This is a genomic window from Pseudonocardia sp. C8 (genome assembly GCF_014267175.1).
Classification (GTDB): domain Bacteria; phylum Actinomycetota; class Actinomycetes; order Mycobacteriales; family Pseudonocardiaceae; genus Pseudonocardia.
Map to the genome: position 1 here is coordinate 2,257,501 of NZ_JACMTR010000002.1, position 55,147 is coordinate 2,312,647.

62 protein-coding genes, 1 tRNA gene and 2 rRNA genes (2 of these 65 running past the window's edge) are annotated in these 55,147 nt (G+C 72.9%); 50 read left to right on the forward strand and 15 right to left on the reverse strand.

Annotated elements, in window-relative coordinates:
- From H7X46_RS11180 to H7X46_RS11315, 28 genes are all read left to right on the forward strand, one after another.
- Window positions 1–1,212 (forward strand): 23S ribosomal RNA (locus H7X46_RS11180) (it extends 1,876 nt beyond the left edge of the window).
- 117 nt (window positions 1,213–1,329) lie between these two features.
- Window positions 1,330–1,446, forward strand: a 5S ribosomal RNA gene (gene rrf / locus H7X46_RS11185).
- A 153-nt stretch (window positions 1,447–1,599) separates the two neighbouring features.
- Window positions 1,600–4,908: a hypothetical protein gene (locus tag H7X46_RS11190; RefSeq protein WP_186359336.1), complete on the forward strand. Its 3,309-nt coding sequence runs from the start codon at window positions 1,600–1,602 to the stop codon at window positions 4,906–4,908.
- Window positions 4,905–5,903 (forward strand): HAD hydrolase-like protein, encoded by a 999-nt coding sequence (locus H7X46_RS11195; protein WP_186359337.1) that lies wholly within the window; start codon window positions 4,905–4,907, stop codon window positions 5,901–5,903. The genes H7X46_RS11190 and H7X46_RS11195 overlap by 4 nt, the downstream gene beginning before the upstream one ends.
- A gap of 95 nt (window positions 5,904–5,998) precedes the next feature.
- On the forward strand, window positions 5,999–6,205 hold the full coding sequence (locus tag H7X46_RS11200; protein ID WP_186359338.1) for a hypothetical protein: 207 nt from the start codon (window positions 5,999–6,001) through the stop codon (window positions 6,203–6,205).
- Window positions 6,206–6,207: 2 nt separating this feature from the next.
- The gene (locus H7X46_RS11205; protein WP_186359339.1) at window positions 6,208–7,017 is read left to right on the forward strand and encodes a TlyA family RNA methyltransferase; all 810 of its coding nucleotides are present in this window, start codon (window positions 6,208–6,210) and stop codon (window positions 7,015–7,017) included.
- Window positions 7,014–7,925: an NAD kinase gene (locus tag H7X46_RS11210; RefSeq protein WP_186359340.1), complete on the forward strand. Its 912-nt coding sequence runs from the start codon at window positions 7,014–7,016 to the stop codon at window positions 7,923–7,925. Before H7X46_RS11205 ends, H7X46_RS11210 begins: the two co-directional genes overlap by 4 nt.
- Before the next feature lie 90 nt (window positions 7,926–8,015).
- Window positions 8,016–9,854, forward strand: a complete 1,839-nt coding sequence (gene recN / locus H7X46_RS11215; RefSeq protein WP_186359341.1) for a DNA repair protein RecN — start codon at window positions 8,016–8,018, stop codon at window positions 9,852–9,854.
- A gap of 214 nt (window positions 9,855–10,068) precedes the next feature.
- On the forward strand, window positions 10,069–11,247 hold the full coding sequence (gene steA, locus H7X46_RS11220; protein WP_186359342.1) for a putative cytokinetic ring protein SteA: 1,179 nt from the start codon (window positions 10,069–10,071) through the stop codon (window positions 11,245–11,247).
- Window positions 11,244–12,152: a copper transporter gene (locus tag H7X46_RS11225; protein ID WP_186359343.1), complete on the forward strand. Its 909-nt coding sequence runs from the start codon at window positions 11,244–11,246 to the stop codon at window positions 12,150–12,152. The genes steA and H7X46_RS11225 overlap by 4 nt, the downstream gene beginning before the upstream one ends.
- 24 nt (window positions 12,153–12,176) lie before the next feature.
- The gene (locus H7X46_RS11230; protein ID WP_186359344.1) at window positions 12,177–13,943 is read left to right on the forward strand and encodes a CTP synthase; all 1,767 of its coding nucleotides are present in this window, start codon (window positions 12,177–12,179) and stop codon (window positions 13,941–13,943) included.
- Between the two features lie 285 nt (window positions 13,944–14,228).
- The gene (locus H7X46_RS11235; RefSeq protein ID WP_370588708.1) at window positions 14,229–14,867 is read left to right on the forward strand and encodes an NUDIX domain-containing protein; all 639 of its coding nucleotides are present in this window, start codon (window positions 14,229–14,231) and stop codon (window positions 14,865–14,867) included.
- Between the two features lie 53 nt (window positions 14,868–14,920).
- Window positions 14,921–15,913, forward strand: coding sequence for an LLM class F420-dependent oxidoreductase (locus tag H7X46_RS11240; protein WP_186359345.1), 993 nt, complete (start codon window positions 14,921–14,923; stop codon window positions 15,911–15,913).
- A gap of 4 nt (window positions 15,914–15,917) precedes the next feature.
- Window positions 15,918–16,841: a site-specific tyrosine recombinase XerD gene (locus H7X46_RS11245; RefSeq protein ID WP_186359346.1), complete on the forward strand. Its 924-nt coding sequence runs from the start codon at window positions 15,918–15,920 to the stop codon at window positions 16,839–16,841.
- A 129-nt stretch (window positions 16,842–16,970) separates the two neighbouring features.
- Window positions 16,971–17,840 carry a type IV toxin-antitoxin system AbiEi family antitoxin domain-containing protein gene (locus H7X46_RS11250; protein WP_186359347.1) on the forward strand — a complete coding sequence of 290 codons (870 nt, stop codon included), beginning with the start codon at window positions 16,971–16,973 and terminating at the stop codon, window positions 17,838–17,840.
- A 256-nt stretch (window positions 17,841–18,096) separates the two neighbouring features.
- A complete protein-coding gene (locus H7X46_RS11255; protein WP_186359348.1) occupies window positions 18,097–18,990 on the forward strand; it encodes a ParA family protein in 894 nt (297 codons plus the stop codon).
- Window positions 18,987–19,991 (forward strand): segregation/condensation protein A, encoded by a 1,005-nt coding sequence (locus tag H7X46_RS11260; RefSeq protein ID WP_186359349.1) that lies wholly within the window; start codon window positions 18,987–18,989, stop codon window positions 19,989–19,991. Before H7X46_RS11255 ends, H7X46_RS11260 begins: the two co-directional genes overlap by 4 nt.
- Window positions 19,984–20,973 carry an SMC-Scp complex subunit ScpB gene (gene scpB / locus H7X46_RS11265; protein WP_370588709.1) on the forward strand — a complete coding sequence of 330 codons (990 nt, stop codon included), beginning with the start codon at window positions 19,984–19,986 and terminating at the stop codon, window positions 20,971–20,973. The genes H7X46_RS11260 and scpB overlap by 8 nt, the downstream gene beginning before the upstream one ends.
- On the forward strand, window positions 20,970–21,731 hold the full coding sequence (locus H7X46_RS11270) for a pseudouridine synthase (protein ID WP_186359350.1): 762 nt from the start codon (window positions 20,970–20,972) through the stop codon (window positions 21,729–21,731). Before scpB ends, H7X46_RS11270 begins: the two co-directional genes overlap by 4 nt.
- A 5-nt stretch (window positions 21,732–21,736) precedes the next feature.
- A complete protein-coding gene (aroH, locus tag H7X46_RS11275; RefSeq protein ID WP_370588710.1) occupies window positions 21,737–22,093 on the forward strand; it encodes a chorismate mutase in 357 nt (118 codons plus the stop codon).
- A gap of 38 nt (window positions 22,094–22,131) precedes the next feature.
- Window positions 22,132–22,869 (forward strand): (d)CMP kinase, encoded by a 738-nt coding sequence (cmk, locus tag H7X46_RS11280; RefSeq protein ID WP_186359352.1) that lies wholly within the window; start codon window positions 22,132–22,134, stop codon window positions 22,867–22,869.
- Window positions 22,866–23,537, forward strand: a complete 672-nt coding sequence (locus tag H7X46_RS11285) for a lysophospholipid acyltransferase family protein (protein WP_186359353.1) — start codon at window positions 22,866–22,868, stop codon at window positions 23,535–23,537. Before cmk ends, H7X46_RS11285 begins: the two co-directional genes overlap by 4 nt.
- Window positions 23,538–23,681: 144 nt before the next feature.
- Complete coding sequence (der, locus tag H7X46_RS11290) at window positions 23,682–25,094, forward strand: ribosome biogenesis GTPase Der (protein WP_255426507.1); 1,413 nt, start codon at window positions 23,682–23,684, stop codon at window positions 25,092–25,094.
- A 54-nt stretch (window positions 25,095–25,148) separates the two neighbouring features.
- Window positions 25,149–25,412: a hypothetical protein gene (locus H7X46_RS11295; protein ID WP_186359354.1), complete on the forward strand. Its 264-nt coding sequence runs from the start codon at window positions 25,149–25,151 to the stop codon at window positions 25,410–25,412.
- 25 nt (window positions 25,413–25,437) lie between these two features.
- Complete coding sequence (locus H7X46_RS11300; protein WP_186359355.1) at window positions 25,438–28,377, forward strand: LuxR family transcriptional regulator; 2,940 nt, start codon at window positions 25,438–25,440, stop codon at window positions 28,375–28,377.
- Between the two features lie 104 nt (window positions 28,378–28,481).
- Window positions 28,482–29,258: a DUF5995 family protein gene (locus H7X46_RS11305; protein ID WP_255426508.1), complete on the forward strand. Its 777-nt coding sequence runs from the start codon at window positions 28,482–28,484 to the stop codon at window positions 29,256–29,258.
- Window positions 29,255–30,019 carry a LuxR C-terminal-related transcriptional regulator gene (locus tag H7X46_RS11310; protein ID WP_222131272.1) on the forward strand — a complete coding sequence of 255 codons (765 nt, stop codon included), beginning with the start codon at window positions 29,255–29,257 and terminating at the stop codon, window positions 30,017–30,019. Before H7X46_RS11305 ends, H7X46_RS11310 begins: the two co-directional genes overlap by 4 nt.
- Before the next feature lie 27 nt (window positions 30,020–30,046).
- Window positions 30,047–30,120 (forward strand) — tRNA-Pro (locus H7X46_RS11315).
- A gap of 86 nt (window positions 30,121–30,206) precedes the next feature.
- On the opposite strand, the gene H7X46_RS11320 is transcribed toward H7X46_RS11315, so the two are convergent.
- Window positions 30,207–31,394 (reverse strand): site-specific integrase, encoded by a 1,188-nt coding sequence (locus tag H7X46_RS11320; RefSeq protein WP_186359357.1) that lies wholly within the window; start codon window positions 31,392–31,394, stop codon window positions 30,207–30,209.
- Window positions 31,391–31,594: a hypothetical protein gene (locus H7X46_RS11325; protein WP_186359358.1), complete on the reverse strand. Its 204-nt coding sequence runs from the start codon at window positions 31,592–31,594 to the stop codon at window positions 31,391–31,393. Before H7X46_RS11325 ends, H7X46_RS11320 begins: the two co-directional genes overlap by 4 nt.
- Before the next feature lie 123 nt (window positions 31,595–31,717).
- Between H7X46_RS11325 and H7X46_RS11330 the strand changes: the two genes are divergently transcribed.
- The 8 genes from H7X46_RS11330 to H7X46_RS11360 all read left to right on the forward strand — a co-directional run bounded on the left by H7X46_RS11330 (window position 31,718) and on the right by H7X46_RS11360 (window position 35,440).
- On the forward strand, window positions 31,718–31,924 hold the full coding sequence (locus H7X46_RS11330; RefSeq protein ID WP_370588711.1) for a helix-turn-helix domain-containing protein: 207 nt from the start codon (window positions 31,718–31,720) through the stop codon (window positions 31,922–31,924).
- A gap of 174 nt (window positions 31,925–32,098) precedes the next feature.
- Window positions 32,099–32,410, forward strand: coding sequence for a hypothetical protein (locus H7X46_RS11335; protein ID WP_186359359.1), 312 nt, complete (start codon window positions 32,099–32,101; stop codon window positions 32,408–32,410).
- A complete protein-coding gene (locus tag H7X46_RS11340; protein WP_186359360.1) occupies window positions 32,407–33,297 on the forward strand; it encodes a helix-turn-helix domain-containing protein in 891 nt (296 codons plus the stop codon). The genes H7X46_RS11335 and H7X46_RS11340 overlap by 4 nt, the downstream gene beginning before the upstream one ends.
- 18 nt (window positions 33,298–33,315) lie before the next feature.
- On the forward strand, window positions 33,316–33,588 hold the full coding sequence (locus H7X46_RS11345) for a hypothetical protein (RefSeq protein ID WP_186359361.1): 273 nt from the start codon (window positions 33,316–33,318) through the stop codon (window positions 33,586–33,588).
- Entirely contained in the window at window positions 33,579–34,505 is a 927-nt protein-coding gene (locus H7X46_RS11350) for a hypothetical protein (RefSeq protein WP_186359362.1), read from the forward strand. The genes H7X46_RS11345 and H7X46_RS11350 overlap by 10 nt, the downstream gene beginning before the upstream one ends.
- 25 nt (window positions 34,506–34,530) lie before the next feature.
- Complete coding sequence (locus H7X46_RS29535) at window positions 34,531–34,656, forward strand: hypothetical protein (RefSeq protein WP_255426119.1); 126 nt, start codon at window positions 34,531–34,533, stop codon at window positions 34,654–34,656.
- A 350-nt stretch (window positions 34,657–35,006) separates the two neighbouring features.
- Window positions 35,007–35,243, forward strand: coding sequence for a helix-turn-helix transcriptional regulator (locus tag H7X46_RS11355; RefSeq protein ID WP_186359363.1), 237 nt, complete (start codon window positions 35,007–35,009; stop codon window positions 35,241–35,243).
- The gene (locus H7X46_RS11360) at window positions 35,240–35,440 is read left to right on the forward strand and encodes a hypothetical protein (RefSeq protein WP_186359364.1); all 201 of its coding nucleotides are present in this window, start codon (window positions 35,240–35,242) and stop codon (window positions 35,438–35,440) included. The genes H7X46_RS11355 and H7X46_RS11360 overlap by 4 nt, the downstream gene beginning before the upstream one ends.
- Window positions 35,441–35,642: 202 nt before the next feature.
- Here H7X46_RS11360 and H7X46_RS11365 read toward each other — a convergent pair whose 3' ends face one another.
- Both H7X46_RS11365 and H7X46_RS11370 read right to left on the reverse strand, forming a co-directional pair.
- Window positions 35,643–35,999 carry a sigma-70 family RNA polymerase sigma factor gene (locus tag H7X46_RS11365; RefSeq protein WP_186359365.1) on the reverse strand — a complete coding sequence of 119 codons (357 nt, stop codon included), beginning with the start codon at window positions 35,997–35,999 and terminating at the stop codon, window positions 35,643–35,645.
- Between the two features lie 6 nt (window positions 36,000–36,005).
- On the reverse strand, window positions 36,006–36,233 hold the full coding sequence (locus H7X46_RS11370) for a hypothetical protein (protein ID WP_186359366.1): 228 nt from the start codon (window positions 36,231–36,233) through the stop codon (window positions 36,006–36,008).
- An 82-nt stretch (window positions 36,234–36,315) separates the two neighbouring features.
- Between H7X46_RS11370 and H7X46_RS11375 the strand changes: the two genes are divergently transcribed.
- On the forward strand, window positions 36,316–36,573 hold the full coding sequence (locus H7X46_RS11375) for a hypothetical protein (RefSeq protein ID WP_186359367.1): 258 nt from the start codon (window positions 36,316–36,318) through the stop codon (window positions 36,571–36,573).
- Between the two features lie 163 nt (window positions 36,574–36,736).
- Here H7X46_RS11375 and H7X46_RS11380 read toward each other — a convergent pair whose 3' ends face one another.
- Entirely contained in the window at window positions 36,737–37,183 is a 447-nt protein-coding gene (locus H7X46_RS11380) for a hypothetical protein (protein WP_186359368.1), read from the reverse strand.
- Window positions 37,184–37,432: 249 nt separating this feature from the next.
- Between H7X46_RS11380 and H7X46_RS11385 the strand changes: the two genes are divergently transcribed.
- Entirely contained in the window at window positions 37,433–37,600 is a 168-nt protein-coding gene (locus H7X46_RS11385) for a hypothetical protein (protein ID WP_186359369.1), read from the forward strand.
- A gap of 27 nt (window positions 37,601–37,627) precedes the next feature.
- Here the strand turns inward: H7X46_RS11385 and H7X46_RS11390 are convergent, their stop codons facing one another.
- The 7 genes from H7X46_RS11390 to H7X46_RS11420 all read right to left on the reverse strand — a co-directional run bounded on the left by H7X46_RS11390 (window position 37,628) and on the right by H7X46_RS11420 (window position 41,768).
- Window positions 37,628–37,831 carry a hypothetical protein gene (locus H7X46_RS11390; protein WP_186359370.1) on the reverse strand — a complete coding sequence of 68 codons (204 nt, stop codon included), beginning with the start codon at window positions 37,829–37,831 and terminating at the stop codon, window positions 37,628–37,630.
- A 40-nt stretch (window positions 37,832–37,871) separates the two neighbouring features.
- Complete coding sequence (locus H7X46_RS11395; RefSeq protein ID WP_186359371.1) at window positions 37,872–38,915, reverse strand: protein rep; 1,044 nt, start codon at window positions 38,913–38,915, stop codon at window positions 37,872–37,874.
- A gap of 443 nt (window positions 38,916–39,358) precedes the next feature.
- Window positions 39,359–40,504: an FtsK/SpoIIIE domain-containing protein gene (locus H7X46_RS11400; RefSeq protein WP_186359372.1), complete on the reverse strand. Its 1,146-nt coding sequence runs from the start codon at window positions 40,502–40,504 to the stop codon at window positions 39,359–39,361.
- 1 nt (window position 40,505) lies between these two features.
- Entirely contained in the window at window positions 40,506–40,805 is a 300-nt protein-coding gene (locus tag H7X46_RS11405; protein WP_186359373.1) for a hypothetical protein, read from the reverse strand.
- Window positions 40,802–40,999, reverse strand: coding sequence for an AlpA family transcriptional regulator (locus tag H7X46_RS11410; protein ID WP_186359374.1), 198 nt, complete (start codon window positions 40,997–40,999; stop codon window positions 40,802–40,804). The genes H7X46_RS11405 and H7X46_RS11410 overlap by 4 nt, the downstream gene beginning before the upstream one ends.
- Window positions 40,996–41,325 (reverse strand): hypothetical protein, encoded by a 330-nt coding sequence (locus tag H7X46_RS11415; RefSeq protein WP_222131273.1) that lies wholly within the window; start codon window positions 41,323–41,325, stop codon window positions 40,996–40,998. Before H7X46_RS11415 ends, H7X46_RS11410 begins: the two co-directional genes overlap by 4 nt.
- 41 nt (window positions 41,326–41,366) lie before the next feature.
- On the reverse strand, window positions 41,367–41,768 hold the full coding sequence (locus H7X46_RS11420; protein WP_186359376.1) for a hypothetical protein: 402 nt from the start codon (window positions 41,766–41,768) through the stop codon (window positions 41,367–41,369).
- 172 nt (window positions 41,769–41,940) lie between these two features.
- Between H7X46_RS11420 and H7X46_RS11425 the strand changes: the two genes are divergently transcribed.
- Together H7X46_RS11425 and H7X46_RS11430 are read left to right on the forward strand one after the other, a co-directional pair.
- Window positions 41,941–42,135, forward strand: coding sequence for a MerR family DNA-binding transcriptional regulator (locus H7X46_RS11425; protein WP_186359377.1), 195 nt, complete (start codon window positions 41,941–41,943; stop codon window positions 42,133–42,135).
- Between the two features lie 270 nt (window positions 42,136–42,405).
- Window positions 42,406–43,062, forward strand: coding sequence for a hypothetical protein (locus H7X46_RS11430; protein WP_186359378.1), 657 nt, complete (start codon window positions 42,406–42,408; stop codon window positions 43,060–43,062).
- 120 nt (window positions 43,063–43,182) lie between these two features.
- Here H7X46_RS11430 and H7X46_RS11435 read toward each other — a convergent pair whose 3' ends face one another.
- Window positions 43,183–43,497 carry a hypothetical protein gene (locus tag H7X46_RS11435; protein WP_186359379.1) on the reverse strand — a complete coding sequence of 105 codons (315 nt, stop codon included), beginning with the start codon at window positions 43,495–43,497 and terminating at the stop codon, window positions 43,183–43,185.
- Between the two features lie 376 nt (window positions 43,498–43,873).
- Here H7X46_RS11435 and xerC point away from each other — a divergent pair, with 376 nt between their 5' ends.
- From xerC to H7X46_RS11480, 10 genes are all read left to right on the forward strand, one after another.
- Entirely contained in the window at window positions 43,874–45,163 is a 1,290-nt protein-coding gene (gene xerC, locus H7X46_RS11440; RefSeq protein WP_186359380.1) for a tyrosine recombinase XerC, read from the forward strand.
- Between the two features lie 187 nt (window positions 45,164–45,350).
- Window positions 45,351–45,899 carry a hypothetical protein gene (locus H7X46_RS11445; protein ID WP_186359381.1) on the forward strand — a complete coding sequence of 183 codons (549 nt, stop codon included), beginning with the start codon at window positions 45,351–45,353 and terminating at the stop codon, window positions 45,897–45,899.
- Window positions 45,900–46,175: 276 nt separating this feature from the next.
- Window positions 46,176–47,333 (forward strand): DUF932 domain-containing protein, encoded by a 1,158-nt coding sequence (locus H7X46_RS11450; protein WP_186359382.1) that lies wholly within the window; start codon window positions 46,176–46,178, stop codon window positions 47,331–47,333.
- Window positions 47,334–47,346: 13 nt separating this feature from the next.
- On the forward strand, window positions 47,347–47,481 hold the full coding sequence (locus tag H7X46_RS29540) for a hypothetical protein (protein WP_255426120.1): 135 nt from the start codon (window positions 47,347–47,349) through the stop codon (window positions 47,479–47,481).
- A 300-nt stretch (window positions 47,482–47,781) separates the two neighbouring features.
- Window positions 47,782–49,380, forward strand: a complete 1,599-nt coding sequence (locus H7X46_RS11455) for a ParB N-terminal domain-containing protein (RefSeq protein WP_186359383.1) — start codon at window positions 47,782–47,784, stop codon at window positions 49,378–49,380.
- 257 nt (window positions 49,381–49,637) lie between these two features.
- Window positions 49,638–50,195 (forward strand): HD domain-containing protein, encoded by a 558-nt coding sequence (locus tag H7X46_RS11460; RefSeq protein WP_222131274.1) that lies wholly within the window; start codon window positions 49,638–49,640, stop codon window positions 50,193–50,195.
- A gap of 397 nt (window positions 50,196–50,592) precedes the next feature.
- The gene (locus H7X46_RS11465) at window positions 50,593–51,042 is read left to right on the forward strand and encodes a single-stranded DNA-binding protein (protein WP_186359385.1); all 450 of its coding nucleotides are present in this window, start codon (window positions 50,593–50,595) and stop codon (window positions 51,040–51,042) included.
- Window positions 51,043–51,323: 281 nt separating this feature from the next.
- A complete protein-coding gene (locus H7X46_RS11470; protein ID WP_186359386.1) occupies window positions 51,324–51,842 on the forward strand; it encodes a WhiB family transcriptional regulator in 519 nt (172 codons plus the stop codon).
- A complete protein-coding gene (locus H7X46_RS11475) occupies window positions 51,832–52,794 on the forward strand; it encodes a bifunctional DNA primase/polymerase (RefSeq protein ID WP_370588712.1) in 963 nt (320 codons plus the stop codon). Before H7X46_RS11470 ends, H7X46_RS11475 begins: the two co-directional genes overlap by 11 nt.
- A gap of 273 nt (window positions 52,795–53,067) precedes the next feature.
- Window positions 53,068–53,211, forward strand: coding sequence for a hypothetical protein (locus H7X46_RS11480; protein WP_186359387.1), 144 nt, complete (start codon window positions 53,068–53,070; stop codon window positions 53,209–53,211).
- A 46-nt stretch (window positions 53,212–53,257) separates the two neighbouring features.
- Here the strand turns inward: H7X46_RS11480 and H7X46_RS11485 are convergent, their stop codons facing one another.
- Window positions 53,258–54,721 (reverse strand): helix-turn-helix transcriptional regulator, encoded by a 1,464-nt coding sequence (locus tag H7X46_RS11485; protein WP_186359388.1) that lies wholly within the window; start codon window positions 54,719–54,721, stop codon window positions 53,258–53,260.
- A 316-nt stretch (window positions 54,722–55,037) separates the two neighbouring features.
- Window positions 55,038–55,147, reverse strand: the end of a protein-coding gene (locus H7X46_RS11490) for an XRE family transcriptional regulator (protein WP_186359389.1). The gene runs 328 nt beyond the window's last position; only the last 110 of its 438 coding nucleotides appear in the window; its start codon lies off the right edge, out of view; its stop codon occupies window positions 55,038–55,040.

A 55,147-nucleotide genomic window follows, 5' to 3' on the forward strand; every position in this document is an offset into this window, starting at 1 on the left:
TTCGGGAGAAGGGGGGCCACCTGCCTTGAAGCTCTTGACGGGCTAGGGGTGGGTGGTCGCAGAGACCAGGCCCAAGCGACTGTTTACTAAAAACACAGGTCCGTGCGAAGTCGCAAGACGATGTATACGGACTGACGCCTGCCCGGTGCTGGAACGTTAAGAGGACCCGTTAGCCTTTTTGGGGGCGAAGCGGAGAATTTAAGCGCCAGTAAACGGCGGTGGTAACTATAACCATCCTAAGGTAGCGAAATTCCTTGTCGGGTAAGTTCCGACCTGCACGAATGGCGTAACGACTTGGGCGCTGTCTCGACCACAGACTCGGCGAAATTGCATTACGAGTAAAGATGCTCGTTACGCGCGGCAGGACGGAAAGACCCCGGGACCTTTACTATAGCTTGGTATTGGTGCTCGGTTCGGCTTGTGTAGGATAGGTGGGAGACTGGGAAGCGGTCACGCCAGTGGTCGTGGAGTCGTTGTTGAAATACCACTCTGGTCGAATTGGGTGTCTGAACCTCGGGCCATGATCTGGTTCAGGGACAGTGCCTGGTGGGTAGTTTAACTGGGGCGGTTGCCTCCTAAAGGGTAACGGAGGCGCCCAAAGGTTCCCTCAGCCTGGTTGGTAATCAGGTGTTGAGTGTAAGTGCACAAGGGAGCTTGACTGTGAGACTGACGGGTCGAGCAGGGACGAAAGTCGGGACTAGTGATCCGGCACCTCCTGGTGGAAGGGGTGTCGCTCAACGGATAAAAGGTACCCCGGGGATAACAGGCTGATCTTGCCCAAGAGTCCATATCGACGGCATGGTTTGGCACCTCGATGTCGGCTCGTCGCATCCTGGGGCTGGAGTAGGTCCCAAGGGTTGGGCTGTTCGCCCATTAAAGCGGTACGCGAGCTGGGTTTAGAACGTCGTGAGACAGTTCGGTCCCTATCCGCCGCGCGCGTTGGAGACTTGAGGAAGGCTGTCCCTAGTACGAGAGGACCGGGACGGACGAACCTCTGGTGTGCCAGTTGTCCCGCCAGGGGCACGGCTGGTTGGCTATGTTCGGGAGGGATAACCGCTGAAGGCATCTAAGCGGGAAGCCTGTTCCAAGATGAGGTCTCCCACCACCTTTGAGTGGGTAAGGCTCCCAGGAGATGACTGGGTTGATAGGCCGGAGATGGAAGCCTTGTGAGGGGTGGAGTTGACCGGTACTAATAGGCCGAGGGCTTGCCATGACGTGTTGTTCGCATCCACTGTGTGACCCTGAGTCCACAACCGTGCCCGTGTCGGGGTGGTTGTGTGGGTTGGGCCCTGCGAGGGTTTCTTGTGGGGTTTATTTTTGGATAGTGTTGTCGGTGGTTATGGCGGTAGGGGAACGCCCGGTCCCATTCCGAACCCGGTAGCTAAGCCTTCCAGCGCCGATGGTACTGCACTCGTCAGGGTGTGGGAGAGTAGGTCGCCGCCGACATTCAACCTCAGAAAGGGGAGTCCGCAACGGTGCTGTCACCGCGCGGGCTCCCCTTTTCTTGTTTCGTGGCCGTTCCCGTCGACACCGGGAGCCGGCTCGCTCGGAGCGGTCCTCGACCGCGGAAGTGACGGTGTTCGTTTGTACCCTGAGCGCGTGACGGACGGGGAACGTCCCGGCGACGGCCGGGAGGGCGGTGACCGCCGGCGGACCGAGCGGCCCGGCGGCCGCGGAGCGCAGGCCGGTGGGTCGCGGGGATCCGACGACCGGCGACGCGGTGGCCGGGACGGCGGCCAGGGCTGGTCGGGCCGGGGCGGCGCCGGGCGCGGCGACCGTGGTGACGATCGGGGCGGCCGCGGCCGGGACGAGCGCAGGACCGGCTCGTCCTGGAACCCGAACGGGCCCGGCGGGCGGTCGGCGGCGGAGGGCCCCGGGCGCCGTGAGTCGTACGACCGAGGCGACCGACCGTTCCGCGGCCGCGCGTCCGAGGATCGTGGCGACCGCAGCTACCGTGCCGACGACCGCGGCAGCGGGCCCCGAACCGGCTCCCGGGACAGCGAGGACCGGCGGGGCCGCCCGCCCCGTGACGGAGGATCCCGGCCCGGTGACGGGCCTCGCCGCTCCTTCGAGGACGACCGGCGCGGAAGCCGCTCGTACCAGGACCGGAACCGGGGCCGCGGCGACGACCGTGGCGGCCGCTCGTTCCGCGACGACCGGCGGGACGCGCCCTCCCGCGGCGGCGGCGACCGCGCGCGGGGGCCACGCGAGGACGACCGGGGCGACCGACCCTTCCGCGCCGACCGGGCGGGCCGATCGTCCGGCGACGACCGGCGCGGCGGCTCGTACCGGCCCCGCGACGACCGTGGTGGACCGGCCCGGCGCGAGGACCGTGGTGGCCGGCCGTTCCGGGGCGGCGACGAGCGGGGCCGCCCTGACCGGGGGGAGCGCCCGTACCGCGACCGCGAGGACCGCCCGTTCCGGGGTCGGGATGAGCGGTCGGACCGGGGCCGGGCCGATCAGCCGTTCCGGGGTCGTGATGAGCGGTCGGACCGGGAGCATGGCGACCGGCCGTTCCGGGGTCGGGACGAGCGGTCCGGCCGGGGCCGGGGCGACCGCCCGTACCGGGGCCGGGACGACCGCCCGTACCGGGACCGTGGCGACCGCCCGGACCGGGATCGTGGGGACCGGCCGTTCCGGGGTCGGGACGAGCGGTCCGGCCGGGACCGTGGTGACCGTCCGTACCGGGGCCGGGACGACCGCCCGTACCGGGACCGTGGCGACCGCCCGTACCAGGGCCGGGACGACCGGCAGGAGCGGCGCGCCAACCCGTACCGCGGGCGGGACGACCGCCCCGAGCGGGACCGTGGTGACCGCCCGTATCGGGAGCGGGGCGACCAGCCGTATCGGAGCCGCGACGACCGGCCCGACCGGGACCGTGGCAACCGTCCGTACCGGGGCCGGGACGAGCGGTCGGACCAGGACCGTGGTGACCGTGCGTACGAGGAGCGGGGCGACCGCTCGTTCGGCGGGCGGGACGACCGCCGGTCCGGCCGTGGCGGCGGGTCCTACGAGAACCGCGGTGACCGGCCGTACCGGGGCCGGGACGACCGTGATCGCGGCGATCGGTCGTACCGCGGGGATCGAGCCCAGCGGCCGGGTGCGGAACGTGCCGAGCGCCGTCCGCGCGGCGTAGACGATCACCGTCCGGCCCGGGACGACCTCGACCGGGTCGACGGGCTCGACGTTCCGCCCGGCGAGCAGGTCGGACCGGTACGCCCCCGGCACGACGAGCACACCGGGCCCGAGCGCCCCGCCGGCGCGACCGGCCCGGCCGACACGACTCCCGAGGCCGGCACTACGGCCGACGGCAATGCGGCTGTCCACGAGGCCGGAAGCCCGGTCGACGGCACCACGCCCGTTCGCGAGCCTGCCGGCCCGATCGACAGCACGGCGGCGATCGACGAGTCCGGCGCCCCGGCCGACAGCAGTGGGTCGGTCGACGGGGCCGGCGGTCCGGTCGACAGGACTGTTCCGGTCGACGGTGACGGCGCACCGGCCGACGGCACTGCGCCGATCCGCGAGCCCGGCGAGACGGCCGAGGGCGCTGCGCCGATCCGCGAGCCCGGCGAGACGGCCGACGGCACCGCGCTGGCCCGCGAGCCGGGCGCGCCGGAGCGCCGCGCCGCCGTCGCGGGTGACCGGGACGACGAGCGCGGGCACCGTCGTCCGCGGCAGCAGGGCGACCGCCGCGGCCCGCGGGACGAGCGCCGTCGCGACGACCGTGCCGGCCGGCGGGAGGACCGACCGGACCGGGGCGGGCGCCCCCGGCGCATCCCCGAGTCGGCCGAGCGGACGTTCGTCGCCGAGCCATCGCTGCCGGACTCCGTGTCGGCCTCGGACCTCGACGCGAGCGTGCGGCGGGACCTGCGCGGGCTGCAGAAGGAGACCGCCGAGTCCGTGGCCCGGCATCTCGTCGCGGCCGGCGTGCTCGTCGACGAGGACCCCGTCCTGGCGCTCGAGCACGCCCGCTACGCGCGGCGGCGGGCGTCGCGGATCGCCGTGGTCCGGGAGGCGGCCGGCATCGTCGCCTACCACGCCGGCGAGTGGAACGAGGCTCTCGGCGAGTTCCGCGCCGCACGGCGGATGGGTGGCGGGCCCGGACACGTGCACGTCATGGCGGACATCGAGCGTGCGCTGGGGCGGCCGGAGCGGGCGATCGACCTCGCCCGCAGTCCGGAGGCACGCGACCTCGGCCCCGAGGAGCGGATCGAGCTGCTGATCGTGGCGGCCGGTGCCCGGCGAGACCTGGGCGAGCTGGACGCGGCCGTCGTCGGGCTGCAGGTCCCCGAGCTCGACGAGCGCCGCCGCGACCCGTGGAGCGCCCGGCTGTTCTACGCCTACGCCGACAACCTGCTCGCCGCCGGCCGCGAGTCCGAGGCCGTGCAGTGGTTCGTGCACGCCCACGACGCCGACACCGACGGGCGGACCGACGCGGCCGTGCGGATCGCCGAGCTGACCGGTGAGGAGCTGCCCACCCCCGACGACGACGGACTGTCCATCGGCTACGAGGACGTCCCGGTCGAGGGCCCCGGCGACACCGCCGAGGGCGCGGACGAGCACGACCGGACCGGCGCCGCTCCCTCCGGGGATGCGGCGACCGGAGCGGTCCCCACTGGCGCGCCGGGTGACCGCGAGCCGGGTGGCGGCACCGGGAGCGACGACCCGGTACGGGGCGGCGGAGCCGGGCCCGACGGGAGCGGCGACCTCCCGACCGAGAAGCCCGTCGGTGACCGTGCCGGGACCGCCCGGCCGGTCGGCGACGACCCCCGGACCGAACGGACCGGGGGTGACGATGCCGGCACCGCGGAGAGCTCCGGCGGCACCGGCACCGCGGAGACGCCCAGCAGCACCGGCACCGCGGAGACATCCGGCGGCACCGGCGCCGCGGAAGGGGATCACCGATGACCGACGACCTGCTGTCCCGGCACGACGTCCTGCTCGCCGACCTCGACGGCACTCTCTACCGGGGGCCCGCCGTGGTCCCCGGGGCCGTCGAGGCCGTGCGCGGCGCGGCCGACCGCGGGGTGCCGACCGTGTACGTCACCAACAACGCGTCCCGCAGCCCGGCCGAGGTCGCCGCTCACCTCGTCGAGCTGGGCTTCCCTGCCGCCGTCGGGGACGTCCGCGCCAGCTCGCAGGCGGCGGCCGCGATGCTCGCCGAGCAGCTGCCCGCCGGCGCACCGGTCCTGGTGGTCGGGACGTCCGCGCTGGCCGACGAGGTCCGGGCCCGCGGGCTCACGGTCGTCGAGACCGCGGACGGGGCCGCCGCCGTCGTCCAGGGACACTCGCCGGACACCGGCTGGCGGCAGCTGGCCGAGGCCGTCGTCGCGGTCCGTGCCGGCGCCCGGTGGGTCGCCACGAACGTCGACGCGACCCTCCCGACCGAACGCGGACCGATGCCCGGCAACGGGTCGATGGTGCACGTGGTGCGCACGGCGTCCGGTGGCGAACCGCAGGTCGCGGGCAAGCCCGGTGCGCGGTTGCTCCGTGAGGCCCAGGGCGGGGCGACGCGCCCGCTGGTGGTCGGTGACCGGCTGGACACCGACATCGAGGGTGCGAACGCGCTGGGCGCGCCCTCGCTGATGGTCCTGACCGGGGTGAGCGGCGCGGCGGAGCTCCTCGCGGCGCCGCCGGAGCTGCGGCCCACCTATCTCGGTGCCGACCTCGCCGCGCTCACCCGGCACCCGGACGAGCTGGTCTTCGGCCCGCGCGACGGCTGGCGGGTGCAGGCCGGCCCGGACGGGCTGCGGCTCACCGGGGACGGCGGCGGTGCCGAACCGGCGGTCGACGCCCTGCGGGCGCTGTGCGCGGCCGCGTGGGCGCACGACGGCGACGCCCGGGTGACCGCCGACGGCGACGCGGCCGCGGCCGTACTGCGGGAGCTCGGCCTCGGGGACTGACCCGTCGGGCCGGACGGTGCTGCCCGTACCACCCGCCGCCCGTCGGTGGCTTCGGCTACCGTGGCCCGCGAGTCCCCCGTCCCCGGAGATCATCGATGACCGACCCCAGCCCCGGCCCGCGTCCGGGTGACCCACGGCCGCCGGAACAGCGCCCCGTCGCCGCCCTGCGTGCCGACGTCGAGGAGGCCGTCGCGGGGCTCGACGACCTCGACGGGCGCCCGGTCGCCGATCACCCCGCCGCGTTCGAACGGGTGCACGCCGCGCTCGGCCGCGCGCTGTCCGCCGGGTCGGAACGGGGCTGAGCGTGGCGCCCACCCGTGCGCGCCTGGACAGCGAACTCGTCCGGCGCAAGCTCGCCCGCTCCCGCGGGCAGGCCGCCGAGCTGATCGCGGCCGGCCGCGTCACGGTCAACGGCCTGCCCGCCGGGAAACCGGCGACGTTCGTCGAGCGGGACACCCCGGTCGTCGTGAAGCCCGGCGACGGGGAACCGGAGTGGGCATCCCGCGGCGCGAAGAAGCTGCTCGGGGCCCTCGAGGCGTTCCCGGACGTCGACCCGGCCGGACTGCGGTGCCTCGACGCCGGGGCCTCGACCGGCGGGTTCACCGACGTGCTGCTCAGCCGCGGGGCCCGCGAGGTCGTGGCCGTCGACGTCGGCTACGGCCAGCTGGTCTGGCGGCTGCAGTCCGACGAGCGGGTCCGGGTGCACGACCGCACCAACGTCCGCGCGCTCGGGCCCGAGGAGATCGGCGGCCCGGTCGACCTCACCGTCGCCGACCTGTCGTTCATCTCGCTGCGCACGGTGCTGCCCGCGCTCGCGGGCTGCACCGCACCCGGCGGGGACCTGCTGCCGATGGTCAAGCCGCAGTTCGAGGTGGGCAGGCAGCGGCTCGGTTCCGGCGGCGTGGTGCGGAGCCCGCAGCTGCGCACCGAGGCGTTGCGCGAGGTCGCGACGGCTGCCGTCGCGCTGGGTCTGCGGGTGCTCGGTGCGGCTGCGAGCCCGCTGCCGGGGCCGTCCGGGAACGTCGAGTACTTCCTGCACCTGCGGCGCGAGCCGGGCGCGACCGGCGACCTCGACGCGGTGCTGGCGGCGGCCGTCGCGGACGGGCCGGCATGAGGGAGATCCTGCTGGTCCTGCACACCGGGCGGCCCGCCAACCGGAAGACGGCCGTGCACGTCATGAACGAGCTCGGGCGGCTCGGCGTGCGCACCCGGGTGCTCGCCGACGAGTGGGCCGAGCTCGCGGTCGAGCCGGACCTGCCGCCCGGGCTCGCACCGGTGCAGGTGCCCGCCGGGCCCGACTGTGCCCGCGGCGCGGTGGCCGTGCTGATCCTCGGCGGTGACGGGACGCTGCTGCGTGCCGCGGCACTGGCCCGCCCGGCCGGTGCCCCGCTGCTCGGCGTGAACCTGGGGCACATCGGCTTCCTCGCCGAGGCCGAGGAGGACACCCTCGACGAGGCACTCGAGAAGCTCGCCGCCGGCGCCTACGAGGTCGAGGAGCGGACGACCCTGCAGGCCGTCGTCCGGCTGAACGGGGAGATCCTCGGCCGGACCTGGGCGCTGAACGAGGCCGTCGTCGAGAAGACCACCCGCGGCCGGATCCTCGAGGTGGTGCTGGAGGTCGACGGCCGGCCGGTGTCGTCGTTCGGCTGCGACGGCGTGCTCTGCTCGACCCCGACCGGGTCGACCGCCTACGCGTTCTCCGCGGGCGGGCCGCTGGTCTGGCCGCAGGTCCAGGCGCTGCTCGTGGTCCCGAGCAACGCGCACGCGCTGTTCGCCCGGCCGATGGTGATCGCCCCGGACAGCGCGGTCGCGATCGAGGTCTCCGCCGACGGGCCGGCCGGGGTGCTCGACTGCGACGGCCGCCGGACGATCTCCGTGCCGCCCGGTGCGCGGGTGGAGCTGAGCCGCGCCCCCGAACCGGTGCGGATGGTCCGGCTGGGCGCGCAGCCGTTCGCGGACCGGCTCGTCCGCAAGTTCGACCTGCCCGTCCGGGGATGGCGCGGGCGTCCCTCGAACACCTGATCGACCGCTCGCCGCACCGGACCGACCGCCCGAACATCCGTTCGCGCGTCGGTGCTGCGACCGTCGGGGTTCGAACGTATGGTCCCACCCATGTTGGCCGAGATGCGGATCCAGGGACTCGGCGTGATCGACGACGCGACCCTGGAGCTGGACCCGGGCCTGACCGTGCTCACCGGCGAGACCGGGGCGGGGAAGACCATGGTCGTGACCGGGTTGACCCTGCTCGGGGGCGGCCGGGCCGAGTCGTCCCGGGTGTCCGCCGGGGCCCGGCGGGCCGTGGTCGAGGGGCGGTTCGCGGCGTCGCCGGGCGCGCTGGAGCTGGCCGACGAGGTGGGCGCGGAGGCGGACGACGACGGCTCGCTGATCGCCGCGCGCACCGTCTCTGCGGACGGCCGGTCCCGGGCGCACCTGGGCGGCCGCTCGGTGCCGAACGGCGTGCTCGGCCGGTTCGCCGAGGCCCAGCTCGCCGTGCACGGGCAGAACGACCAGCTCCGGCTGCTGCGCAGCTCCGACCAGCGGGCCCTGCTGGACCGGTTCGCGGGTGACGCGGTGGCGGTCCCGCTCGCCGCGTACCGGGCGGTGCGCAGCGAGTGGCTGAAGGTCGTCGCCGAGCTCGCCGAGCGCCGGGACAACGCGCGCCGGCTCGCCCAGGAGGCCGACATGCTGCGGCACGGCCTCGCCGAGATCGAGGCCGTCGACCCGCAACCGGGGGAGGACCGCGAGCTCGTGGAGCAGGCCCGTCGCATGGTCGAGGCGGACGACCTGCGCGCCGCCGCGGAGGGCGCCCGGGCGGCCCTGTCCGGTTCGGACGACGGCGAGCATCCCGGCGCGGTCGGGCTCGCCGGGCAGGCGAAGGGGCTCGCCGAGGGCAGCGGCGATCCGGAGCTGGCCGAGCTGGGGCCGCGGCTCACCGACGCGATCGCCGTCCTGGCCGACGCGGCCGCCGAGCTGTCCGGCTACCTGAACCGGCTCGACGCGGACCCGGAGCGGCTGTCCCAGGTCCTCGCCCGGCAGGCGGAGCTGAAGGCGCTCACCCGCAAGTACGCCGCCGACACCGATGGTGTCCTGGAGTGGGCGGCGTCCGCCCGCGAGCGCCTGGACGGGCTCGACACCTCGGACGGCGCCCTCGCCGAGCTGGCCCGCCGCCGCGACGAGCTGGCCGCCGAGCTCGCCGGACACGCCGCGGAGATCACCGCTGCGCGTACCGAGGCGGCCGGGCGGCTCGCCGAGGCGACCACCGCCGAGCTGGCCGGGCTGGCGATGAAGGACGCGCGGCTGCAGGTCGGCGTCGCGCCGCGGCCGGCCGGCGACGGCGGACCGGTGCTGGTCGTCGACGGCCGCGAGTGCCACGCCGGCACCGGTGGCGTCGACGAGGTGGAGGTCCGGCTCGTCCCGCACCCCGGCGCGGCCCCACAGCCGCTGCACAAGGGTGCCTCCGGCGGCGAGCTGTCCCGGGTGATGCTCGCGCTGGAGGTCGCGCTCGCCGGCTCCGACCCGGTCCCGACGATGGTGTTCGACGAGGTCGACGCGGGTGTCGGCGGCCGGGCCGCGGTCGAGATCGGGCGCAGGCTCGCCCGGCTGGCACAGCGGCACCAGGTGATCGTCGTGACGCACCTGCCGCAGGTCGCCGCGTACGCCGACCGGCACCTCGTCGTGCAGAAGGCGTCCGACACCGGGGAGACCCGTTCCAGCGTGCGTCGGCTGTCCGAGGAGGAACGCACCCAGGAGCTGGCCCGGATGCTCGCGGGGATGGACGACACCGACACCGGCCGGGCGCACGCCGAGGAGCTGCTCGCCGCGGCGACCGCACACCGCGACGCGGACCGGGCGGCGTCCGCACCGGCGGACCTGGCGCGGGCCCGCTCCCGGCGGGCCGGGACCTCCGGCGCCCGCACCCGAGGCGCGGCACGGCGCCGGAAGGCCGGCTGACCCCGCCGGCCCCGCGCCGCCCGCCGCCCGCCGCCCGGTCTCGCCTGCGAGACGCCCCGCCCCTGGCCACTCATGGAGCTTAAGTCCTGTGCCGCGGGACTTAAGCTCCATGAGTGGCGAGGGGGCGAGGGGGTGGAGACGGCGCGGATGACGCTGTGGTCACGCTGCGGCGTGCCTGCACCGCCACTCGCGTCCCAGGTGTCACAGTGCGCTCATGAAGCTGTCCGGCCTGCTGCACCGATCGCGACCGGAGCTGCCGGGTCTGACCGGCCCGGCTCGCGCCGACCGCCGAACCGAGGCGCTGCTGCGCCGGCTCCGGCCGGGTGACATCGCCGTCCTCGACCAGGTCGATCTCGACCGCGCCACCGCCGACGCGCTGGTGGCCGCGCGGGTCGCCGCCGTCGTGAACGCGGCGCCGTCGATCTCCGGCCGGTTCCCCAACCTCGGCCCGCAGGTGCTGGTGGAGGCCGGGATCCCGCTCGTCGACGACTGCGGCGAGGAGATCCTGCGCGCGGTCAAGGACGGCGCGAAGGTCCGGCTGCACGACGGCGTCCTCTACTCCGGGGAGCAGCCGCTCGGCCAGGGCCGCGAGCAGACCGAGGCCTCGGTCGCCGACGCGCTCGACGAGGCCAAGCAGGGTCTCACCCACCAGCTCGAGGCGTTCGCCGCCAACACCATCGAGTTCATGCGCCGGGAGCGGTCGCTGCTGCTCGACGGGCACGGCGTCCCCGAGGTCGACGTCGACCTCGACGGCCGCCAGGTGCTCGTCGTCGCCGCGGGGTACGACCACACCGCGGTGCTGAAGCGACTCAAGGCCTACATCAAGGAGTACCGGCCGGTGCTCGTCGGCGTCGGGGCCGGCGCCGACGCCCTGATCGCCGCGAAGTACAAGCCGGACCTCATCGTCTCCGACCCGTCCGAGGTGTCGAACCAGGCGCTGACCAGCGGCGCCGACGTCGTCGTCCCGGCCTTCCCGGACGGGCACGCCCCCGGCCTGCACCGCGTCCAGGACCTCGGCGCCAGCGCGGTGACGTTCCCGTCGATGGCGAACCCGGAGGACCTCGCGCTGCTGCTCGCCCACCACCACGGCGCCGGCATGATCGTCACCGTGGGGCTGTCGGCGTCGATGGCGGAGTTCCTCGACCGCGGTCGCTCGGGCAGCAACGCCTCCACGTTCCTGACCCGGCTGCAGGCCGGGGGATCGGTCGTCGACGGCGCGATGATCGCGCAGATGTACCGCAGCCGGACCTCGCTCGTGCCGCTGTTGCTGCTGCTGATCGCGGTGGCCCTGGTGGCCGTCGTCGTCGCGGTGCTCGTCGCCGGCGCCGGGCCCGCGGTGCTCGAGTGGGCCCGCGGCCTCCTCGAGATCGTCCGGTCCTGGTTCCCGGCGTGATCTCGCGGCGCTACCACCGGGTCGCCCTGGTCACCGTGTTCGTGCTGGCCCTGGTGGCCGGCGTCGTCGTCGGGGCCGTGGGGCTGCCGCAGCGGATCGCGAGCACGGTCGCGGCCCGCACGGACACCGGCGAGGTCGCGCAGCTCCGCGCCGAACGCGACACGCTCGCCGCCCAGCAGCGCGCGACCGATGACTTCACCACCCGGATCGCGCCGGGCCTGGTCCGGGACACCCTCGCCGGGGTGCCGGTCACGGTCGTCGCGCTCGGGGCCGAGCCGGCCGACACCCGCGCGGTCACCGACCTCGTCACCGCGGCAGGCGGGACGGTCGCGTCGCACGTCGCGCTGTCCCCGGCCGTCACCGACCCGGCGCGCGCCGACCAGCTCCGGGACCTGTCCGCCCGGCTGCTGCCGTCCGGCGCGCAGCTGCCCACCTCCTCCGACGCCGGCACCCTCGCGGGGGGTCTGCTCGGCGCGGCCCTGCTCGCCCCCGCGGACGCGCCCGCGCCCGACCCGCAGCAGGCCGGTGCGGTGCTCGCGGGCCTCGCCGGGGCCGGCTTCGCCGACCAGCCCGCGGGGGAGCCTGCAGCGGGGCGGCTGGCCGTCGTCGTCACCGGGGGCGCCTACGACGGGGTGGACGCCGCCGGCTCGGCCGCCACCGCCGCCGCGCTCGCCGCCGAGCTCGACCGCCGCGGGGCCGGTGCGGTGCTCGCCGGGCGGGACGCGTCCCCGGCAGCCCCGGTCGGCGCGGCCCGTGCGCACCCCGGCCCGCTGTCCACCGTCGACGGGGTCGGCACGGGGGCCGGGCGGCTCGCGACCGTCCTCGCGCTCGCCGAACGTCACGCCGGGCGGACCGGGCAGTACGGCACCGGTGCGGGCTCGACGGCCCCCGTTCCGTCCGTCTGAGACCGATCGGTAGGCTGAAGCTCCGTGCAGACTCGCGCCACCCGTCATCTGTTCGTCACCGGCGGGGTCGCGTCCTCGCTGGGTAAGGGCCTCACCGCGTCCAGCCTGGGGCAGCTGCTCACCGCGCGCGGGCTCCGCGTGACGATGCAGAAGCTCGACCCCTACCTCAACGTCGACCCCGGGACGATGAACCCGTTCCAGCACGGCGAGGTGTTCGTCACCGAGGACGGCGCGGAGACCGACCTCGACATCGGGCACTACGAGCGGTTCCTGGACCGCGATCTGCAGGGCCGGGCCAACGTCACCACCGGCCAGGTGTACTCCGAGGTCATCGCCAAGGAGCGCCGCGGCGAGTACCTGGGCGACACCGTGCAGGTCATCCCGCACATCACGAACGAGATCAAGGACCGGGTCCTCGCGATGGCCGAGCCCGACGCCGAGGGCATCGCCCCCGACGTCGTGATCACCGAGGTCGGCGGCACGATCGGCGACATCGAGTCGCTGCCGTTCGTCGAGGCCGCCCGCCAGGTCCGGCACGAGGTCGGCCGGGACAACTGCTTCTTCCTGCACGTCTCCCTGGTGCCCTACCTGGCGCCGTCGGGGGAGCTGAAGACCAAGCCGACCCAGCACTCGGTCGCCGCGCTGCGCAACATCGGCATCCAGCCCGACGCGCTGGTGCTGCGCGCGGACCGGGAGATCCCGGACGCGATGAAGCGCAAGATCTCGCTGATGTGCGACATCGAGCTCGACGGGGTCGCCGCCGCGCCGGACGCGCCGTCGATCTACGACATCCCCAAGGTGCTGCACCGCGAGGGCCTCGACGCCTACGTCGTCCGCCGGCTCGGTCTGCCGTTCCGCGACGTCGACTGGACCGTCTGGGGGGACCTGCTCGACCGCGTGCACCACCCGCAGGAGACCGCGACGATCGCGCTCGTCGGCAAGTACGTCGACCTCCCGGACGCCTACCTGTCGGTGACCGAGGCCCTGCGGGCCGGCGGGTTCGCCCACCACTCCAAGGTCGCGATCCGCTGGGTGCCCTCGGACACCTGCGAGACCCCGGCCGGCGCGGCGGAGGCGCTCGACGGCGTCGACGGCGTCCTCGTGCCGGGCGGGTTCGGCATCCGCGGCATCGGCGGCAAGCTCGGCGCGATCACCCACGCCCGCACCCGCGGGATCCCGACCCTCGGGCTGTGCCTGGGCCTGCAGTGCATGGTCATCGAGGCGGCGCGCGAGCTCGCCGGGCTGGACGGGGCGAGCTCGTCGGAGTTCGACCCGGACACCGAGCACCCGGTGATCTCGACGATGGCGACCCAGCGCGAGGTCGTCGCCGGGGAACGCGACATGGGCGGGACGATGCGGCTCGGCGCCTACCCGGCCGTGCTGCCGCCCGGTTCGGTCGCGGCGAAGGCCTACGGGGCCCGGGAGGTCTCCGAGCGCCACCGGCACCGCTACGAGGTCAACAACGCCTACCGGCAGCAGCTGTCCGAGGCCGGGCTGGTCTTCGGCACGTCCCCGGACGGGACGCTCGTGGAGTTCGTGGAGCTCCCGGCCTCGCAGCACCCGTTCTTCGTCGGGACCCAGGCCCACCCGGAGCTGAAGAGCCGCCCGACCCGGCCGCACCCGCTGTTCGCGGCGTTCGTGAAGGCGGCGCTGCGCTATCGGGCCGAGGACCGGCTGCCGGTCCAGCTGCCCGGCCGCAACGGCGACTCCGACGACGGCGAGCCGGCCGGTGGCGGCGAGGCGGCCGGTCCGAACGGCTCCGTCCCGGTGGAGAGCACGCCGGGCAGCTGACGCGGAGTCCTCGAGCGCCGGTGGATCGCCGGCACCGGACGTCGACGCCACCGGCGTCGTCCCGGATGCGGGCCGCCCGGCACCGGTCCACCGCCGCGCGCCCGGCACCCGTCCCACCGCCGCACGTCCGGTGGCCGGGCCCACCCGCCGCGCGCCGGGAACCGCCCGCCGGGCCGGCGATCACGCTCGGGCGTCGTGGAGCCCGGCCCGGCCGCGTGCCACTACCCTGCGGGACGTGATCGTGTCGTTCTGCGTTCCTGCGCCCGTGCTCCCGGAGGTGGTCCGGTGATCCGCCCCGGCGAGCACGACTTCCCGGTCCGGTCGGCCACCGACATCTACTCCGGCCGGGTCATGGCGCTGCGCTCGGACCGGGTCGTGATGCCCGGCGGCCGGGTGGCGACCCGGGAGATCCTCGAGCACCCGGGCGCGGTCGCCGTCGTCGCCGTCGACGACCGGGACCGGGTGCGGATGCTGCTCCAGTACCGGCACGCCGTGCGGCGACGGCTGTGGGAGCTGCCCGCAGGCCTGCTGGACGTGGCGGGGGAGGACCCCGCGGTCACCGCCGGCCGGGAGCTCACCGAGGAGGCCGGGCTGGTCGCGCGCGACTGGTCGCTGCTGCTCGACGTCGTCCCCTCGCCCGGGTTCTCCGACGAGTCCGTGCGGATCTTCCTGGCCCGCGACCTCGTCGAGGAGGCGCGCCCGGACCTGGGCGACGACGAGGAGGCCGACATCGAGCTGCGCTGGATCCCGATCGACGACGCGGTCGCGATGGTGTTCGCCGGGGAGATCGTCAACGCGGTGTCCTGCGCCGGGCTGCTCGCCGCACGCCAGGTGCTGACCGGCGACTACGACCCGCGGCCGACCGGCAGCGAGTGGGTGGACCGCCCGGTCCGGTTCGCCCGCCGCCGCGACGGCGACGACTGATCCGACCCGTGGCGTACCCGGCCCGGGCGGCACCGCCGTCCTAGGCTCGCCGCATGCGTTTCGGACTGTTCGTTCCCCAGGGCTGGCGGCTCGACCTCGTCGGCATCGACCCCGTCGCCCAGTGGGACGTCATGCGCGGCCTCGCCGACCACGCCGACCGCGGGGACGCCTGGGAGTCGATCTGGGTCTACGACCACTTCCACACCGTCCCCGAGCCCACCGACGAGGCCTGCCACGAGGCGTGGAGCCTGATGGCCGCGTTCGCGGCGACGACCGAACGCGTGCGGCTCGGCCAGATGTGCACCTGCGCGGCCTACCGCAACCCCGCCTACCTGGCGAAGGTGGCGGCGACCTGCGACGTCATCTCGAAGGGCCGGGTCGAGATGGGCATCGGCGGCGGCTGGTACGAGCACGAGTGGCGGGCCTACGGCTACGGCTTCCCGCGGCCCGGCGAGCGGCTCGGGATGCTCGGCGAGACGGTCCGGATCCTCGACCAGGCCTGGCGGGAGGGCCGGGCGAGCCTGGACGGCAAGCACTACCAGGTCGACGACGCGATCGTCGCGCCCCGGCCGCTGCAGGACGGCGGCATCCCGCTGTGGATCGCCGGTGGCGGGGAGAAGGTCACGCTGAAGATCGCCGCGAGGCACGCGCGGTACACCAACTTCGACGGCACCCTCGAGGGCTTCCGGCACAAGTCCGCGGTGCTCGCCGACCACTGCCGCGAGGTCGGCACCGACTTCGACGCGATCGTCCGCTCGGCCAACTACAACATCGCCGTCGGCAGCACCGAGGCCGAGGTGGAGGACCGGCTGCGCGCGCTCGTCGACCGGATCACCCGGATCGTCGGCGCGGAGAAGGCCGAGGGCGCGCTGTCGGCGTTCCGCGGGCTCCCCGGTGTCGGCACACCGGAACAGGTCGTCGAGAACCTGTCCGCGCTCCGCGACGCCGGCATGAGCTACGCCGTCTGCTACTTCCCCGAAGCGGCCTACGACCGGTCGGGCCTCGAGATGTTCGAGCGCGAGGTCGTGCCGGCGCTGCGGGACTGACCCGGTGCCCACCCCGGAACGGGTGGTCGAGGACTACCTCGGGCACCTCGCCGTCGAGCGCGGGCGGGCGGCGAACACGCTGCGCTCGTACCGGCTCGACCTGGACCGCTACACCGCCCACCTGGCCTCGCTCGGCCGTCCGGACCTGGCCGCCGTCACCGAGGCCGACGTCGCCGGGTTCGTGACCGCCCTGCGGACCGGGGAGAAGCCGCTCGCCGCGTCCTCGGCCGCGCGGGCGCTCGCCGCGGTCCGCGGGCTGCACCGGTTCGCCGTGCAGGAGGGCATCGTGGCGGCCGACGTCGCCGCCGGGGTGGCGCCGCCGTCGCTGCCGTCGCGGCTGCCCACGGCGCTGTCGGTGGACCAGGTGGACCAGCTCCTCGCGGGCTGCGTCGCGGACTCCCCGACCGGGCTGCGGGACCGGGCGCTGCTGGAGCTGCTCTACTCGACCGGTGCCCGGATCTCCGAGATCGTCGGCGCCGACCTCGACGACCTCGACCAGGGCGCGCGCACGGTCCTGCTGCACGGCAAGGGGAGCAAGCAGCGGATCGTGCCGGTCGGGCGGCCCGCGCTGGCCGCCGTCGACGCCTACCTGGTGCGCGCCCGCCCGGCCCTGGCCGCCCGCGGGGCCGGGAACCCGGCGCTGCTGCTCAACGCCCGCGGTGCCCGGATGTCCCGGCAGAGCGCGTGGCACGTGCTGCGGTCGGCGGCCGAGGCGTCCGGCCTGCCCCCGTCGACGGTCGCGTCGATCTCCCCGCACACCCTGCGACACTGCTTCGCGACCCACCTGCTCTCCGGCGGCGCGGACGTCCGCGTGGTGCAGGAGCTCCTCGGGCACGCCTCGGTCGCGACCACCCAGATCTACACCCACGTGACCGTCGACACGCTGCGCGAGGTCTACGCGACCGCCCACCCCCGTGCCCGCGGGTGATCACGGATCGGGAGGGAACCCGGCCAGGAACGGCCGCATCCGCTCCCGATTCGTGATCACGGTTCACCGGTGCGAGCGGTACGACCGGGATCCGCCGTGGGGAGGGGCGAGGGTACCGACGATGCCGGGATGGACCTGACATCCCTGCTGCGGGCACAGGGGGGCGTCGTGACGACGGCGCAGGCCGAGCGCTGTGGTGTCGCCCCGCGCACCCTTCGCCGGTGGGTGCGGGAGGGCCGCTGGAACACCCCGTACCCCGGGATCTACAGGGACGGTTCCCACCGTTTCGGGCCTCGGGCCCGGATCCGCGCGGTCGCGCTGTGGGGCGGGGAGTCGGGGACGGTCGCGGGCCCGGCGGCCGCATGGTGGTACGGCCTGCTCGACTGCGCGCCCGCGATCGTCACCCTGATCCTTCCCCGGACGACCTCACGCCGACCGCGCCGAGGGGTGTGCGTGCGCCGACGAGACCTCGAGGCCGCCGACCGCGCCGTGCACGACGGCATCGCCCTGACCGCACGGCCGCTGACGGTCCTCGAAGCGGCCACGGCAATCCCGGACGGCGCCGCATTCCTGGACCGGGCCCTGCAGCGCCGGTGGGTCACCTTCGACGCCGTGTACGCCGCGTGGTGCCGGGCCTGCGGTGCCACCGGATCGGCACAGGTCCGTCGGCTGCTCGTGGCCGCGGCCGACCGGGCGGCGTCGGAAGCCGAGCGCCGGCTCGTGCGGTTGCTGCGCGATGCGGGGATCGGCGGCTGGGAGCTCGGGTACCGGTTCGGTCCCTACGAGCTCGACCTCGCCTTCCCCGCGGCCCGGGTCGCCGTGGAGTTCGACGGCTGGGCGTGGCACACCGACGTCGCACGGTTCCGCAACGACCGGCGCAAGGGCAATGAGCTGGTCCTCGCGGGGTGGACCCTCCTGCGGGTGACCTGGCACGACCTGGAGACGGCGCCCGGGCGCGTGCTCGCGCAGATCCGCCACGCCCTCGGCAACGGCCGGTGATCCACGAACCGTCGTCGATCCGGCCACGGATGACCGCATCTGCTCCGGATCCGTGATCACCGTCGGCGCGACACGCCGGGCGCGGGCCGCCGCGGGGCGGTCACGGCCCGCAGGTAGGGTGACCCGAAATCCATTCGCGACGTGTACGGCGAGGCACGTTGCCGCACGTGGGGACGATTCCTACAGTGCGGTCGGGATCGGTGCAGGGAGATCCGCGACCCGGGACGGCACGACCCACGACGAGACCGGAGACCGCATGAACCCGACGCGGCCCGAACCCCAGGGCCGGCTCGACGCCTCGGCCGACGAGCCGACGCCGGACCCGGGGCGAGGCACCCCCCGCACCAGCGCACGCGCCCCCGAGCCGGCGCCGCTGACCGTGCACGGCCCGGCCCGTGTGATCGCCGTGGCGAACCAGAAGGGCGGCGTCGGCAAGACGACGTCCACGATCAACCTCGGGGCGGCGCTCGCCGAGTATGGCCGCCGCGTCCTGCTCGTCGACTTCGACCCGCAGGGTGCGTTGTCGGTCGGGCTCGGCGTCCAGCCGCACCAGCTCGAGTCGACGATCTACAACCTCCTCATGGAGCGCGACGCCGACCCGGACGACGTGCTGCAGGACACCGGCGTCGAGAACATGGACCTGCTGCCGTCGAACATCGACCTGTCCGCCGCCGAGGTCCAGCTGGTCACCGAGGTCGGCCGGGAGCAGGCCCTCGGCCGGGCGCTGAAGCGGTTCCTGCCGGACTACGACGTCGTCCTCATCGACTGCCAGCCCTCGCTCGGCCTGCTCACGATCAACGCGCTGGCCTGCGCCGACGAGGTCCTCATCCCGCTGGCCTGCGAGTTCTTCTCGCTGCGCGGGGTGGCGCTGCTGATGGACACGATCGACAAGGTCACCGACCGGCTGAACCCGGACCTGCGGCTGCTCGGCGTGCTCGCCACCATGTTCGACACCCGCACGCTGCACACCAAGGAGGTCCACGACCGCGTCGTGGAGGCGTTCGGGGAGAAGGTGTTCGACGCCGTCATCAACCGGACGATCAAGTTCCCGGAGACCACGGTCGCCGGTGAGCCGATCACCTCGTGGGCGCCGACGTCGCACGCGGCGGACGCGTACCGGATGCTGGCCCGGGAGGTCATCGCCCGGTGACGCTGCTCGCCGATGGTCCTGGCGTCCCGGAGAACCTCGACAGCGCGGACGTCGGCGATGCCGCGACACGGACCCGCCGGTTCACCGTCCGGCTGTCGAACTTCGAGGGCCCGTTCGACCTGCTCCTGCAGCTGATCGGCAAGCACGAGCTCGACGTCACCGAGATGGCCCTGCACAAGGTCACCGACGACTTCATCGCGCACCTCGCCGACCTCGGCGACGACGCGGACCTCGACGAGACCACCGAGTTCCTCGTCGTCGCGGCGACCCTGCTCGACCTCAAGGCGGCCCGTCTGGTGCCCGGCGCGGAGGTCGACGACGAGGAGGACCTCGCGCTGCTCGAGGCGCGCGACCTGCTGTTCGCCCGGCTGCTGCAGTACCGGGCGTACAAGGAGGCCGCGCAGCTGTTCGTCGAGCTGGAGAACGGGGCGATGCGGCGCTTCCCGCGCTCGGTGGCGCTGGAGGACCGCTACGCCGAGCTGCTGCCGGAGGTGCTGCTTGGGGTGGACGCGCAGGCGTTCGCCGAGCTGGCCGCCACCGTGTTCCGGCCGAAGCCGCCGGAGGAGGTGGGCGTCGACCACCTGCACGCGGCCCAGGTGTCGGTGCCCGAGCACGCCCAGCTGCTGCGCGAGCGGCTCGCCGCGGCCCGGGTCGCGAGCTTCGCCGAGCTGACCGCGGACTGCGTCGCGACGATGGAGGTCATCGCCCGGTTCATGGCGCTGCTGGAGCTGTACCGGGAGCGGTCGGTGGCTCTCGAGCAGCCGGAGCCGTTCGGGGATCTGACCGTCACCTGGACCGCCGACCGCGACGACGACCCGGTCGCCTACGCGGCCGCGCTCGAGGACGAGGCCGCCGCGGCCGAGGAGGCGGTACGGGCCCGCAACGCGCGGCGGCGGAAGCGCAACCGCGCCCCGGACGGGGACGGGACGAGCGGCGGCGACGACCCGGAGCGGGAGGTCTCCGCTCCGGTGGACGAGGGGAGCGGGACCGCAGGTGACTGAGCCGGACGACCGGCCGGGATCCGACGACCCGGAGGACCCGTCCGAGCTGATGCGGCTGATCGGTCGCACCGTGCCCCGCAGCCCGCACGCCGGCACGTGGCCGTCCGGCTCGGGCGCCGCACCGACGGACGGGACCCGTGAGGAGCCGGCCGCGACACGGCCGATCGCGACGGAGCCCGCCGCGACGGAGCCGTCAGCGACGCAGGCCGCGGACGACCCGGTCGAAGCCGCGGCCGGTCGAGGCGCAGCCGAACCGGCCGGAGCCGGATCCGACACGGTCGATGCCGCAGCCGGCCCGGCCGAGGCCGGATCCGACACGGTCGACACCGCGGCCGGCCCGGCCGAGCGAGAAGAGCCCGAGCCCGAGCCCGACCCCGAGCCCGAGGAAACCGGCGACACCGCAGAGCCGACCGACGACACCGACGACCTCGCCGACGACTCCGAGCTGGAGAACGCCCTCGAGGCGCTCCTGCTCGTCGTCGACGCCCCGGTCGACGAGGCGTCCCTGGCGTCCACGCTGAACCAGACCCCGTCCCGGATCCGCCATACCCTCAACCGGATGTCGCTGGCCTACACCGCCGACCGGCGCGGCATCGACCTGCGCCGGGCCGGGGAGGGCTGGCGCTTCTACACCCGCGACCGCTACGCCCCGTACGTCGAGAAGCTCCTGCTCGACGGGCAGCGGGCCCGGCTGACCCGGGCCGCGCTGGAGACCCTCGCCGTCGTCGCGTACCGGCAGCCGGTGACCCGGGCGCGGGTGTCGGCGGTGCGCGGCGTCAACTGCGACGGCGTCCTGCGGACCCTGCTCACCCGCGGTCTGGTGGAGGAGGCGGGAACCGAGGAACAGACAGGGGGGACACTGTTCCGGACGACCGAGCTGTTCCTGGAGCGGCTCGGGCTCTCCTCGGTGCAGGAGCTGCCGCCGCTGGCGCCGCTGCTGCCCGACATCGACGCGATCGACGACCTGGACGGATGGACATGAGTACCCCACACGACCCCGACGGCGTACGGCTGCAGAAGGTGCTGGCCCGCGCGGGTGTCGCCTCCCGGCGCGCCGCGGAGGAGCTGATCGCGCAGGGCCGCGTGCAGGTCGACGGCGAGACCGTTCGAGAGATGGGCCGCCGGATCGACCCGGAGACCGCCGTCGTGCACGTCGACGGCGCGCGGGTCACCCTGCGCGACGACCAGGTCTACCTGGCCCTGAACAAGCCCCGCGGCCTGCACTCCACCATGTCCGACGACCTCGGCCGGCCCTGCGTCGGTGATCTCCTCGCCGACCGCGTCGAGATCATGAACGAGGCGCAGCGGCTGTTCCACGTCGGGCGCCTGGACGCCGAGACCGAGGGGTTGCTGCTGCTCACCAACGACGGCGAACTGGGTCACCGGCTCATGCACCCGTCGTACGAGGTGCCCAAGACCTACCTCGCCGAGATCGACGGGAAGATCGCCCGCGACCTCGGGCGGCGGCTACGGGAGGGCATCGAGCTCGACGACGGGATCGCCCGGGTCGACTCCTTCAAGCTGGTCGACGCGCTGCCGGGCCGGGCGACCGTCGAGCTGGTGTTGCACGAGGGCCGCAAGCACATCGTCCGGCGGCTGCTGTCCGAGGTGGGGCATCCGGTGCAGCGGCTGGTGCGCACCGCCGTCGGCGAGGTCCGGCTGGGCAACCAGAAGCCCGGCAAGCTCCGCCCGCTGGACCGGGTCGAGGTGGGCGCCCTCTACAAGGCGGTGGGACTGTAGTGGCGGTGCGGGCGCTGCGCGGCGCGACCCAGGTCGACGCCGACGACCGGCAGCAGATCCTGGACCGCTCCGCCGAGCTGGTCCGCGCGGTGCTGGAACGCAACGACCTGGTGTCCGACGACGTCATCTCGATCTGGTTCACCGCGACCCCGGACCTGACCGCGGAGTTCCCCGCGTACGCGGCCCGGCTGCTGGGGCTCACCGACGTGCCGCTCATGTGCGCGACCGAGATGTCGGTGCCGGGCGCGCTGCCGCGGGTGCTGCGGCTGCTCGCGCACGTCGAGACGCCGAAGGCGCGGTCCGAGATGCGGCACGTCTACCTGCACGGCGCGCGGGCGCTGCGCACCGACCTGCCCCAGTAGCCACCCCGGCCCCGGCCCACCACACCCGACCGGCGAGAATGCCCGGCGGAACATCGGTACGACCACATGGGGGACAGGTGGCCTTGCGGGGCGTCGTCGCGATGGACGGTCCGTCCGGGACGGGCAAGTCGACCGTCTCGCGGCGGCTGGCGCAGGCCTTCACGGCGGCCTACCTGGACACCGGTGCCATGTACCGGGCCGCGACGCTGGCGGCACTGCGGGCCGGGCTGACCGACCTGGCGTCCGACGCCGAGATCGCCCGGGTCGCGACGGGCGCGTGCATGAAGTCCGGCACCGACCCGGCCGCGCCGACCATCACCCTGGACGGTGAGGACGTCTCCGCCGAGATCCGCGGCCCGGAGGTCACCGCGTTCGTGTCCGCGGTCTCGGCCGTCCCGCAGGTCCGGACCGAGCTGGTCGCCCGCCAGCACGGGCTGATCGCCGCCGCGGTCGAGCAGGGGGGCGGGATCGTCGTCGAGGGCCGCGACATCGGTACCGTGGTGGTGCCGGACGCGCCGCTGAAGGTGTACCTGACGGCGTCGCCGGAGGTCCGCGCTGCGCGGCGCGGCCGGCAGGACGCGAAGGCCGGGCGGCAGACCGACCTGCACGTCACCCTCGCCGACGTCGAGCGCCGGGACCGGCTGGACTCGTCGCGGCGGATCTCCCCGCTGTACGCGGCGGCCGACGCGCTGGTGCTCGACACCGACCGGCTCTCGGCCGACGCGGTGCTGGACCGGCTGCGTGCGCTCGTCGTGGAGCGGGGGCTGGACGGGTGAGCGCACCCCGCACGGGGGCGGGCGGGCTGCCGGACGGCGGCCTCGGATGGCTGCACGACCTGGCCCGCTGGCTGGGGACGTGGATCTACCGGCCGTTCCTGCGGGTGCAGCTGCACCACCGGGAGCGGATCCCGGCGGGCGGGCCGGTGGTCGTCGTCGCGAACCACAGCGCGTTCGTCGACGGGCCGCTGCTGTTCGGCATGTTCGGGCGGCGGGTGGTGTTCCTGGTGAAGGCCGAGATGTTCTCCCCGCTGCTGGGCCCGGTGCTGCGCCGGCTGGGACAGATCCCGGTCCGCCGGGGCGTCGTCGACCGGCGGCCGCTGGCGGCGGCCCTGGACGTGTTGCGCGACGGCGGCATGGTCGCGGTGTTCCCGGAGGGCACCCGCGGCACCGGTGACGTCGCGTCCGCCCGGCAGGGCGCGGCGTGGCTGGCCCGGGCGGCCGGGGCGCCGCTGCTGCCGGTGGCGGTGCGCGGGACCCACCGCCCGGCCGGGACCACACGCCGGTTCCGGCCCCGGGTGGACGTGCTGGTGGGCGTGCCCCTGCCGGCGCCCACCGCGCCGGGGCGGGACGGGCTGGCCGCCGCGACCGAGGACGTCGCGGCGGCACTGCGGACCCTGGTCCGTGAACTGGAAACGATGAGGCCGGCTCGACCGGCCGGGACGTGAGTGACGAGAGTGACCGAGAGCAGCGAGCGCGGAACGAGCATCGGCGCTGCGAGCAGCGAACGCGGAACGAGCATCGGCGCTGCGAGCAGCGAACGCGCCGTGGACAGCGGCGCCGACATCGTCGGGGCCGCCGACCGCGCCGAGATGGACCGGCTGGGGCTGGACCCGGCCGAGTTCGTGGCCGTCGACGACGAGGGCAACGTCACGGCCGGCCTCGACCCCGACGAGGTGCTGCCCACCCCGACCCTGGCCGTGGTCGGGCGGCCGAACGTCGGCAAGTCCACGCTGGTCAACCGGATGCTCGGGCGCCGCGAGGCGGTCGTGCAGGACGTGCCGGGGGTGACCCGCGACCGGGTCGTCTACGACGCGCTGTGGAACGGCCGCCGGTTCAAGCTGATGGACACCGGCGGCTGGGAGCCGGACGCGGCGGGCCTGCAGGCCGTCGTCGCGCAGCAGGCCGAGACGGCGATGCGCACCGCCGACGCCGTCCTGCTCGTCGTGGACGCCTCGGTCGGCGCGACCGCCACCGACCAGGCCGTCGCGCGGGTCCTGCGCCGCTCGGAGGTGCCGGTGCTGCTGGCCGCCACCAAGGTCGACGACGACCGGCTCACCGCCGACACCGCCGAGCTGTGGCGGCTCGGGCTGGGCGAGCCGCACCCGGTGTCCGGCCTGCACGGCCGCGGCTCGGGCGACCTGCTGGACGCCGTGCTCGAGGTCCTGCCCGATACCCCGCGCGACGACTTCGGCGCCGCCGGCTCCGGCCCCCGTCGGGTCGCGCTGGTCGGCAAGCCGAACGTCGGCAAGTCCAGCCTGCTCAACAAGCTGGCGGGCGAGCAGCGGTCGGTGGTGCACGACGTCGCGGGCACCACCGTCGACCCGGTGGACTCCCTGGTCGAGCTGGACGGCGAGGTGTTCCGGTTCGTCGACACCGCCGGTCTGCGCAAGCGGGTCAAGATGGCGTCGGGGATGGAGTACTACGCGTCCCTGCGGACCAGCTCGGCGATCGAGGCCGCCGAGGTCGCGCTGGTGCTCATCGACGCGTCCGAGCCGATCGCCGAGCAGGACCAGCGGGTGCTGACGATGGTCGTCGAGTCCGGCCGGGCGCTGGTGATCCTGTTCAACAAGTGGGACCTGGTCGACGACGAGCGCCGCCACCAGCTCACCCGGGAGCTGGAACGCGACCTCATCAGCGTCCGCTGGGCGGAGCGGGTGAACGTGTCGGCGCTGACCGGGCGGGCCACCCAGCGGGTCGCGCCCGCGCTGCGCCGGGCCCTCGCGTCCTGGGACACCCGGATCCCGACCGGCCGGCTCAATCAGTGGTTGAAGGACCTGGTCGCGGCCACCCCGCCCCCGGTCCGCGGCGGCAAGCAGCCGAAGATCATGTTCGCGACGCAGGCGGCGACCCGCCCGCCGACGTTCGTGCTGTTCACCTCCGGGTTCCTGGAGGCGGGCTACCGCCGCTTCGTCGAGCGGAAGCTGCGCGAGGAGTTCGGGTTCGGCGGTTCCCCGGTACGGGTGTCGGTGCGGGTCCGCGAGAAGCGCCCGCGCAAGAAGTGAGCCGGCCCTTCTCAGGAACGTAACCGCGCGGATCCCCGGACCGAGACCGCCACCGTGACGGCGTTCGAGCGCTGGTGGATCTGGCACGCCCGCACGGCGTGCCAGATCGCGCTGGCCCGCTGCGGCGGCACCGCGCTCGTCGACGACGCGTGCACCGAGGCGTCCTGGTACGCCGACCTGCTCCACCCGTGGGACGGCCGCGGCTGCGAGCCCGACGCCCGGGTGTACGCCTGGCTGAGCATCCTGGTGGCCCGGCGGGACCTCGCCGAGCGGGCCCGCGCCGCGCGGCTGCCGGCGGGGACCGGCCTGGATCGATGATCTCCCCCTCACTAGCCTGATGCGGGTGACCGACACCGCGGCGCGTGCCTTCCACGGCCGCGCCGCCGAGCTGGAGCTGCTGCAGTCCGCCCTGCGCGGCGCGGCGGAGGCCGGTGCGTCGGCCGTGCTGCTCGGCGGGGACGCCGGGGTCGGCAAGACCCGGCTGGTCGCCGAGTTCGGGCGGGCAGCGGCCGGCGAGGGGGCGGTCGTCCTCACCGGGCGGGCGCTGGACATCGCCGACGCCCCGTCGTTCTGGCCGGTCGTGTCCGCCCTGCGGGCGTACACCCGCACGGGCGCCGGCCCGGTCGCGCAGGCGTTCGGCGAGGCCCTCGACCGGCTCGACGACACCGGCGGCGGCGCCCGGGACCGGGTCGGGATGCTCGGGGAGCTGAGCTCGCTCGTCGGGCGGGCGGCCCGCACCGCGCCGGTGGTGCTCGCCGTCGACGACCTGCACTGGGCGGACCGCTCCACCCGCGACCTGTTCGCCTACCTGCTCGCCGGCCTGGGGACCGAGCCGGTCCTGCTCGTCGGCACCTACCGCGACGATCCCGCGGGTGGTGTCCCGGCCGCGCTGCTGCCGCTGGTCAGCGAGCTGCGCCGGCACCGGACGGTCACCTTCCGCCGGATCGAGCCGCTGACCCGCGCGGAGCTCGCCGAGCTGGTCCGGGTCTGGGTGCCGGACCGTCCGGACCTCGAACCGCTGGTGTGGAAGCACTCGAGCGGCAACGTCTTCCTCGCCGAGGAGACCGTCCGGGCGGTGCTCGACGGCGACCCGCACGGGGTGCCGCAGACGGTGCGGGAACTGGTCCGGGCCGGGACCGCGGCGTTGACCCCGCCCGCGCGGGACGTCGTGCGGGCGGTGGCAGCCGGGGTCGGCGACGTCGAGCACACGCTGCTCGCCGCCGTCGTCGACCGGCCGGGGGCGGAACTCGCGGCGGCGGTCCGGGAGACGGTCGAGGCCGGCCTGCTCGTCGTCACCGCCGGTGACGGCTACGCGTTGCGGCACGGCCTGATGACCGAGGTCGTCGCGGGTGACCTGTTGCCCGCCGAGCGGATCGAGCTGCACGGCCGGTACGCCCGTGCGCTCGCGGTCCGGGCCGGCAGGCCCGGTGCCGCGGCCCGGCTCGCCCACCACTGGCAGAAGGCCGGGCACCCGGAGCAGGCCCTCGAGGCCACCGTGGCGGCCGCGGAGGAGGCCGAACGGCTACGCGGCTACGCCGAGGCGCACCGGCACTGGCTGCGGGCCGCGACCCTGCCGGTCCCCGGCGCGGCGGCCGCGCACGGCGGCTACCTGGAGAAGGCGGCCGCCGCGGCCGAGCTCGCCGGCGACCACGACTCGGCGGTGGCGCTGCTGTCCGAGCGGCTCGCCGGGCCGGACGCGCCCACCGGGCTCGACGAGGCCGTCCTGCGGGCCCGGCTGGGCCGCTACCTGATGTCGGCGGGGCAGGCGGGGGAGGCGGAGGAGGCCTTCCGGCGCGCCGCGGCCGCCCTGCCCGAGGTCCCGTCCCCGGGCGAGGCCGACCCGTCCGACGCGGCCCGGGCCGAGGTGCTCGCCGGGTACGCGGCCGCGCTGCTGGAGCGGGCCGACTTCGCCGGGGCCCGCACGGTCGCCCAGCAGGCCCTCGCACCCGCCCGGCGGGTCGGCGAGCCCCGGGCCGTCGCGTCCGTGCTGGGGGTGCTCGGTTTCGGTGCCGCCTACACCCGCGACGGCGAGGCCGCCCTCGAGGCGCTGACCGAGGCGGTCGACGTCGCGGACTCGACCGGTGACCCGGTCACGCTGGGGGAGTGCCTGCTGCGCCGGGCCGAGCTGCTGTCCGGTCCGCTCAACGCCCTCGACGACGGCGTCGCCGCCGCCCGCGCCGGGGCCGAGCGGATGGCGCAGCTGGGGCTGGACCGCACGGCGTCGGTGTCCCTGCGCGCCCTGGCCGCCAACGCGCTGTTCCGCAAGGGCGCCTGGGACGAGGCGGAAGCCGAGGTGGCGTCCGCGTGGGCGGCGGCCCCGGCCGGCACCCCGATGATCGAGCTACGGCTGGCCAGGGCCCGGCTGCGGATGGGGCGCGGCGACCTCGACGGCTCCGAGGAGGATCTCGCCGCCGTGGAGCTGGTCGCCGGGTCGACCGGCCTGCCGAAGCTGCGGCTGCCGCTGCTCACGCTGCGGGCCGGCCTGGAGATGTGGCGCGGCCGCCCGGAGGCCGCGTTCGCCTACGTCGGCACCGGGCTGGACGTCGTCGAGTCCGGCATCGACGACGTCTGGGCGGTCGCCCCGCTGGTCTGGCACGGCGCCCGGGCCCATGCCGAGGCCTTCCTGGCCGGGCGGGCCCCGGACGCGAGCGAGCTGCGGCGGCTGCGCCGGCACCGCCGCGACCTGATCTCCCGCGGCGAGCGGTCCGATCCCGCGCTGCGGGGCGTGCTCGCAACCTACGAGGCCATGTGCGCCGCCGAGGACTCGCGGATCACCGCCGGCGCCGACCCCGGCACCTGGGGTGAGGTCGCCGACCTGCTGGAACGGCTCGGCCAGCCGTACCCGACGGCGTACGCCCGGCTGCGCAGCGCGGAGGCCCTGCTCGGTGGGCGGCGGGCGTCCGGCGCCGCGGAGCTGGAGCGTGCCGCCGCCGGGGCGCAGGCGTTGCGGGCCGCGCCGCTGCTGGCCGAGATCGCCGGGGTCGCCCGGCGGGCCCGGATCGCGGTGCCCGACATCCCGGCCGCCCCGCCGGCGACACCGGTCCCGGGATCGTCGTCGCCGGTGGACAACCCGCTCGGCACCCTGACCGACCGCGAGCTCGAGGTGCTCGAGGTGCTGGCCGCGGGGGCGACGAACAAGGAGATCGCGGCCACCCTGTTCATCGCCCCGAAGACGGTCGGGGCGCACCTCGCCCGGATCTTCGCCAAGCTCGGCGTGACCAACCGGACCCAGGCCGCCGGCGTGCTGCGGAAACACCTCCCGCAACCCGAGCGGGTGGATTAGGGCCCTGCCGGGGCCGGTCTAGGGCATTCGCCCGATGGCCGCCGCGCCGCTGTCGGCGAGGCTGGACACCTCGCCGAACCGCGCAGGAGGCCCCGGTGACCACCATGATCGAACGCCCGCCGGGCGGGACGGGCGCGCCGCCGTCCCGCGGTCGTGACCGGGTCACCGCGCTGCTCACGGTCGTCCCCGAGGACGTCGACGGCGTCATCGGCCAGCTGGAGGACCTGCAGGAGATCCTCGAGGACGAGTACGGCCGGCGGGACGGCGTGGCCTGCTTCAACCACTTCTACCTGCAGATCACCCGCGGCATCCGGGCCCAGCTCGACGACGACCAGGTCACCGACAGGGACTTCCTGGCCCGCCTCGACGTCGAGTTCGCCCGCCGCTACCTCCGCGTGCTGCTCACCGACGCCCGGGGCGGCACACCGCCGCGCGCCTGGCGCGTGCTGCTCGAGCGGCGGTCGTACCGGCGGATCGACCCCGTCGAGTTCGCGGTCGTCGGGGTCAACGCCCACGTCAACCTCGATCTGGCCCCGGCCGTGGTCCGGACGTGCACGGTCCTGGGCCGCAGCACGCCCGGACCGGCCGAGCGGGCCGACTACCGCACCGTGAACGACGTGTTCGCGCTGCACATGAACACCGTCGTCGAGCACTTCCAGGGATGGCTCGGCGACTCCATCGACGGCACGATCGCCGAGCAGCTGATCGGCGCCGTCGCTGACGTCCCGTTGGTGCTGGCCCGCGAGGTCGCATGGCGGCAGGCCCTCGAGCTCTGGGACCGGCGGTCACGGCCGACCGAGTACGAGCGCGAGGTCGACGCCCTCGACCGGCGGACGGCGCTCATCGGGCGGGGGCTCCTCACGTTGGGAGCCTTGCGATGACACCCGTCCGTGTGGGGGACGGGCGGGTGTCATCGTCCCGGGTCGCGGGCGTCGCGGGGTCGCCCGCGACCGGGACGGTGCTCATCCTCGACGACCACGAGCTCGTCGGGTCCTCGCTGGCGGCCGCCCTGCGGTACGACGGCGAGCCGGCCCACTTCCGGCCGGCCCACTCGGTCCTCGACGTTCACGAGGCCGTCCGCGGTGTCGAGCCCGGGCTGCTGGTGCTCGACCTGGACCTCGGCCGCGACGCGCGCGGGCGCCGGGTCGACACCATCCCGCTGATCCCGGGGCTGCGGGCCGCCGGGTGGCGCATCCTGGTGCTGTCGGGCAGCTCGAACCCACTGCGGATCGGCGCGGCCCTGCACCACGGCGGTTTCACCTGGGTCTCCAAGGCGGCGTCGATGCCGGCGCTGATCGCGGGGATCCGGGAGGCCCGGGCCGGCCGGTCGCTGCTGCCGGCGGCCCGGCGTGAGGAGCTGATCCGGCGCTACCTCGAGTGGGACCGCAGGCAGCGGGCGATCCGCGACAGGCTCGCCACGCTCACCCGGCGCGAGCGCGAGGTGCTCGACCTGCTCGCCCGCGGCATGCGCGCCCAGGCGATCGCGAACCACTTCGTCGTGTCCCTGCCGACCGTCCGGACCCAGATCAGGGCCGTGCTCGCGAAGCTCGATGTGGGGTCGCAGCTGGAGGCCGTCGCCCTGGTGCGGAGCCTCGACTCCCGGGACGACACCCCCGACGTTCCGGAGCGGGGCGTGCGGTAGTCTTCTCCGTGCCCCGCGAGGGGCGGCCGGGACGTGGCGCAGCTTGGTAGCGCACTTGACTGGGGGTCAAGGGGTCGCAGGTTCAAATCCTGTCGTCCCGACGGTCGAAATGGCTGGTCAGGGCCGGTTTCCGTGGACAACGGGGCCGGCCCTTACTGGTCGGTAGGGCCGCTCAGTCAAGGTTTGGTCAAGCTCCCGCCCCGGAAAGCCCCAGAATCCCGCTCAACCGGGCCCCGGCTGCCTCGTGCTGCCCTGGCATCGAGTGCGCGTACACACTCGCCGTGATCGTGGGCGAGGAGTGCCCGGCCAGCTCCTGGACGACCTTGATCGGAGTGCCGTCGGCGAGGGCAAGGGACACCGCGGTGTGCCTCAGGTCGTGCAGGCGGATCACCGGCACGTCGGCAGCCTTGCACAGCACCTCGAACCTGTCGGAGAAGTGCTCAGGGTGCGGTGGCCGGCCGTCGTCGCGTACGACGACGTAGCCGGTCTCCTGCCAGTGCGGCCCGCACGCGAGCCGGGCTTCCATCTGGTGCTTCCGGTGCTCCCGCAGCAGCCCGACGAGCCCGGGGTCCAGGTGGATCGTGCGGCGCCCCGCGGCCGTCTTCGGCTCCGAAGTTTCAACCTTGCCGCCGACGCTGACCCGCGTGTGCACGATCCGCAGCGTCCCAGCGTCCAGGTCAACGTCCTGCCACCGCAGGCCAGCCACCTCACCGCGCCGCAGCCCTCGGGCGAGGAACAGCGCCCACGCCACGTACAGCGGGTCATCGGCAACGAAGGTGAGGAACTTCTGCGCCTCCGCCGCTGTCCAACACCGCATCTCCCGCTTCACCGCCCCGGGCCGGTCGACCAGTCCGGCGACGTTCCGGCTGACGTAGCCGGCCCGCTGAGCGTGATCGAGCGCCTGCCGCAGCACGCCGTATGCGACCTGACACGAACGCCCGGACAGCGGCCGACCACCCTTGCCGCCGCGGTCAGCAAGGTCCCGCAACATCCGCTCCACGTCCGCCGGGACGAGCGCGACCAGCCGCACCCCACCGATCGCCGGGATGATCCACGACCGCACCACGGCCTCGTACTGGCCGATCGTGGTCGACCGCCGTGGCGTGCCGGAGCGGGTGGCGCCGGTACGGACCGCCGGCAACCACACGTCGACCAGGAACCCACCCACGGTCATCTTCTTGTCCGTGGGCTCGGCGTAGGTGCCGTCCGCGATGCCGGCCAACACCTCGCTCAGGTGCCGCTGAGCGTCCCGCTTGCGCAGGAACCCGCCCTTGCTCCGCTGCCGACGTCGGCCGGTAGACGGGTCGGTGGCCCACCAGTACACCGTCCACCGTGGACGCTTCTCGGTGCCCCGGTTGCGGATCGTGCCTCTCATGATTGCGCCTTCCTCGCTGCGTACCGCCGTCGCGCATCGGCCCGTCGTTCCTCGGCCTGTAGCGCGTCCGTCAGCAGCATGATCGCTCCGGCGTTCTGATTCACCCGTCGTCGCTCGGCGTAGGCGCGGACGGCGTCCCGCAGTTCCGGCCGGCACCGGATGTACAGCACCACGTCTGCCACATCGTCGTCATCGGGCATGGCCCAATGCTAGCGCACCGCTAGCACAACCACCAGGTGCTAAGCCGCTGACCTGGGGTGGCCGATTTTAGTTGACACTCGCCGGACTGGCGAAACCAGAGTCGGGCGAGCGACAATAGAGGTGTGACGAGCACCCTGTCCGCCAGCAACCGCATCGACCCGCAGCGGTTCCTCACCATGGCCGAGGTCGCCGCAGAGCTGCGCGTTTCCCGCCGCACGATCGAGCGGCACGTCCGGGAAGGCACCATCCGGGCCATCCGGCTCGGGCGTCTCCGGCGGGTGCCCGCCAGCGAGATCGTCCGCCTCCGCGCCAGTGCCGGCAGCGGCTGACACCCCCGCACCCAGACGCGCACGCGCCGACGCCCCGCGGACGGAGCACCGCGCACAGATTGGCCCCGGTGATCTCGCCCAATCACCGGGGCCGGAACAGGATCATCAATGCCACCGCGGCACCACCCGCAGCCCGGCCAGGATAGCGCGGCCTGTCGCGACGACCAGCCCAGCTTGCTCGACATCGTCGAACCGGACACCACCACCGACAAGCCCGGCCGCGACACGGCCGAGCAGGGCACCGACGCGTGGTGGACCGACACGGCGATGAGGGCCATCCGGCGGCTCGCCGCGACCGGTAGGCCGTTCACCGCGTACGACGTGTCCGATCTCGGCGTCGTTGATCCCGATCACCCGGGCAGGTGGGGCGCACTGTTCGCCCGTGCCTCCCGCGAGGGTCTGATCACCTGCATCGGCGCCGAAGCATCCCGCCGACCCTCGCGGGCATCCGGCCTCTGTCGGCGATGGCGAGGGGTGGCACCATGACCGACACTGACCCGTGGGCCGAGACCAATCCGTCCACCGACGCCATCCGGTACGGGCGCCGCGCGCCGACGTTCGTCCCCGTGCCCGAGTGGATCGTCTGTGCTGGACTCAACGCGCAGGCTCTGGCGCTATACACCGTCCTGCTCGCACACGTGAACCGCGTCCGGGGCGACGGTGCGGCATGGCCTGGACAGGATGCACTCGCCGAGCTGCTCGGCTACACCAACCGGAAGACCATCTCCCGCTACCTGCCTGAGCTGACCGCGATCGGCGCTGTCGAGGTCACGACACAGACGCTCAAGACCGGCCGACGGAACGTCTACACGGTCAACGAACTGCCGCCCGACGAGTACACCGGCCCGCGCTCGCTCACCGCGTTCTACGCGACTAGGACTGAGCCAGTTGGGGGAACGTCCCCTCCAGGGGACGATGGGTCGTCCTCGCTAGGGGACAACGGGTCGTCCCCTACAAGGGACATGAATCAGAGGAACCGAACCAGAGGAACCGAACCAGACGAAGGAACCTCTGGCGACGCTTCCCCAGCGGGGGGTCATCGCGCAAGCGCGCTGACCGCAACGAAGGTCATCTACACGCCTCGTGGATTCGATCAGTGGGCTGAGGACTGCGACGCGATCCAGTACCTCGTAGCTGCCGCCATCAAGACCATGACCACCGCCGGTCTCGCCCCGCATCACGACGCTGCCGATGCAATCGGGCGCACGCTTACCGGGCTTGCCGAACGCGGTCACTCACGGGCCGACCTCGCGGCCTACGTCGAGCAGTGGGTGAACGAAGCAGGCACCACCCGTGGAGCCGGATGGCTCGCATCGGTTCTCCAGTCACCACCGACCTCGAACGGTACCGACCCCGACAAGTGTCCTTTCTGACCCCACACGGGAGAACCCATGATCGTCTGCAACACCTGCAACTGGGCCGAGGCCGAGCCCGGGGCTGAGGACTGTCGCGAGTGCCACCGGATGCTCACCGAGCACGTGGTCCCGACCCCGTGCGCGACCTGCGGTCAGGTCGCGTCGGCGCGCCGGGACGCTGATCCGGCCTCGGTGCGGTGCTGGTCATGCCGCGACGGGATCACGGCCGCACCGCTGGTGGTGCCCCGGCCCGCGCCCACCGGCGGGGAGCAGCTCGACCAGTGGGTCGGGAGCGAACCATGGACGTGATCGACGCCAGCACCTTGCGCGGAGTGATCCTCGCGCCCGACCCCGGCGGCGAGTGGGAACCGATCGAGCTGGCCGCGACATCGCCCGGACCGACCGACGCCCTGACGGTCGCGATCGAGTCCAGCGGTCCGGACCGCGCCGGACGGATTGCACGCGCCCTGCGTGAGCGCGGTTTCCACCCGGCCGTTGCCGCCGTCGTCGCCGCCTACGCCGGTCCGCACGACGATGCGCGACGTGCTCTCCGCGTCGCCGGCCGCCTGGACCTCGCCGATGCCCGCTCGGCGCTCGCCGGCCTCACCGCCCCCGCACCCCGCACACGGAAGGAAGCCACGATGACCGACTACCGCGTTCACGTTCCCGGCACCGGCCGGACCTTCGACGCCCGCACCGGCGCCGAGATCACGCCGGCCCAGCGGGCACACCCGGCCCGGTCGATCGGCCTCGCCTACGAGCAGGGCTACGGACTCCCGGCCGATGACCCGGGGGAGTGGGGGCCGATCCCCGACACCGAGGTCCGCGATCGGCACGGCCGGCTGATCGACCCGCCCACGCCGCCCGAGGCAGGCAACGTCGCGGCCCGGCCCCCGAGCGACGAGACGATCCGGCAGGTGCAGTGGCTGCGTCGGGAGTACCCGCACCTGTACGACTCCGGCCTCAGTGATCACGACCTGGCCAAGGACATGCTCGCCAGCCGGCCGATCATCGGCGGCGCGTTCGATCGGTCCGGCCAGCCCACCGCCCCGGCCGCCGTCGGGATGGCGATCGGTGGGTACGAGACCAACGATCGCCAGTTCTGCCGGGCCGGCGAGACCGAGATCGAGCGTCAGCAGCGGATCGCCGCGGCCGACTCGCAGAACCACGAGATCCAGGAGGCCCGGCGCTGGGCTGCGAAGTACACCGCCGAGCTCGGCCTCTGATCGATCAGAGAAGGGAGTGATCGCAATGGGTGGCAAGCCGAACCCGGGCACGCCGAAGGACAGGCGCCTGCGCGAGAACAAGCCCGCGCCGAAGAAGCGCGGTACGGCGTCCTCGTCGGGGAAGTCCGGCAGCTCGACGCGGAAGAAGTGATCGGCCCGGGGTCAACGTCGCCGGCCGACGCCGAACTCGGAGGCGTCGGACCCGGAATCGAAAGGGCCCTTGCTCGGCCTTCCTTCCGCCGGGCACGGCGGACTCTCCTCTGCCGCTCGGGCGCCTGCCCCGACCCCGTCCCGGCCGGGCCTCACCTCTCCTCGGGGAGCGCCCGGCCGGGACCTCCCGCCGATAGACTCGAACATGGTTTCGACACAACCCGACCGATCGGCAGCTCACCGGTGGCCACCACGATCCGTAGCCCACGAACCGAGGGCGACCCATCGAACCCCGTGGACGACCGACATCCGTCGTGGTCGTGTCGAGCGTGGGACCCGCACCTCGCTCGGATGCTGCGCATCGCCCGCCGCGCCGCCGGCCTCACCCAGCGCGACGTGGCCGCGCTCATGGGCTGCAACCGGGTCACGATCGCCCGGCTGGAAGGCGGCACCCGGGCGCCCAGCCGCCTGTTCGCCGGCCAGCTCGCCGCGGTCCTGCACCTCGACAACGGCCAGCGGGCCGCGCTGCTCGCCGGCGCCCGACCGACCAGCCCGTACCGGACCCACCGTGGAGATCAGCCCGGATGAGCCTCGTCCAACGCGGTACCGCCCACCGACCGGACGCCGACGATCAGCCCGCGCCGCCCAAGCCCGTCCGGCTGCCCGCCTGGCAGCGCGACGAGATCACCCACCGGGCCCGGATCACCGGCCAGCGCCCGACCGAGATCCTGACTGCGCTCGTTGCCTACGCCCTGAACGAGCTACCGCCCGGGTGGCGCCCGTAGCACGGTGGAGGGGGCGGCCGGTGCCCTTGCCCGGCGCCCGGCCGCCGTGCGCCCCGAGGTCCACCCACGGGTGCGGCACCGACACTACCGCGCACGATCCCGCCGTCCGGAGCGTGACAAGTGCGTGACACGCATGGTCCACATGCCATCTGACCTGCGCATCTCTGCGCCCCATCTGATACCGGGTCAAACGGTCCGACGGTCAGGTCGACGAGCGATCTCGCGACGGGATCTCGTCGTCCGCAGGACGGCGGACCGGTGGAAGGGGGCTCAGGCCCCCCTGCTCGACCGTCGCGAACCGCTCGCGCGCCGACTGGCGGGTCACGCCCAGCATCGTCGCGATCTGGCCCCAGCTCCGCCCGTTCGCCCGCGCCGCCGCTACCGCCTCGGCAACCTCGGCCTCAGCCTCGGCGCTGGCCACCACGGCCCGGCCCAGCCGACGCAAGTCGGACGCATCCGATCCCGGCGCCGAGACCTCCGCCGGGTCCAGCGCGTCCAACGCCTGCTCGGTCTCCCGAGCGGCACGCCGCAACTGCTCCACTGTGCGGGGCACGGTCATCACCTCTCAGAGCTGGTCATAGAACTTGCGTCGCAGCGGCATCGCATGGATCACCACGGGCAGTTCGTCTTCGTCGTCATCGAGCACCACCACTTCCAGCAGGCGCCCGATCCGATCGCCGCCGATGTAGAGATCCCGGTCACCACCCGCAACGATCCGTAGGGCGTTCCGCACCGCGTGCTCGATGTCAGCGTCAGCGATCCCGTGCTTCCGGGCGCTGTCCGCAATCTCCACCCTGACAGGGTAACCTGTCATTGGCAACATCGGGCCGGACAGAGTTCCGGCGCTGTGGATCTTCGCAGTAGAGTCCCGCGCCATGACCCCGCCCGACGAACCTGCCGGTCAGGACCCGACCGCCGTCGCCGCCCAATACGATCTGGCCGCCGCGCTCGAACGGCACACTCATGCCATCGAGAAGCTCGTCGACGCCCTCGACACACACGTCAGCGTCATGGCCGGCATGCCCGCCACCTTGGAGGCGCACACCACGGCGATGCAGGACCACCGCGGCGCGATGGACAATCTGGCCAACGCGATCACCGACCACATCGGCGCCATCCGCGAACTCGACTGACCGGCGCCTACCAGCCCGCATAGCTCCAGCACTGCCGGACCAGCGGCCGGCGGGCCATCGCGACGAGCCTGCAGCTCATCGCGGTGAAACGGGTCCTCTGATCGGAGATCACACGGATCGGCTTGGCGTGAGACCCCTGGACGCCACGACCTGGCCTGCCGCCCTACTCGGCGGCAGCAGCCTTCCGGCCTGCTGTGGTGATCTGCGCCGCGAACGCTCGCGCCTGGCTCGCTTTCGCCTGCTCGACCTGCACGGACCACTGGAAGTCCGGGCCGTCCACCACGAGCCACGTTTCCCGGGTGTCCACCTTCTTCTGCCACCCGTGGGCACCCGGGATCGCAGTCCGCGTTAACGTCGCCCGACCCGACACGCCACCTGTGTTGTCCACTGACGCCGACACCCCGGCCACGGGGCGTTCCTCCGCCTTCTCGTCGGCTAACAGGCTCGGCGTCCGCACGATCCGGTCCGGGAACAGATGCACGCCTGCCAGATGCGCGATCCGCTCCATCTTGTGTCGCTCAACCCAAGCGCGAACCGGATCTGTCCGCGCAAGGCGGTCCTGCGCTGCGGCCTGCTGGCGCTCGCTCCAACGCTTCAACTTGTCGAACACGGCGTCCCCCGGGGCTGTTGGCTCGCCTCTGCGGAGTCGCTGCACGGCGGAGACCGTTACACCCGGCCGCAACTCCATTTCCCAGGGGCCGACGTCGCCCGCACGTCCCCGCATGGCCGAGAGTCGTGATTCGCACCAGCCCGTTACATTCACCGCCGCGGATGCGAAGACACCGATGTGAACGCTGAGCCTCGAACAGGCACATCGCCGTCAGCCTCGTTTGTGACGGTAGCTCGCGCAGGCCTGGCCATGCTGTTCGTGGCCCTTGCGGTGACGGGGTGCGGGCCGGACCCGTGCTCGCCCGCCGAGCAGGAGAAGGCACGCAGCAGCGATGCCAGCGCCGTGCTGGACGGCACCCTCTCTCTGAAGGCTGCGTACGACCGCGAGTACGAGCGCCTGCAGACGTGCGGTCAGTGACGCGGCCCGGATGACACACCCATCGCGTCAGCCGGTGGCGCGCCGCTCGATCTCCTCCGAGACCCGCCGCCGCCACGCCTCGTAGGCCGTTCGGTCCGCGGCCAGCCCGATCCCGGCGATGCAGTCCGCGCACAGCCCGGCGATCCGCAGAAGCGTCGGTGCGCTGCAAGACTCGCAGGCGATCAGCTCGGCGAGCATGTCCGCCCGGTCACGCACCTCGATCTCAGCCACGCTGGCCATCCTGGCACCGCAGCGAGCGCAAAACCGCCCGCTACCCGGCGCTCACACCCCGCCAAACAGGTGGTCGCACCACTCTCGCCGCCGGCAGCCAGCTCAGGCCGCGGGTGTTGAGCCAGTGCGCCGCAGCGAACATGCCGCCCGTCTCGGCCGCGTCCAGCAGCTCGGGAGCGACGTCGCGCATCGCCCGCCACGTCTCGGCTGGCAGGGCGATGAGGTCATCGTCGGCCGTGCCGACCTCCTCGTCGGCCAACTCCTGATCAGACCGCTCCGGGGCCAGCCGGTACCGCTCACGGGTGCCGTTCGCCCACGTCAGCGCCTTGCGTCCCTGACTGCCGACCTCCCACTCGGTCCAGAGGTCCAGGTCGTCCCCGTGGCCCTCGTACACCAGGTCATCGAGGATCTGGAACGGGGTCCGGGACCCGTCGCGTCCGCGCTTCCACGGCGCCCCGACGGCCTCCATGGCCACCTTCTGCAGGTACTCGCCAAGCCCGGCCGAGCCCGGGTTGACCACCCGGACGTCCAGGCCACCGCGGTGCTCGACCGCGGAGTAACCGCGACGAGTCACCGCCCGCTCCCACCGCGGCCATAGCGACTCGCCCAGAGCCCGCACCATGTCGGGGCTCATGGGGGTGTCGAAGAAGATCAGCACGTGGGCGTGCGGGTGCCATCCAGCCTCGCCGTAGGTGACCTCTGTCGCCCGGACCCACCCGGTGATCCCGAAGCGTTCCCGCTCGGCTTGGTACGCCTTGCCGCTGGTCACCCGCCCCCAGGCGTAGGTCACCGCATCCCACAGGTCGGCCAGCGCCTGCCCCTTCCGGTGCCGCAGCGTCAACGTCAGTAGTGCCGCCGAGCCGCCCTCGCCGTGCGCGGCCGCGACGACGTGCGCGATCTCCTGCGCTCGGGACGCGCCGATCCGCGGCGCACACGTCGGACACGCATGCGGGGACCCGCACCGGGCGAGACCGGCGTACCCCGCCACCCGCTCACCCGTGGCGCCCGACAGCCGCAGCACCGGACCGCCGTGCTCGGATACACCGACCCGGCAGCACTTCCGCACCCGGTCCAACGTGGACACCTTCCAGAGGAACCTCTTGGCCGTCCACCGGTCTCCCCGGCGTGCCCCCCGTTCGCGCTGGTCACCGCCACGCCTGGCCCGCCGGGAAGGGTTACCCGTGTAGTCCTTACCAAGGGGCGCGCCTCCGGCGCGCCCGCCCCGCGCTCCCGACCTTCGGCCGGGCGCGGGGCGACACGGGTCGGGCGCCGTCGTCGTAGGGGCCGCCTCGCCTGCATCGGCCGCGGATCTACTGCGGGCCGCTCCGCTCGGGGCCTCGCTCCGGGAGGGAGGGAAGTGCCGTCCGGGGTCCCTTCCATCGCGACGGCCCCGGAGGGCAGCACGGCCACCGCGTCGGCCGCAAGCGTGGTCAGTGGGGCCCCGGTCGAGCGGGTCGGTTGCGGCCGTCACGGCGTCCGTGCTGGGCTGGCGCCGCCGACGCGACGGAAGGGACCCCTCGGCACCGGTCATGCGGCGGGGCCGCTCTCCGGTCCGTCTGAGCGGGTCGCTGCGGTCACGGCGTCGCAGTACTGGGCATAGGTGCACAGCGGGGAGCGCAGCCGGGTCAACGGCATCCCGGGCGCGGACAGCAGGGCGATCCCCGGCGTGGCCACGGTGTGCTGGTCGGCCACGGCCGGGGCGGCGCCCGGGTGCAGCAGCTCGACGCTGGCCCTGTTGTCGACCCGGTAGCTCAGTCGGTGGCTGGCCTGTGATCGCTCGTAGGCGCCGATGATCGCGGCCTCGGCCCGCTGGACGATCAGCAGTACGCGCACGCCGGCCTTGCGGCCCTCAGCCAGGAGGCGGGCCAGGGCAGACCGGGCCCGCTTGCCGAGACCCTTGTCTGTCACGTCCAGCAGGCGCAGCAGGCCCGCGTACTCCTCGACGACGACAAACAGGATCGGGACCTCGGTGCCCAACGCGACGGCGTCCCGGCCGGCCGGGATTTCGGTGATCCGGTGGTCCATCTCCCGGACCAGGTGTTCGAACAGGGCGACGTGTGCGGCCGGGTCGGCAGTGCCGAGCACAACGTCACCGTGATCGGGGCGCTTGCTCCACGGGGCCAGCAGCAACCCGGACACGTCGGACCCGGTAACGCGCACGTCCTCGGCAACGGCAAGCTGGGACAGCAGACCGTAGGAGCCGACCGACTTCCCGGAGCCGGTGGACCCGGCCAGAATCAGGTGTGCGCTGGCGCCCAGCGCCACGGAGACGGCCGTACCGTCCTCACCGGTCCCCAACACCAGAGGCTCGAGCGCGGAGCGCACCGGACGACTCAGGGCGCCGTTCTCGGTCATCAGGGGGTCGCAGAGCAAGAGCGTCACCCGGACCCGGCCGGGGCGCACCGACACCACCCGGCAAGCGGCCACGCCCATGCCCTCGGCCAATCGGGGCGCCACCGCAGCGAGATCATCGGGGAGCTGGCCGGGCAGCAGCCGAACGTGCAGGACGATCTCGTCGGTGAGTTCCACCCGCTCGACAACCGGGGCCAGGGTCACCGAGATCCCGGCCCCGTTCGTGATGTCGCGACTGGCCTCGGTGCCCTCCACGGTCTGACGCCACCGGTCCACCAGCACCGTGGTGGCCAGCTCGTGCTCGGTACGACGACGGCGCATCTCACGCCGCCTCGTCCCGGATGCGGGCCAGGTAGGCGTTGATCTCGGCACGGTCCGCGGGCGAGGTGCGTGCACGGGAGCGCCCGACGACGATCTCAGTCCAGACGATGCCGGGCCGGTCTCGCTCGGTGAACACGAGCATGGCCAGCGTCCCGCACACCGCCGCGGCCAACACCAGGGCCGATACGACCGGCCCGACGATCCCGAGCCACCACCACGCCGCGTCCCCGGCGAACCCGAGCACGGCGACCGGGCCGAACACCACGATGCCCAGCCCGACCACCACGACCAGCCAGATCATGACGCCGCCGACCGGTACCGTTCGGCCAGGAACCGGTCCACGTCCTCGACCCGGAACCGCACCGTCCGGCCCGTCAGGGCAATGACCGGGAGCTGGCCGGCCTCGACCAATCGCAGCACGGTCCGCCCGCTGAGCCGCAACCGTGCCGCCACCTCGCGAGTCGTGAGCAGCCGCTCCACCTCCGGCGCGCTCATGACGTCACCAGCACGTCAGCGACACGAAATTGTGCGCCGCAGCGCCGACACTCGTAGTCACCCCGGCCGAGGTCCAACGTGTTGTCCGACAGGCAGGCCGGACACTGCTCCCGGCGAGCGGCGGCGGCCTCATCGACCGTGACGCCCAGGTGCTCGCAGTGCTCGATCACGGCCGCGACGGCGGCCATCCAGGACCCGAACGCCGGCAGGTGTTCGGTCTCGGCGCAGGTACCACAGAGCGTCGCGCACAGCACTCCGACCGGGGTGTCCATCGTCGCCACCGCCAGCTCGTCCCGGGCCCCGCAGGACGCGCACTGCTCGGCCACCGGACACCGAGACGTGTCGTCCAGATTTACACGGCCGGCCATCACGACGCCGCCTGCTCGGACGGCGGGACCGGCTTGGGGCGGCCGGCTGTCCCACTGGCCTCGATCCCGTCCGCGAGCCACGAGAACGCGATCTTGGTGAAGTTTCCGCCCGTGTCGGCCCACGGCTTCACCCGCAGGTTCACGAACCGGACCGGGCGCCACTTCTCGGTGGTCGGCTCGTCATATGAGGACACCCGCACCCCGGCGATCTCGGCCCGATCGGCGTCATCGTCGTCCACGATCACGTCAACCACCCACACGGGTACGCCGTTGTCGTCAACGGCCTGGTTCCCGGTGCGACGCCGGCTGCCGTCGGAGAGTTCGCCGTACTCAGCCCGGGCCGCAGCCTTCCCGGTGCCGATGAACTGGACCTTGGTCGAATCGACCGGAATCTCGCGCATGGTGCCGGCTCCATTCTCTGATGTTCGTTGCGAACTCTTGCAACTCTGACTTCACCGAGGATAGGAGCCTGTCACGACTCTGGCAACACCGCATGACTCTTACGACACTCGCAACCCTGACTACCTGCCACGTTGCCGCAGTAGAGGACGGAACTCGTGCGACCCTTACAGAGTGAGCGAGGAGTCCCGGTTGATCAGGACCGCCGAAGCTGCGAAGGCACTCGGTGTTGATCCGGCCACCCTGAGTCGGTGGGCCAAGGCCGGCATCGTCAAGCCAGCCACGCGCACGGCGGGAGGACAAGCGCGCTGGGACCTCGATGATCTACGGCGCCAGCTCGACGAGCGGAACGCGCAGGCTGAGGAGTAGGCCCCCACCCGCAAGGGTGGTGATCGTGAACGTTGAGCGGGGAGTCCCCTGAATCACGTAATACGCGACACCCGCTCATCAAAGTTGGTGACCGACCAACTCAGTCGTCGCGTGTAGCCGTCCGGTCGTCGCTGAGCAGACCCGACGTGAGCCGCCGGACGGAACACTTGTCTCTGTCACAGGTGACGCTCGGCGGGCTGATCAACTGGCGTGCGACAACCTCACGCCCAAGCCGGATGCGATCACATGTCTCAGAGAGGTGGCACCGCCATGACGACCAACGAGGTCGGCAAACTCTACCTGCCCTGGCTCATCGGGAGCACCGATGAGTACGACCGGTCGCGACAACCGACTAAGTTCCTCGACTCTTCGCCGATGCTCGATGGAGAGCGGATCACCGAGACGCAGATCGGCCGAGTTCTGCAGCGTGCCGAGGCGCTGGGACTCGTGAGGGGAACGCGGTCGATGGGCTCGACATTACCGCTCGACGTTCGGATCTTGCCGCCGGGGCGACAGTGCGTCGAGGACTACGCGGGGGACATGAACGAGTTCGAGCGGTCCCTACGCGGGACATCGAGCACGACACAGACGATGAACGTGCACCAGCGCGACGGTGGCAACGTCTCTGGGTTCAACTTTGGTGACACCGCGCAGTCCACGAGGATCGAGGTTCTGGCTGCGCCTGAACGCATCCAGGCTGGTGCTGACGCTGCCGAGGAGCTACTTCGGCTCTACCCACAGGTGCAGAACCGCTCTGAGATCGAGAGCGCCGTCGAGGCTGCGCGGCAGGCAGCCGTGGACGGAGATGACGAGGAGCGGGCGTCGGCGGCCAGCCGTCTCGTCACGGCAATCACCACCATGGCAGGCGTCTCGACCCTTGCGCGATTCGTGATCGACTGGCTTGGCGGACCGGGCGCGCTCGGCTAACGCAGGCTGAATCGGCCCCCCGTCCGACGAACACCCGGGCCTCCCCGCTCCGGCCCTGGCCGGCCGCAGAAGGGTGGACCGGGCGTTCATCGGACGGCTACGTCGGCCTCCGAGACAACCTCACGACCGGTCTACTACCGACCGCGCACGGGTGGTCTCCTTGACCAGACGCCGCACGAGAGCCGTGGGTTCCTCACCCAGCATCTCAGCAGCCTCGACAATCATGGCGGTGACGGCCAGCTCGTAAGCCTCACGGCCCATCGCACGGCAGAGCGCCATCTCGCGCTCGTAGGTGTCGACCCCGTGCTCGCGCAGGACGGCCAACGCGGCGGGGGAGTAGGCCACCGGGTCCGGATCGGTGACGGTGATACCGGAAGCATCGTCGTTGACGATCCGGTGGTAGCCCGCGGGGGCCTGGTTGTTCATCTCGTGCATGATCGATTCCTGCCTCTCTCTCGTGATCTTGCGTCGGTCACGCTTCAGTCAAGGTGGCACCCGCGTCAGTACGTGACAGGCGCGCCATTGCGCGACACCGAGCCCCTGGTCACCGCCCACATGAGTCACGGGGAGTGACAGCAACCGACAGTCCTGGCGGTCTGGGGGTCAAGGGGTCGCAGGTTCAAATCCTGTCGTCCCGACAGGCCGGAACTGGGCGGTTCTCCACCGGGAGAGCCGCCCTTTTTCATGCTGTGACCAGCGCAGATGCGGACCGGCAAGATCATTGCTGTTGATCTTGTAGTCGATCTTCGGAGGCCTCGTACCGACACGGCGTGGTGCCGTTCGTGGTGCGAATCTGGCTAGCGTTCTGCGCATGGCCACCACCGGACGGTCCCGCCGCAAGGGGCGGATCGAGACGTTGCCGAGCGGTTCGCTGCGCGTCGTCGTCTACGCCGGTGTCGACCCGGTGAGCGGGAAGCGGCACTTCCTGCGGGAGCTCGTGCCGGCGGGCCCCAGAGCGCAGAAGGAAGCCGAGCGGGTCCTGCGTCGGCTCGCCTCGGAGGTCGACGACGAGAAGAACCCCAAGACCACGGCGACGGTCGATCAGCTGCTCGACAAGCACTTCGAGCTGCTGGAGATCGAGCCGACCACGTTGTCGACCTACCGGACGCTGTGTCGCAAGCACGTCCGCCCGCTGATCGGTAGGCAGAAGGTCGGGGCGCTTCGTGCCTCGATCTTCGACGCGTTCTATGCCGAGCTGCGTCGCTGCCGCGATCACTGCGACCGCCGCGACAAGACACGTATCGATCACCGGACCGCACGCGAGCACAGGTGCGATCATCGTTGCGGCGTGCACGTGTGCCGGCCGTTGTCGAAGTCGACGATCCGGCAGGTCCACGTGATTCTCTCCGGGGCGCTTCGGCGAGCGGTGCGCTGGGGCTGGATCAACCGGAACCCGATCGAGCTCGCCGACCCGCCGCCGTCTCCGACGCCGAACGCTCGGCCCCCGACGGCTGCCGAGGCGGCGCAGCTGCTGGCCGAGGCCGGGAAGGACCCGGAGTGGGGGCTGCTGGTGTGGTTGACCATGGTGACCGGCTTCCGGCGCGGTGAACTCTGTGCACTGCGCTGGGGCGACGTCGACCTGGAGTCCGGAACCCTGACCATCGAGCGCAGCATCGCCCAGCTCGACGACCGCACCTGGATGAAGGACACCAAGACCCACCATCAGCGTCGGATCGCACTCGACGAGGATTCGCGGGATGCACTGGGTGAGCACCGCGATCGGTGTTCGCGCCGGGCGGCGGCTGCGGGGACGGTCCTGGCCGACGAGGCGTTCGTGTTCTCGCCGGCGCCCGATGGTTCGCAGTATCTCGTCCCGCGGTCGGTGAGCCAGCGCTACGGGCGGATGGCGAAGCGGCTCGGGATCAAGACCACGATCCACAAGCTCCGTCACTACTCGGCCACAGAGCTGATCTCGGCGGGTGTCGACGTCCGGACCGTCGCGGGACGTCTCGGGCACGGAGGGGGCGGCACGACGACGCTGCGGGTCTACGCGGCCTGGATCTCCGAAGCGGATCAGCGTGCCGCTCAATCCCTGGCGACCAGGCTGCCCGCGCGACCGCAGGCTCGGCTCGATGGCAGTGCCGGACCTTTGACCGGGTGATCACTCGATAGCACGGCCGCCGTGGCCGTCCAGGGCGCTGCGCGTCGCCTTCGGCGACAGGCCTCCGGCCTGCCCTGGACCCTCCCGCCGGCGGCCGTGCTGCGGGATCCGCGAGTGGCGGGGAACTGCGCCCGCCACCCGTCGGATGAGCCGGGCCGCATGCTCGGCCGAGGACCGGGAGATCAGCATGGCCACCACGATGAACACGCGGGCTCTGTCGACCAGCACCAAGCGGACCATTCACGAGGAGGAAGCCGCCCGGGGATTCTCGTCGGTGGGCAGCCTTGCGGTCCGGGTCGCCGGATGGGTGCCCACGCGGGTCGATCTGAGATTCGCCGGGACGCCGCAGCAGCAGCTGGGCCTGTCGCTCGGGACGGTGCTGGTGTACATGGCGACGCACCTGACCGCCCACCAGATCGCCGAGAAGTGGGCGGCTGCGGCGCCTGCGGCTCGGGTGTTGTCGCAGTCGCTCCCGCGGGACCGTCGGCCGGCATTGTCGTCGGGGCCGTGGCTGGTGTCGGCGATGGTGCGCTTCGCGGGGGCGCCCACGGTGACGACCGATGTCATGACCTCCCAGCCCGGCCGGGACGTCCCGACGCTGTTGCGCGTGCAGGTGGGGCCGGTCACCTGGGAGCTGGCAGACGCGGTGGCATACACGTCGATGCTCAACGCCTGGCGTGTCGCCGCCGATCTGCTGGAGGCACGGGCCGACGCGGCGAGTGTCCGGGCGTCGTAGGCGTGCGTGTCGCGGGCCACGGCCGGTGGCGGGCGCGATGACGGTGCGGTCCGTCCACGGCTTGCCCGCCGATTCCTCGCCGCCCCACCCGCCCGGGTGACGTCGCGAACGGTTGACCCAGCAGGTGGTCGAGGCGTTCGGCCGCGACGCCACACCGGTCGAGCGAGCGCGAGGATCCGCCGCGCCGTGGCCGCCCCGCCCTCTGATCACGCCCCGCCACGCGGCGGGGCCGTCCCGCGCGTCTGCGCGGGACGCCGATCAGCGGACGGAGTCCCGATGACCACCGATCTCGACCACCTCTCGGCGAGCGCCCGCAACGCCTCCCTCCAGGAACTCGTCACCCTGCTCGAACGCCAGCAGGCCGCCAAGCATGATGTCGTCGTCGCCGCGTCCGCGCTGCGTTGCGAGCGCGGGATGCTGCGGGCGACGAACACCCACCAGCGGTTCGACCTCGACGGCGTGACCCGCAGGGACGCGCTGCTGGCCCCGACCCGGCTCGCCGAGGCCGGTATGGCGGACAGGTTCCGCATCCCGACCGATTACCTGCGTCGGATGCGCGCTGAGCACCTCGACCTCTACGACGCCAATGTCAACGGGTGGCTCGGGCACCAGCCCGAACGTCGGTTTCTCGTGCGCGGACTCGTCGATCACTCGGGCGCCGGGGTGTTGCGGGCGTTGCTGTCGGACGCGTTCCGCATCGTCGATCACCTCGACGTCCTGATGACGGTGCTGGACGGCGTCAGCGAGGCCGGCGCGGCGGTGGACGTTGCCCAGGCCGATCTCACCGAGGCCCGGATGTATCTGAAGATCCGGTCGCGAGAGATCGCGACAATGGCGCCGCAGCTGCTGCGGAACTACACCTCGCCGTTCACCCGGGCCCGTGGTGCGGAGAACCCGCTCGTCTTCGCGGGCTTCGTCGTCTCCAACAGCGAGACCGGGCACGGTGCCTTCACCATCAGTCCGCAGATCACGGTCCAGATCTGCGACAACGGCATGACGCTGACTAAGCATGCGCACCGGGAGGTCCACCTCGGCGGGAAGCTGCCGGCGGGCGCGATCCGCTGGAACCAGGACACCCACGATGCCTCGCTCGCCTTGGTCCGCAAGTGCACCCGCGACGCGGTCGCGACGTTCCTGAGCGAGGATTTCCTGAGCCGGCGGATCGCGGAGCTCGAGCAGGACGCCTCGACGCCGGTGCGGGATCCCCAGCCGCTGATCGAGCACGTGGGTGCCCGGCTGCGGTTCTCCGAGACCGCCCGCGCGGCGATCCTCAACAGGTTCATCGAGGGCGGTGACATGACCTCGGGCGGGATGATGCACGCCGTGACGGCCGCGGCACAGGACATGGCCGATGCCGACGAGTCGCACGCCCTCGAAGCCGCCGGGGTTGAGGCGATGCAGCGGGCCGCCGCCTTCGTCAGGGCCGGAACGTGACCGGGACCTCGCGATGGACACCGCTGTTCTGATCAGCCTGGTCATGGCCGGTGTCGCCGACATTCTCGCCACCATCGCGTTGGTGGTGGCCCTGCGGCGACGCCGTGTACCGCGCCACCGCTCGTCGATCGACTTGAAGCGCCACTGACCGACCCGCCTGGTCGCTCGGACATGCCGTCCCGGTGACCAGGCAGGGCCGGGGCGGGCACACGCTGGCAGCGTCGACCGGGGCCCGGCGCGGAGCCGCCCGCGAACCGGCACGGGTGAACCCGCTGCCGGAGCCACCCGCTGCGCTCGCATCGAGAACGCGGGTCCACACCGGCCGGCCCCCGGCCGAACCCGCTCCGGGCCGCAGGTCGACGCTGCCCGGATACGCGGTGCGCCCCGGCCGTTGGGGCGCACCGCCGGTCCCGGGATCGGCGGAACGACCTCACCCAACGGAGGCAACGTGAACCCCGATGACCCGACCACACCGTCCGAACCGGAACACGACACCGAGCTGGGCGCACTGCTGTGGGCCGACCCCGCAGAGCTCGAGATCGAGATCAACACACGCACGGTTCCCGTACTGGACGCCCACTTCGTCGCCTCCATCCGGGACCGCGGCGTTCGGGAGCCCGTCACGGTGCGCCGGCGCGCCTCCGACGGGCGGCTCGTGGTGCGAAAGGGAACACGACGCACCCTTGCTGCGGTGAGGGTCGGCCTGGAGCGGATCCGGGTGCTCCTTGAGCCCGACGCGGCGCCGGAGACCACGACCGACCGCGACGAGGAGGCCGAACGGATCATCGATCAGCTCGGGGAGAACCAGCACCGTGCCGGGATCACCGACCGCGACGAGGTGCACGCCCACCAGGAGCTACTGGAACTCGGCTTCAGCCCGGCCGAGATCGCACGGCGCACCCACAGCAAGGCCGACCGCATCCGGACGACCACGTCGATCGCGCGCTCACCGCTCGCGGCCGGCGTCATGGACCGCTACGACCTGGATCTGACCCAGCTCGCCGTCATCGCCGAGTTCGACGACGACGCCGAGGCGGTCAAGGAACTCACCGTCGCCGCGCGGCGGACACCACAACTGTTCGACCACATCGCCCAGCGGCTCAGGATGACCAGGGCGCGGGAGGCTGCCGAACGCGACCGGCTCACCGAACTGGCCGAGGCCGGCGTGACGATCCTCGACCGCAGCCGACACCCGGACGCGATCGAGGTACAGCAACTCCGCCCCCGCGTCGACGACGAGCCCGGCACCATCCTGACCGACCAGCAGCACACCGCCTGCCCCGGGCACGCGATCTCAGTGACGGCATACACGGGCCGTGAGGGTGTCCAGTGCTATGAGATTGCCTGGTGCACAGAGCCGACGCGGTACGGTCACACCGCGCGCTTCGCTCCCGCGACCGCCTCCCAGCCTGCACCAGGCCGGGTCCAGAACGGCGAGGACGAGCGCGATCCGGGCGTGGACACGGGCTTCGGGGACGACGACGAGGATGCCGCGTCGTGGCAGGCCGCAGCCGAGGAGCAGGCCCGCCGCGTCGCCGCCGTGGAACGGATCGAGCGCGAGCGGATCCGCATTCGGAACGAGGCCGTCCAGGCGGCGGAGGCTGTGCGCAGGAGCTGGCTCGCGACCTTCCTCTCCCGCAAGAATCCGCCGAAGGATGCGGTTCGCTACTGCGCGGCCTCGCTCGCCCACGGCATCAGCGGCCTCGACCGCAGCTACGCGAACGGGCACGCGCTCGCCCGCGGGTTGCTCGGAACCGACACCCTCCGACGCGGATCGGACGCTGGAGGACAGGCGAGCGACGCGCTGCTCGCGGCGATCCGAACCGCGACACCCGGGCGAGCGACCGTCGTCCTGCTGGCCATCGTCCTCGCCGGACACGAGCTGTCGATGCGGTTGCGGAACTGGGTCGAACACGACGATGAGGTCGCGGCATACCTGCGACAGCTCGAAGAGTGGGGCTACGACCTCGCACCGATCGAGCAGCTGATGGTCGAGCCGCAGGCCGACATCGTCGTCGACGGCGACATGCTCGAATCCGAGTCCTAGCGTCAAGTTCCTGGCGTCCTGGTCCGCCCGGTCCGCGGAGTCGGGTCTGCAGTGGCCCCAGGGCGGCAGTGGCGCGCGCCCGGGACGGGGCCCGGATGAGCGGCTGCTGCCGCTGGCGACACGTTTGCATGTGTGACGGACTGCGCACGAAGCGGGCCCCGCCTCGCTGTACGACTGACAGGCTTCCGGAGCTGCCGGGCGCTCTGTTGCCCATCGGCACGGACGTGCTCATGGCCCTGGGCCCAGAGGAGGCGGATGTGCACGGGGATTCCGACCGTGACCTTGCGCGGCTCTACCTCGAACGAGCCCTGCCGCGTCGATGGCGTCACGTGCAGGGCGTGGCGCGGCGTGCGGAGGCCGTCGCCGGTCACCTGGACGACGGCGAGCTCCTGGTGACCGCGGCCTGGCTGCACGACATCGGCTACGCGCCGGAGCTGGCCGAGACCGGATTCCACCCGCTCGACGGTGCCCGCGCCCTGCGCGAACTCGGCGTCGGTGCGCGGCTCTGGGGCCTGGTCGCCCACCATTCGGCTGCCGTTCACGAGGCCCAGGCGCTCGGCATGGCTGATGAGCTCGACGAGTTCGCCGACGAACGCGGGCTCGTCCGCGATCTCCTCTGGTTCTTCGACATGACCACCAGCCCCGACGGGGGTCCCGTTACGTTCGCCCAGCGCATGGCCGACATCCGCGATCGCTATCCGCCCGGGCACTACGTCATCCGATCCCTGGGACCGAGCCTGCATGACAGGCGAGCGGCCGTGGAGCGCGCTGGTCGCTGGCTACACGCCGTCGGGCTCGACCCCCGCTGTCCGTAGTTGGACACGCAACGGGTGACCGCACCGGCTCAGGCGCACCGCCCCGTTCGGAGCCGGCGCCATGGCGGTCCGGCGGTCAGATTTCAGGCGACGATGTTGGGTCGTGCCCGGTCGCGGTGTCGATGCCGCGTGGATTCCTCCGTGAGACCGGTTCAGGCGGGAGACGCCCGAAGGTCAGCACACCCGGCGAGGGCCATCGATGAACCCGTCGCCCGTCCATCCCGGTGACCCCGGGCGCGGACACATCGGAGGCCGCCTCCGGCGGCCGCAGCCCGTCGAGCGGGCCCGCGCCCGGGCACGACCGGGATGGACGAGCCGGAACCCCCGACCGCCCCCACCGGGCGCACTGAGGCGGAGCCGCGTCACTCACCAGCACCGATCCCTCGGGAGGAACATCATGAGCGGCTTCGAGATCCCCGTCACGATCACCGGCCACCTCGGACAGGACCCGAAGTTCTACTCCAAGGACGGAAGCGCCAGCGCGGTCCGCGTCTCGGTCGCCTTCACCCCGCGCGAGTTCGACCGCCGCCGCGGTGACTGGGTCCAGCGCCCCACCGTCTGGCACGACGTGGTGGCCTTCGGCCAGCTGGCCGACAACGTTCACGCCAGCCTGCGCAAGGGCGACCCGGTGATCGTCGTCGGGAAGCTCCGCGACAACTCCTACACCCGGGAGAGCCGCCAGGAGGGTGGCGAGGACATCCTCGTCCGTCGCACCGACCTCCGTGCCGACTACGTCGGCCTCGACCTCAACCGCGCCACCGTGGCGGTCACGAAGAACCGGCGCCCGGAACCGCAGGCCGACGAGCAGGCTGATCAGCCGGCGCAGGAGGCGCAGACCACCGGCTGAGCCGGTCGGCCGGGGCGGTCCGGGGACCGTCCCGGCCGGGCAGCGCCCGGTCGACGACAGTCGCGCGCCGGCGCCGCCCGACGGTGCCCGGCGGTCCGGCCCCGGGCCAGGCCCTCCGCTGCGCTCCGGTCGCACGCGATCGCCTCCGGCGAGCCGGCCCCGAGCCGCGGGGACCGCCGGGGCGGGCGTCGCCCACCGACGCGACGACTGCCGGTCACCAGGACCGCAGGTGTCGGTGCCGGCTCGCAACCGAGCCGGAGCCACATCGAGAGGGCGACGTCATGGACTGGCGAGACGAGGCGCGCTGCCGCACGGCAGATCCCGAGCTGTTCTTCCCGGAGCCCGGTCGAGGGCAGCAGACCCGCCGGCAGGTGGCGCGCGCCGTGGCGATATGCCATACGTGTCCGGTGCGGACGCCGTGCCTCGAGTGGGCGATCCGGCACCGGGAGCAGTTCGGCGTGTGGGGCGGCGTGACCGCGCGGGCGCGTCGGGCGATGGGGCCCGGACACGCCCTACCACCGGTCGCGGTCAAGCTCGAGATCACCTCGGACATGTCGACGAAGGAACGGCGCGCCGTCGGGGTGGCCCTACTGGCGCGAGGTGTCCGCCGGGCCGAGGTCGCCGACCGGGTCGGAGTCACGGAGCGGACGGTCGACCGGTGGATCGCCGCTGGCAAACGACGGGGCCGAGCACGACAGTGCCCGTCGCGGCGGCGCGATGTCGGCCCCGGACCCGCCTGCGCCCTGCCATCGTCATCCGAACGGCAGGACGGATCCGGAGGAGGGCGCCGTGCGGGCTGACACATCACGCCAGGAACGGTCCGATCTCGACCGGTTGCGCCACGCCGCGGTGGCTGCGTCGCGTGCGGGACTTTTCGTCTTCCCGCTCAGGACCCTGACCAAGGTCCCGGTGTTCCACGGTGAGACCAACTGCCGGGGACGGGGAATCTGTTCGGACGGGCACCGCAGCTGGGAACAGCGCGCGACCAGCGACCCGGACCGTGTCTGCCGGTGGTGGAGCCGGGAGCCGTTCAATGTCGGCATCGCTTGTGGTCCGTCGCGTCTGCTTGTCCTCGATCTCGACACCTCCGACGGCCACGGCGGTGGCCTCGCCGCGCCTTCCGGGCTGGATGCCCTGGCAGCGCTGGCCAACGACCGAGGCGAGACCGTGAGCGGGACCTACACCGTGCTGACACCAACCGGGGGACAGCACCGGTACTTCCGCCTTCCCGGCGGCGCGGAGCTGCGAAATACGCAAGGTGCACTTGCGCCGCGCATCGACACGCGGGGCGGCGGCGGATACGTCGTCGGAGCAGGAAGTGCGCTGCCAGGCGGCCGCTACTCGGTCGTCGTCCCACCGCCGATCGCGATGCTGCCGGAGTGGATCCGGCGGCTACTCAGCCAGCCTGCGCGACAGCCGGCCCACGAGGGCCCGGCGCCGACGGGTCCGGTGTCTGCGTCGTACGTGACGGCGATCGTCGCGGGGGAGGCGGCCGGTGTCCGGGCGGCGCTCGTCGGAACCCGGCAGTGGACGATCTACCGCGCTGCACGCACACTCGGCCGCCTTGTCGGCGCCGGCCACCTCGACGAAGACGTCGCGGCGTCCGTCGTCACGGACGCCGCCGCCGTCCACGTCGGCGTCGACGGCATGACCGCCGCCGAGGTCGCGCGCGCCGTGCGGCGCGGGATCGCCTACGGACGGCGGTCGCCGCGTCTCCTGGGGACAGCGAGCGCCATGCCGGGGGAGCGCTGATCGGGTAGGCCGCCCCGTTCGGCGCGGGTGGGCCTCCGGCACACGGCCCGACTGGATCGCCCGGAGGTCAGCACAGCCGCGGTGGGGCAAGCGTCGATGAACCCGGCCGACCCATCCCGGTGAGACCCCGTCGCGTCGGTCGGAAAGCTGCGGTCGGGCGCGGGGTCACACCGGGATGGGCCAGCCGGAACCCCCGACGTCCCCTCCGGGGACCCCACCACGGCCGTGCTGAGGAGGACCGCGTTCCACCCGCACCGAGCACCGGAGGCCCAGATGTTCCTCACCGCGAACCCCGCCGACAACACCGCGCGCGACCTGGTCATCGACTACGAGCTCACCGAGGACGACGTCTACAACGACAACTACGAGGTGCTCGACATCGAGCACGAGCTGGGCGAGTCCGAGCCCGCCTTCTGACCCCGAGCGGCTCGCCGGTCACGTGCCGGCGAGCCTTTCTCGGTTGCTACCCGAGCAGCGCGCTGCGGTGCTCCCACGCCTGCCGCAGGATGCATGCGCCCGGTGAGGCCATCGGCTCTCGCGTCACCAACCTCTCCACCGTCGCTGCGGTGAAGGGCAGCCCTTCCGACACCGACGTCGAGTCGGCCGCGGTCACCAGCTCCCCCTCGGCGTTGATCTGCACGGTGTTGCCGAACAGCGGATCGAAGACGTCGGCGTCGAACACGACGACCGTCAGGAAAGTCGCCGTCAGCGTCAGCGTGTCGAGCCCCACTCCGAGGCAGTACGGCCGGACCCGACCTTGCTCGCGGCCCCTCTCCAGCGAGCGGTACAGCGGCCAGTTCTCGTAGTCCAGCGGCTCGCCGGAACTCCCGTCGCGCTCCGGCTCGCCCAGAAGCTCCTCGGAGAATTCGCGGATCATGCCGCGCCATAGGCTGAAGTCATTGGAGCGGTCCCAGCTCGCCACACTCGACGGCTGGAACTCACCGGCGGGGATCAAGCCGTAGATGCCGGCCGCGGTGGCGACCTTGGCGGGGTCACGCCAGTGCAGCAGGAACGTGGCATCACCGGGTCCACGCCGCCGCAGTGTGAGGGTTTCGACGGCCGGCATCACGAACCGCCGTCGCAGGTCGAACGGGTCGCCGACCAGGGCTCGCAGCGGAAGTTCGTTCCAGGACGGTGGCGTGCCGGTCCCGTCTCGGGCGTCGGCGAGCTCGTGCGCGACCGCCTCGGAAAGATCGAGCTTGTCGAAGTAGGTAGCGAGCCCGAACTCCAGCCGCCCGGTCGTCGATCCGAGCTCGGCGTCGAGGAGCCGGTAGCTGGGGCGGTTCTCGAAGAGCTTCGGCGCGTCGAGGTAGCGGATCGCCGAGGTGTAGCGGCTGAAGCGACGGCCCGGGGCCCGGAGCGGCAGGACACTCCACGCCTCCGGTTCGGTGCCGGTGACCTCAGCTCCCACGGCGTCGGAGTTCCACACGAGCTCGATCTGGCCGAGCGGCACCGGACGATCCGGAATCCAGCCGGGCGCCACCATGAACGGCAGGCTGCCGATCCGCAGCTCCCGAGCGTAGAGGCCGGCGGCCGCCCGGGCGAGATTCCCTCGGGACCGGTTGAGCCGGCGCCGGGTGCGGCGCCACGCCTCCTGGTTCGCCTCGATCGCATCCGACTCGCCGACCAGCGATGACGTCGACGGCGACGCGACCGGGCGAAGCAGGTCGTCGGACAGACCGAGCCGCGCGGGGCGAATGCCGAGCTGCTGGGATATCCGCAGCAACATGTGCACGTCCCGTACTTCACGCTGACCGGTTTCGATCTTCGAGATGTACGACTGGTCCATGCTCAGCAGCTGGGCGAGGTCAGCCTGGTTGATGCCGTGGGTCCGCCGGTAGTCGCGCAGGATCTCCGCGAGCAGGCCGGTGTTGAGCTCGACCTCAGCCCCGGTAGCGGGGGAGAGCCAGGACTGGTCGTCGACCACAGCACCCAGCCTTCCGCAGATTCGCGAACGTAAACGGCGAGCCTAGTAAATCCCCGTGGATTCCCGAGGGGAAACGGCGAAAACAGGTAGCTGACCAGGGCCTAGGCCGGGAAGTCCTGCCGCGAGATCACACATGCCACGGGGTCCTTGGACCTGCTGGTGCCCGGGGCGGAATCTCAACGCATGGACCAGGAAAACTTCCCCGCGACCAGCGACGATGCGCTCGGGCCGCCACATGACGACGATGCCGTGCGCCTCCTGCACGAGCGACTGGATGCGCTCGAAGCCCGGCTCGAGGCGGCGCTGGCAGAGCACCTCAGGGCACTGGCCGACGCTCGAGCTCGCCGATCCGCTGCCGCAGCTCGGCGACCTCCTCCCGCAGAGCCGTGAGCTCCGCGAGGACCGGGTCGGTTTTCTCGTCGGCAT

Bases quoted from the DNA above. Each gene is read 5' to 3' on its own strand.
- H7X46_RS11305 (WP_255426508.1), top strand. From the start codon at position 28,482: ATGATCGAACGCCCGCCGGGCGGGACGGGCGCGCCGCCGTCCCGCGGT.
- H7X46_RS11435 (WP_186359379.1), bottom strand. From the start codon at position 43,497: ATGCACGAGATGAACAACCAGGCCCCCGCGGGCTACCACCGGATCGTC.
- H7X46_RS11375 (WP_186359367.1), top strand. From the start codon at position 36,316: ATGACCCCGCCCGACGAACCTGCCGGTCAGGACCCGACCGCCGTCGCC.
- H7X46_RS11405 (WP_186359373.1), bottom strand. From the start codon at position 40,805: ATGATCTGGCTGGTCGTGGTGGTCGGGCTGGGCATCGTGGTGTTCGGC.
- H7X46_RS11255 (WP_186359348.1), top strand. From the start codon at position 18,097: ATGAACCCGACGCGGCCCGAACCCCAGGGCCGGCTCGACGCCTCGGCC.
- steA (WP_186359342.1), top strand. From the start codon at position 10,069: ATGAAGCTGTCCGGCCTGCTGCACCGATCGCGACCGGAGCTGCCGGGT.
- H7X46_RS11400 (WP_186359372.1), bottom strand. From the start codon at position 40,504: ATGCGCCGTCGTCGTACCGAGCACGAGCTGGCCACCACGGTGCTGGTG.
- recN (WP_186359341.1), top strand. From the start codon at position 8,016: ATGTTGGCCGAGATGCGGATCCAGGGACTCGGCGTGATCGACGACGCG.
- H7X46_RS29535 (WP_255426119.1), top strand. From the start codon at position 34,531: ATGGGTGGCAAGCCGAACCCGGGCACGCCGAAGGACAGGCGCCTGCGC.
- H7X46_RS11355 (WP_186359363.1), top strand. From the start codon at position 35,007: ATGCTGCGCATCGCCCGCCGCGCCGCCGGCCTCACCCAGCGCGACGTG.
- xerC (WP_186359380.1), top strand. From the start codon at position 43,874: ATGGCCACCACCGGACGGTCCCGCCGCAAGGGGCGGATCGAGACGTTG.
- H7X46_RS11350 (WP_186359362.1), top strand. From the start codon at position 33,579: ATGGACGTGATCGACGCCAGCACCTTGCGCGGAGTGATCCTCGCGCCC.
- H7X46_RS11450 (WP_186359382.1), top strand. From the start codon at position 46,176: ATGACCACCGATCTCGACCACCTCTCGGCGAGCGCCCGCAACGCCTCC.
- H7X46_RS11250 (WP_186359347.1), top strand. From the start codon at position 16,971: ATGGACCTGACATCCCTGCTGCGGGCACAGGGGGGCGTCGTGACGACG.
- H7X46_RS11445 (WP_186359381.1), top strand. From the start codon at position 45,351: ATGGCCACCACGATGAACACGCGGGCTCTGTCGACCAGCACCAAGCGG.
- H7X46_RS29540 (WP_255426120.1), top strand. From the start codon at position 47,347: ATGGACACCGCTGTTCTGATCAGCCTGGTCATGGCCGGTGTCGCCGAC.
- H7X46_RS11310 (WP_222131272.1), top strand. From the start codon at position 29,255: ATGACACCCGTCCGTGTGGGGGACGGGCGGGTGTCATCGTCCCGGGTC.
- H7X46_RS11340 (WP_186359360.1), top strand. From the start codon at position 32,407: ATGACCGACACTGACCCGTGGGCCGAGACCAATCCGTCCACCGACGCC.
- H7X46_RS11200 (WP_186359338.1), top strand. From the start codon at position 5,999: ATGACCGACCCCAGCCCCGGCCCGCGTCCGGGTGACCCACGGCCGCCG.
- H7X46_RS11465 (WP_186359385.1), top strand. From the start codon at position 50,593: ATGAGCGGCTTCGAGATCCCCGTCACGATCACCGGCCACCTCGGACAG.
- H7X46_RS11195 (WP_186359337.1), top strand. From the start codon at position 4,905: ATGACCGACGACCTGCTGTCCCGGCACGACGTCCTGCTCGCCGACCTC.
- H7X46_RS11320 (WP_186359357.1), bottom strand. From the start codon at position 31,394: ATGAGAGGCACGATCCGCAACCGGGGCACCGAGAAGCGTCCACGGTGG.
- H7X46_RS11210 (WP_186359340.1), top strand. From the start codon at position 7,014: ATGAGGGAGATCCTGCTGGTCCTGCACACCGGGCGGCCCGCCAACCGG.
- H7X46_RS11360 (WP_186359364.1), top strand. From the start codon at position 35,240: ATGAGCCTCGTCCAACGCGGTACCGCCCACCGACCGGACGCCGACGAT.
- H7X46_RS11240 (WP_186359345.1), top strand. From the start codon at position 14,921: ATGCGTTTCGGACTGTTCGTTCCCCAGGGCTGGCGGCTCGACCTCGTC.
- H7X46_RS11420 (WP_186359376.1), bottom strand. From the start codon at position 41,768: ATGCGCGAGATTCCGGTCGATTCGACCAAGGTCCAGTTCATCGGCACC.
- H7X46_RS11385 (WP_186359369.1), top strand. From the start codon at position 37,433: ATGCTGTTCGTGGCCCTTGCGGTGACGGGGTGCGGGCCGGACCCGTGC.
- der (WP_255426507.1), top strand. From the start codon at position 23,682: ATGGACCGGCTGGGGCTGGACCCGGCCGAGTTCGTGGCCGTCGACGAC.
- H7X46_RS11270 (WP_186359350.1), top strand. From the start codon at position 20,970: ATGAGTACCCCACACGACCCCGACGGCGTACGGCTGCAGAAGGTGCTG.
- cmk (WP_186359352.1), top strand. From the start codon at position 22,132: ATGCCCGGCGGAACATCGGTACGACCACATGGGGGACAGGTGGCCTTG.
- H7X46_RS11345 (WP_186359361.1), top strand. From the start codon at position 33,316: ATGATCGTCTGCAACACCTGCAACTGGGCCGAGGCCGAGCCCGGGGCT.
- H7X46_RS11480 (WP_186359387.1), top strand. From the start codon at position 53,068: ATGTTCCTCACCGCGAACCCCGCCGACAACACCGCGCGCGACCTGGTC.
- H7X46_RS11365 (WP_186359365.1), bottom strand. From the start codon at position 35,999: ATGACCGTGCCCCGCACAGTGGAGCAGTTGCGGCGTGCCGCTCGGGAG.
- H7X46_RS11325 (WP_186359358.1), bottom strand. From the start codon at position 31,594: ATGCCCGATGACGACGATGTGGCAGACGTGGTGCTGTACATCCGGTGC.
- H7X46_RS11410 (WP_186359374.1), bottom strand. From the start codon at position 40,999: ATGAGCGCGCCGGAGGTGGAGCGGCTGCTCACGACTCGCGAGGTGGCG.
- H7X46_RS11430 (WP_186359378.1), top strand. From the start codon at position 42,406: ATGACGACCAACGAGGTCGGCAAACTCTACCTGCCCTGGCTCATCGGG.
- H7X46_RS11470 (WP_186359386.1), top strand. From the start codon at position 51,324: ATGGACTGGCGAGACGAGGCGCGCTGCCGCACGGCAGATCCCGAGCTG.